This window comes from Wolbachia endosymbiont (group A) of Ancistrocerus nigricornis, from assembly GCF_947250785.1.
GTDB lineage: Bacteria > Pseudomonadota > Alphaproteobacteria > Rickettsiales > Anaplasmataceae > Wolbachia > Wolbachia pipientis.
In genome coordinates this window covers 288357-346027 of sequence record NZ_OX366348.1, presented here as the reverse complement: position 1 = coordinate 346027, position 57671 = coordinate 288357, and the positions used below count along the sequence as shown (strand labels likewise).

The 57671-nt window shown below is 35.5% G+C and carries 63 protein-coding genes, 2 tRNA genes and 5 pseudogenes (2 of these 70 cut by a window edge); 16 read left to right on the top strand and 54 right to left on the bottom strand.

The annotated features are described in order from the left end of the window. Positions 1–990: the 3' portion of a hypothetical protein gene (locus tag OOK90_RS01805; RefSeq protein ID WP_264706027.1), read on the top strand. The gene continues 204 nt to the left of window position 1, outside the view; the window shows 990 of its 1194 coding nt (coding positions 205–1194); its start codon lies beyond the left edge, outside the window; its stop codon occupies positions 988–990. A gap of 298 nt (positions 991–1288) precedes the next feature. Here the strand turns inward: OOK90_RS01805 and OOK90_RS06685 are convergent. Then, positions 1289–2375 (bottom strand): annotated as a pseudogene (locus OOK90_RS06685) (IS3 family transposase). Between the two features lie 142 nt (positions 2376–2517). Further along, entirely contained in the window at positions 2518–4038 is a 1521-nt protein-coding gene (locus OOK90_RS01790) for an HlyD family type I secretion periplasmic adaptor subunit (RefSeq protein ID WP_174516815.1), read from the bottom strand. A gap of 266 nt (positions 4039–4304) precedes the next feature. Between OOK90_RS01790 and fabG the strand changes: the two genes are divergently transcribed. Both fabG and OOK90_RS01780 read left to right on the top strand, forming a co-directional pair. Then, on the top strand, positions 4305–5039 hold the full coding sequence (gene fabG, locus OOK90_RS01785) for a 3-oxoacyl-[acyl-carrier-protein] reductase (protein ID WP_015589136.1): 735 nt from the start codon (positions 4305–4307) through the stop codon (positions 5037–5039). 88 nt (positions 5040–5127) lie between these two features. Continuing rightward, on the top strand, positions 5128–5457 hold the full coding sequence (locus tag OOK90_RS01780; RefSeq protein ID WP_264706026.1) for a TrbC/VirB2 family protein: 330 nt from the start codon (positions 5128–5130) through the stop codon (positions 5455–5457). A 27-nt stretch (positions 5458–5484) separates the two neighbouring features. Here OOK90_RS01780 and OOK90_RS01775 read toward each other — a convergent pair whose 3' ends face one another. The 36 genes from OOK90_RS01775 to carA all read right to left on the bottom strand — a co-directional run bounded on the left by OOK90_RS01775 (position 5485) and on the right by carA (position 26433). Continuing rightward, positions 5485–6765 (bottom strand): M48 family metalloprotease, encoded by a 1281-nt coding sequence (locus tag OOK90_RS01775; protein WP_264706025.1) that lies wholly within the window; start codon positions 6763–6765, stop codon positions 5485–5487. A 71-nt stretch (positions 6766–6836) separates the two neighbouring features. Then, positions 6837–7481 (bottom strand): 3,4-dihydroxy-2-butanone-4-phosphate synthase, encoded by a 645-nt coding sequence (gene ribB / locus OOK90_RS01770; protein ID WP_007549343.1) that lies wholly within the window; start codon positions 7479–7481, stop codon positions 6837–6839. Positions 7482–7487: 6 nt separating this feature from the next. Next, positions 7488–7982, bottom strand: coding sequence for a transcription elongation factor GreA (greA, locus tag OOK90_RS01765; protein WP_007549342.1), 495 nt, complete (start codon positions 7980–7982; stop codon positions 7488–7490). 9 nt (positions 7983–7991) lie between these two features. After that, positions 7992–9533 (bottom strand): F0F1 ATP synthase subunit alpha, encoded by a 1542-nt coding sequence (gene atpA / locus OOK90_RS01760; RefSeq protein WP_182320407.1) that lies wholly within the window; start codon positions 9531–9533, stop codon positions 7992–7994. Beyond that, complete coding sequence (gene atpH, locus OOK90_RS01755) at positions 9530–10090, bottom strand: ATP synthase F1 subunit delta (protein WP_010962742.1); 561 nt, start codon at positions 10088–10090, stop codon at positions 9530–9532. The genes atpA and atpH overlap by 4 nt, the downstream gene beginning before the upstream one ends. A 41-nt stretch (positions 10091–10131) precedes the next feature. Next, complete coding sequence (locus tag OOK90_RS01750; RefSeq protein ID WP_264706023.1) at positions 10132–10482, bottom strand: YraN family protein; 351 nt, start codon at positions 10480–10482, stop codon at positions 10132–10134. A 23-nt stretch (positions 10483–10505) separates the two neighbouring features. Then, positions 10506–10934: a 50S ribosomal protein L17 gene (gene rplQ / locus OOK90_RS01745; RefSeq protein WP_007550873.1), complete on the bottom strand. Its 429-nt coding sequence runs from the start codon at positions 10932–10934 to the stop codon at positions 10506–10508. Positions 10935–10941: 7 nt separating this feature from the next. Then, positions 10942–12009: a DNA-directed RNA polymerase subunit alpha gene (locus OOK90_RS01740; protein ID WP_264706022.1), complete on the bottom strand. Its 1068-nt coding sequence runs from the start codon at positions 12007–12009 to the stop codon at positions 10942–10944. A gap of 21 nt (positions 12010–12030) precedes the next feature. Then, entirely contained in the window at positions 12031–12417 is a 387-nt protein-coding gene (gene rpsK, locus OOK90_RS01735; RefSeq protein WP_015589137.1) for a 30S ribosomal protein S11, read from the bottom strand. A 24-nt stretch (positions 12418–12441) separates the two neighbouring features. Next, positions 12442–12810, bottom strand: coding sequence for a 30S ribosomal protein S13 (gene rpsM / locus OOK90_RS01730; protein ID WP_010962745.1), 369 nt, complete (start codon positions 12808–12810; stop codon positions 12442–12444). A gap of 59 nt (positions 12811–12869) precedes the next feature. Further along, positions 12870–13511, bottom strand: a complete 642-nt coding sequence (locus OOK90_RS01725) for an adenylate kinase family protein (protein WP_007550178.1) — start codon at positions 13509–13511, stop codon at positions 12870–12872. Continuing rightward, a complete protein-coding gene (secY, locus tag OOK90_RS01720; protein WP_010962747.1) occupies positions 13508–14836 on the bottom strand; it encodes a preprotein translocase subunit SecY in 1329 nt (442 codons plus the stop codon). The genes OOK90_RS01725 and secY overlap by 4 nt, the downstream gene beginning before the upstream one ends. Before the next feature lie 3 nt (positions 14837–14839). Further along, complete coding sequence (gene rplO / locus OOK90_RS01715; protein ID WP_006279863.1) at positions 14840–15310, bottom strand: 50S ribosomal protein L15; 471 nt, start codon at positions 15308–15310, stop codon at positions 14840–14842. A 3-nt stretch (positions 15311–15313) separates the two neighbouring features. Beyond that, positions 15314–15826, bottom strand: coding sequence for a 30S ribosomal protein S5 (gene rpsE / locus OOK90_RS01710; protein ID WP_010962748.1), 513 nt, complete (start codon positions 15824–15826; stop codon positions 15314–15316). Between the two features lie 12 nt (positions 15827–15838). Then, positions 15839–16210, bottom strand: a complete 372-nt coding sequence (rplR, locus tag OOK90_RS01705; RefSeq protein ID WP_006279867.1) for a 50S ribosomal protein L18 — start codon at positions 16208–16210, stop codon at positions 15839–15841. A 5-nt stretch (positions 16211–16215) separates the two neighbouring features. Beyond that, positions 16216–16761, bottom strand: coding sequence for a 50S ribosomal protein L6 (gene rplF, locus OOK90_RS01700; protein ID WP_007551152.1), 546 nt, complete (start codon positions 16759–16761; stop codon positions 16216–16218). A gap of 16 nt (positions 16762–16777) precedes the next feature. Beyond that, positions 16778–17173, bottom strand: a complete 396-nt coding sequence (rpsH, locus tag OOK90_RS01695) for a 30S ribosomal protein S8 (protein ID WP_007551150.1) — start codon at positions 17171–17173, stop codon at positions 16778–16780. A 21-nt stretch (positions 17174–17194) separates the two neighbouring features. Further along, a complete protein-coding gene (gene rpsN / locus OOK90_RS01690) occupies positions 17195–17503 on the bottom strand; it encodes a 30S ribosomal protein S14 (protein ID WP_006279345.1) in 309 nt (102 codons plus the stop codon). Between the two features lie 16 nt (positions 17504–17519). Beyond that, on the bottom strand, positions 17520–18053 hold the full coding sequence (gene rplE / locus OOK90_RS01685; RefSeq protein WP_010962750.1) for a 50S ribosomal protein L5: 534 nt from the start codon (positions 18051–18053) through the stop codon (positions 17520–17522). Between the two features lie 6 nt (positions 18054–18059). Continuing rightward, positions 18060–18377, bottom strand: a complete 318-nt coding sequence (gene rplX / locus OOK90_RS01680; RefSeq protein WP_190321301.1) for a 50S ribosomal protein L24 — start codon at positions 18375–18377, stop codon at positions 18060–18062. After that, positions 18377–18736 (bottom strand): 50S ribosomal protein L14, encoded by a 360-nt coding sequence (gene rplN / locus OOK90_RS01675; protein ID WP_006279348.1) that lies wholly within the window; start codon positions 18734–18736, stop codon positions 18377–18379. Before rplN ends, rplX begins: the two co-directional genes overlap by 1 nt. A gap of 13 nt (positions 18737–18749) precedes the next feature. Next, complete coding sequence (rpsQ, locus tag OOK90_RS01670) at positions 18750–18986, bottom strand: 30S ribosomal protein S17 (protein ID WP_007549925.1); 237 nt, start codon at positions 18984–18986, stop codon at positions 18750–18752. After that, the gene (gene rpmC, locus OOK90_RS01665; protein ID WP_006279350.1) at positions 18979–19182 is read right to left on the bottom strand and encodes a 50S ribosomal protein L29; all 204 of its coding nucleotides are present in this window, start codon (positions 19180–19182) and stop codon (positions 18979–18981) included. The genes rpsQ and rpmC overlap by 8 nt, the downstream gene beginning before the upstream one ends. Positions 19183–19193: 11 nt before the next feature. Then, a complete protein-coding gene (gene rplP, locus OOK90_RS01660; RefSeq protein ID WP_010962752.1) occupies positions 19194–19607 on the bottom strand; it encodes a 50S ribosomal protein L16 in 414 nt (137 codons plus the stop codon). 14 nt (positions 19608–19621) lie between these two features. After that, positions 19622–20236 carry a 30S ribosomal protein S3 gene (gene rpsC, locus OOK90_RS01655; protein ID WP_010962753.1) on the bottom strand — a complete coding sequence of 205 codons (615 nt, stop codon included), beginning with the start codon at positions 20234–20236 and terminating at the stop codon, positions 19622–19624. Positions 20237–20275: 39 nt separating this feature from the next. Then, complete coding sequence (gene rplV, locus OOK90_RS01650) at positions 20276–20623, bottom strand: 50S ribosomal protein L22 (protein WP_007549821.1); 348 nt, start codon at positions 20621–20623, stop codon at positions 20276–20278. A gap of 5 nt (positions 20624–20628) precedes the next feature. Further along, a complete protein-coding gene (gene rpsS / locus OOK90_RS01645; protein WP_006279181.1) occupies positions 20629–20913 on the bottom strand; it encodes a 30S ribosomal protein S19 in 285 nt (94 codons plus the stop codon). 3 nt (positions 20914–20916) lie between these two features. Beyond that, positions 20917–21741 carry a 50S ribosomal protein L2 gene (rplB, locus tag OOK90_RS01640; RefSeq protein ID WP_264706021.1) on the bottom strand — a complete coding sequence of 275 codons (825 nt, stop codon included), beginning with the start codon at positions 21739–21741 and terminating at the stop codon, positions 20917–20919. A 1-nt stretch (position 21742) separates the two neighbouring features. Then, on the bottom strand, positions 21743–22030 hold the full coding sequence (locus OOK90_RS01635) for a 50S ribosomal protein L23 (protein ID WP_209473095.1): 288 nt from the start codon (positions 22028–22030) through the stop codon (positions 21743–21745). Next, positions 22027–22641, bottom strand: coding sequence for a 50S ribosomal protein L4 (gene rplD / locus OOK90_RS01630; protein ID WP_012673183.1), 615 nt, complete (start codon positions 22639–22641; stop codon positions 22027–22029). The genes OOK90_RS01635 and rplD overlap by 4 nt, the downstream gene beginning before the upstream one ends. Before the next feature lie 2 nt (positions 22642–22643). Further along, complete coding sequence (gene rplC, locus OOK90_RS01625) at positions 22644–23366, bottom strand: 50S ribosomal protein L3 (protein WP_006279218.1); 723 nt, start codon at positions 23364–23366, stop codon at positions 22644–22646. 9 nt (positions 23367–23375) lie between these two features. Continuing rightward, positions 23376–23696: a 30S ribosomal protein S10 gene (rpsJ, locus tag OOK90_RS01620; protein ID WP_012673184.1), complete on the bottom strand. Its 321-nt coding sequence runs from the start codon at positions 23694–23696 to the stop codon at positions 23376–23378. A 14-nt stretch (positions 23697–23710) separates the two neighbouring features. Then, a complete protein-coding gene (gene tuf / locus OOK90_RS01615) occupies positions 23711–24883 on the bottom strand; it encodes an elongation factor Tu (protein ID WP_010962759.1) in 1173 nt (390 codons plus the stop codon). A 78-nt stretch (positions 24884–24961) separates the two neighbouring features. Further along, positions 24962–25032: transfer RNA gene (locus OOK90_RS01610), tRNA-Gly, on the bottom strand. 4 nt (positions 25033–25036) lie between these two features. Beyond that, positions 25037–25119 (bottom strand) — tRNA-Tyr (locus OOK90_RS01605). A gap of 114 nt (positions 25120–25233) precedes the next feature. Continuing rightward, positions 25234–26433, bottom strand: coding sequence for a glutamine-hydrolyzing carbamoyl-phosphate synthase small subunit (gene carA, locus OOK90_RS01600; RefSeq protein ID WP_264706020.1), 1200 nt, complete (start codon positions 26431–26433; stop codon positions 25234–25236). Positions 26434–26638: 205 nt separating this feature from the next. On the opposite strand from carA, the gene OOK90_RS01595 reads away from it, so the two are divergent. Beyond that, the gene (locus OOK90_RS01595; protein ID WP_010962761.1) at positions 26639–27133 is read left to right on the top strand and encodes a hypothetical protein; all 495 of its coding nucleotides are present in this window, start codon (positions 26639–26641) and stop codon (positions 27131–27133) included. 420 nt (positions 27134–27553) lie between these two features. Here OOK90_RS01595 and OOK90_RS01590 read toward each other — a convergent pair whose 3' ends face one another. After that, positions 27554–28798 carry a hypothetical protein gene (locus tag OOK90_RS01590; RefSeq protein WP_264706019.1) on the bottom strand — a complete coding sequence of 415 codons (1245 nt, stop codon included), beginning with the start codon at positions 28796–28798 and terminating at the stop codon, positions 27554–27556. A 210-nt stretch (positions 28799–29008) separates the two neighbouring features. Next, positions 29009–29926, bottom strand: coding sequence for a class II fructose-bisphosphatase (gene glpX / locus OOK90_RS01585; protein ID WP_264706164.1), 918 nt, complete (start codon positions 29924–29926; stop codon positions 29009–29011). Between the two features lie 126 nt (positions 29927–30052). On the opposite strand from glpX, the gene OOK90_RS01580 reads away from it, so the two are divergent. Then, positions 30053–31414 (top strand): ankyrin repeat domain-containing protein, encoded by a 1362-nt coding sequence (locus tag OOK90_RS01580; protein ID WP_264706018.1) that lies wholly within the window; start codon positions 30053–30055, stop codon positions 31412–31414. Positions 31415–31499: 85 nt separating this feature from the next. On the opposite strand, the gene ppdK is transcribed toward OOK90_RS01580, so the two are convergent. Continuing rightward, the gene (gene ppdK, locus OOK90_RS01575) at positions 31500–34235 is read right to left on the bottom strand and encodes a pyruvate, phosphate dikinase (protein WP_264706016.1); all 2736 of its coding nucleotides are present in this window, start codon (positions 34233–34235) and stop codon (positions 31500–31502) included. A 210-nt stretch (positions 34236–34445) separates the two neighbouring features. Between ppdK and OOK90_RS01570 the strand changes: the two genes are divergently transcribed. Further along, positions 34446–35297 carry an Rpn family recombination-promoting nuclease/putative transposase gene (locus OOK90_RS01570; RefSeq protein WP_015589151.1) on the top strand — a complete coding sequence of 284 codons (852 nt, stop codon included), beginning with the start codon at positions 34446–34448 and terminating at the stop codon, positions 35295–35297. A gap of 106 nt (positions 35298–35403) precedes the next feature. Here the strand turns inward: OOK90_RS01570 and OOK90_RS01565 are convergent, their stop codons facing one another. Next, a complete protein-coding gene (locus tag OOK90_RS01565) occupies positions 35404–36759 on the bottom strand; it encodes a phosphomannomutase/phosphoglucomutase (RefSeq protein ID WP_264706015.1) in 1356 nt (451 codons plus the stop codon). Between the two features lie 127 nt (positions 36760–36886). Between OOK90_RS01565 and OOK90_RS01560 the strand changes: the two genes are divergently transcribed. The 3 genes from OOK90_RS01560 (at position 36887) to OOK90_RS01550 (ending at position 40258) form a co-directional block, all read left to right on the top strand. Continuing rightward, a complete protein-coding gene (locus OOK90_RS01560) occupies positions 36887–38980 on the top strand; it encodes a coiled-coil domain-containing protein (protein ID WP_244663097.1) in 2094 nt (697 codons plus the stop codon). Positions 38981–39501: 521 nt separating this feature from the next. After that, the gene (locus OOK90_RS01555) at positions 39502–39753 is read left to right on the top strand and encodes a hypothetical protein (protein WP_010081945.1); all 252 of its coding nucleotides are present in this window, start codon (positions 39502–39504) and stop codon (positions 39751–39753) included. Next, complete coding sequence (locus tag OOK90_RS01550; protein ID WP_264706014.1) at positions 39743–40258, top strand: transposase; 516 nt, start codon at positions 39743–39745, stop codon at positions 40256–40258. Before OOK90_RS01555 ends, OOK90_RS01550 begins: the two co-directional genes overlap by 11 nt. A 352-nt stretch (positions 40259–40610) precedes the next feature. On the opposite strand, the gene tsaD is transcribed toward OOK90_RS01550, so the two are convergent. Next, the gene (tsaD, locus tag OOK90_RS01545; protein WP_209473117.1) at positions 40611–41618 is read right to left on the bottom strand and encodes a tRNA (adenosine(37)-N6)-threonylcarbamoyltransferase complex transferase subunit TsaD; all 1008 of its coding nucleotides are present in this window, start codon (positions 41616–41618) and stop codon (positions 40611–40613) included. Positions 41619–41916: 298 nt separating this feature from the next. Between tsaD and OOK90_RS06680 the strand changes: the two are divergent. Continuing rightward, a pseudogene (locus tag OOK90_RS06680) lies at positions 41917–42018 on the top strand (WPE palindromic element domain-containing protein); the annotation flags it as partial. Between the two features lie 39 nt (positions 42019–42057). On the opposite strand, the gene OOK90_RS01535 reads toward OOK90_RS06680, so the two are convergent. Beyond that, the gene (locus tag OOK90_RS01535; protein WP_209473121.1) at positions 42058–42795 is read right to left on the bottom strand and encodes a WD_0702 family putative metalloprotease; all 738 of its coding nucleotides are present in this window, start codon (positions 42793–42795) and stop codon (positions 42058–42060) included. Positions 42796–43323: 528 nt separating this feature from the next. Next, on the bottom strand, positions 43324–44460 hold the full coding sequence (locus tag OOK90_RS01530; RefSeq protein ID WP_264706011.1) for a cysteine desulfurase family protein: 1137 nt from the start codon (positions 44458–44460) through the stop codon (positions 43324–43326). A gap of 155 nt (positions 44461–44615) precedes the next feature. On the opposite strand from OOK90_RS01530, the gene OOK90_RS01525 reads away from it, so the two are divergent. After that, complete coding sequence (locus tag OOK90_RS01525) at positions 44616–45314, top strand: alpha/beta hydrolase (protein ID WP_264706010.1); 699 nt, start codon at positions 44616–44618, stop codon at positions 45312–45314. Between the two features lie 238 nt (positions 45315–45552). On the opposite strand, the gene OOK90_RS01520 is transcribed toward OOK90_RS01525, so the two are convergent. Further along, the gene (locus tag OOK90_RS01520; protein ID WP_264706009.1) at positions 45553–46227 is read right to left on the bottom strand and encodes an ABC transporter ATP-binding protein; all 675 of its coding nucleotides are present in this window, start codon (positions 46225–46227) and stop codon (positions 45553–45555) included. A 39-nt stretch (positions 46228–46266) separates the two neighbouring features. Continuing rightward, complete coding sequence (locus OOK90_RS01515; RefSeq protein ID WP_010081891.1) at positions 46267–46728, bottom strand: HesB/IscA family protein; 462 nt, start codon at positions 46726–46728, stop codon at positions 46267–46269. Between the two features lie 47 nt (positions 46729–46775). Between OOK90_RS01515 and OOK90_RS01510 the strand changes: the two genes are divergently transcribed. The 3 genes and pseudogenes from OOK90_RS01510 (at position 46776) to tnpC (ending at position 50507) form a co-directional block, all read left to right on the top strand. Then, positions 46776–47975 carry a deoxyguanosinetriphosphate triphosphohydrolase gene (locus OOK90_RS01510; RefSeq protein ID WP_070356885.1) on the top strand — a complete coding sequence of 400 codons (1200 nt, stop codon included), beginning with the start codon at positions 46776–46778 and terminating at the stop codon, positions 47973–47975. After that, a complete protein-coding gene (gene ribD, locus OOK90_RS01505) occupies positions 47975–49057 on the top strand; it encodes a bifunctional diaminohydroxyphosphoribosylaminopyrimidine deaminase/5-amino-6-(5-phosphoribosylamino)uracil reductase RibD (protein ID WP_209473133.1) in 1083 nt (360 codons plus the stop codon). The genes OOK90_RS01510 and ribD overlap by 1 nt, the downstream gene beginning before the upstream one ends. Before the next feature lie 111 nt (positions 49058–49168). Further along, positions 49169–50507, top strand: a pseudogene (gene tnpC, locus OOK90_RS01500) (IS66 family transposase). A 152-nt stretch (positions 50508–50659) separates the two neighbouring features. Here tnpC and rpe read toward each other — a convergent pair. Then, a complete protein-coding gene (gene rpe / locus OOK90_RS01495) occupies positions 50660–51340 on the bottom strand; it encodes a ribulose-phosphate 3-epimerase (protein ID WP_264706008.1) in 681 nt (226 codons plus the stop codon). 94 nt (positions 51341–51434) lie between these two features. Further along, entirely contained in the window at positions 51435–51863 is a 429-nt protein-coding gene (locus tag OOK90_RS01490) for a zinc-ribbon domain-containing protein (protein ID WP_010962781.1), read from the bottom strand. A gap of 75 nt (positions 51864–51938) precedes the next feature. Here OOK90_RS01490 and dapD point away from each other — a divergent pair, with 75 nt between their 5' ends. Then, the gene (dapD, locus tag OOK90_RS01485) at positions 51939–52769 is read left to right on the top strand and encodes a 2,3,4,5-tetrahydropyridine-2,6-dicarboxylate N-succinyltransferase (protein WP_264706007.1); all 831 of its coding nucleotides are present in this window, start codon (positions 51939–51941) and stop codon (positions 52767–52769) included. A 6-nt stretch (positions 52770–52775) separates the two neighbouring features. On the opposite strand, the gene OOK90_RS01480 is transcribed toward dapD, so the two are convergent. Beyond that, positions 52776–53060, bottom strand: coding sequence for a DUF2610 domain-containing protein (locus tag OOK90_RS01480; protein WP_010962783.1), 285 nt, complete (start codon positions 53058–53060; stop codon positions 52776–52778). Beyond that, positions 53061–53432: a hypothetical protein gene (locus OOK90_RS01475; protein WP_022626336.1), complete on the bottom strand. Its 372-nt coding sequence runs from the start codon at positions 53430–53432 to the stop codon at positions 53061–53063. A 101-nt stretch (positions 53433–53533) separates the two neighbouring features. On the opposite strand from OOK90_RS01475, the gene OOK90_RS01470 reads away from it, so the two are divergent. Continuing rightward, complete coding sequence (locus OOK90_RS01470) at positions 53534–54583, top strand: class I SAM-dependent methyltransferase (RefSeq protein ID WP_264706006.1); 1050 nt, start codon at positions 53534–53536, stop codon at positions 54581–54583. 199 nt (positions 54584–54782) lie between these two features. Here the strand turns inward: OOK90_RS01470 and terL are convergent. From terL to OOK90_RS01455, 3 genes and pseudogenes are all read right to left on the bottom strand, one after another. Beyond that, positions 54783–55307, bottom strand: a pseudogene (gene terL, locus OOK90_RS01465) (phage terminase large subunit); the annotation flags it as partial. 20 nt (positions 55308–55327) lie between these two features. Beyond that, positions 55328–56160, bottom strand: a pseudogene (locus OOK90_RS01460) (IS5 family transposase). A gap of 847 nt (positions 56161–57007) precedes the next feature. Further along, positions 57008–57671: the 3' end of a penicillin-binding transpeptidase domain-containing protein gene (locus OOK90_RS01455; RefSeq protein WP_209472678.1), read on the bottom strand. The gene runs 911 nt beyond the window's last position; the window shows 664 of its 1575 coding nt (coding positions 912–1575); its start codon lies beyond the right edge, outside the window; its stop codon occupies positions 57008–57010.

The window sequence follows — 57671 nt, the reverse complement described above, 5'->3', positions numbered from 1 at the left end:
GTGTTTTTAGATGAAGTAGGTAAAGCGCAAGACATGAATCAATTAGAACAAGTTGTAAACGAAGCTATAAAGTCTGGAATAAGGTTTAATTTTCCTCATCAAGGAAAGCTATATGGAAAGATGTATGAAGATAAGTATAACTTTATGGATTGTGTGATGAAAAGAATAAAAGAGATTAGTGAATTAGAAAAGAACTCCAAGGTTGCTAGTGATATAATATGTAAATTAGTATCAAAAGGAGCGGTGTGGTATGTTGTAGATAGTATGTATGTGCTCAATACACTGGAATTAGAATTTGAAGATCATGAAACTAATATGATAAAAGCTCATGGAAGTTGTGCAAATCTTACTCTCAAGTTTATGGAAGTTGTTAGAGGTGCAACTAATGGTAAGTTAAAAGATGCAAAAATGGACAACTCTACTTTCTACTTAGAGTATTCAGAGGATAGCATAATAGATGTCGCAAAGATAACAGATGGGGCAAGGAGCTTAGGGTTAACTCAAGGAAAAATAGAATACGGAAGAGATATAGTAAAGATCGGTAAAAGTGAGGTAGAAATTATAACGGAAAATGGCATAAGGCATTACACTAATCTTGCAGACAATAATAATATAGTGTTAACTTTCTCTACTAGTTTAGGAGAATTAGAAGTTAATTTGTACCCTGACAAGCAAGATAAAATAATAGTAGAAGTTAGTAACAAAAAGGAAATACTGGAAAAGTTCAAAAATTGTAAAGAAGAATTAGGTGAGAATTGCTCGCTTGGTGGATATTGGGTCTACGATGCTATTAAACAGGGATGTTTTGAAAGGTCTGGAAAACTTTGTCAATCTTTTGAAACAATTAGTCTATCTAAAAAAGTCTCAGAAGGAGTCAAAGCAGCGGTAAAAGGTTTAAAGTGTGGTGATATAGTGAGTTCTTCATCCAGTAATATATTTCCTCCAAAAGCGATTATGCAGGAAGGTAAAGCAAGAGTACCAGGAGCATGAACTCAAAGTTGCTTAGGGTCAAGTTTTGAGTATTTTACTAAAATAGCTTTAACATTTTTTGGGGAATGTTTTAAATCCTATGGTGATGTTAAGTTAATAGCTTAAGAGATATTCTAAAGGAGTTATCTTATTTAAAAAATTACTTGGACGCTTATAGTTTTTTGAGCATAGCCTTTCATGTTAGATTCAAAGAAGACTGAATAGGCTGCTCCACACTTTCTACTTTCTCGAGCTTGGTGTTGGGCTTAAAGGTATTGACCTTACCCAGAAAAAGTGGAGAGAAAGTTTGGAATGTTTTTCACAAAGAGAATGATGAATCAAAATGCTCAGGAATGCAATAGTTAATAGTGACGTTGTTTGTTATAAAAAATTTCTATGTATTCAAATATTGCAGTTCTAGTTTGTTGAGCAGAGTGTTGTGAAGTATCAATAAGTATTTCTCTTTTCAATGAGCTAAAGAAGCTTTCCACAACAGAATTGTCGTAACAACAACCTTTATGACTCATCTATGTTTTTTATGGATAAGAGATATTGATAACCTTGCAAAGTATATTGTGAACCTTGATCACTATGTAATAGTAGATTTTTGGCAGGTTTACGCTTGTTAACGGCCATTAATAAAGAGTCCATAACCAATTGTTTATTTATTGAACTGCTCATTAACTACCATGCGTGAATATAGATCGATTATTGTTGCCAAATATAGCCATCCTTCTTTGGTTTTTATATAAGTAATCCCATACTTTATTTGGTTGATCGACAATAAAGTTTTGGTCTAATATATTGGGAGCTACTGTCCGTTTGTTGTTTCTTAATTTTAAATTTTCTTCTCAATATAGCCTGAATACCATTTTTCTGCATAATACTTTGCACTGTTTTTAAGTTGCAACTTTTACCCAAAGCCTTCAATTCAGCATGAATTTTAGGAGCTCCATATCTACATTTAGAAGCTTGATATATTTTTTGAATATCTGCTAATAACTCTTTATTTGCTGATTCTCTACTGCTTATTTTTCTTGTGGTCCACTTATAGTAGCCACTAGCAGAAAATCCTACATAATTCCTGTACTTTATAGCAGTTACTATATAAAAAAATATTTTACTCTTTTTGACTGGCCAGGGCTTTTTTTAAAATGTCTCTTTCCCTTGTTACTCTTGCTTTGTAAATCAAACCTCTCTTTGTCGTAAGGAGCCATGTTACCTCTACCTGGAAATGCATCTGCTGCCGACTTTTTTTCGTTGTGTTTCTTTATCCATTTTCCTAATAAACCACCCTTTATTCCTAAATCCTTTGCTATTTTCGTAATTGTTTGACCTGCCTTTCTTTGTTCATTTGCCAGCTTAACAGCTTCCAATTTGAATTCTGCCGTATATTCTCTTGCCATTTCTAATCCTCAAAAATTTTATTTTACCCGAAAAAACTCCTTTCTTTCTCTCCACTTTTTCTGGGTAAGGTCAAGAAGCCTATTGTCTAATTATGTACCTAAATTTTATTACGGCACTTTCACTACTACTTTAACGAGTGAGCTACCTTTCTATAAAAGACCTATCGACTGTTGCAATTATAGGCGTAAACAAGAATGATAAAAGAGTACGAGATTGAGTAACTATGTACACTTCTGCTGGCATACCAGGGTATAGGTATACGTTTTTAAACTGAGCAAGCTCTGGTTTTGGTATCACTACACGTACTGAATAATAACGCCCTAGCCTTGGATCATCAAGGGCATCGGGAGAAATATTGCTTACTATACCATTAATTAAACTTAAACGACGTGCACTGTAAGCACTTAAACGAACTTTAACCTTTAGCCCTTCTAGCCCATCAATAGAGACTATGTTGCTATCTTTCTTTTGTGCTGACAGTATCTCTTCTATGTTTCTGGTCTGAATTTTAGCATCTATTATTAGGTCATCATCCGATGGCACTACGCTCATGATCGGAACTCCAGATTGTATAACACCACCTTCAGTATGGTATCTTATATCTGTGACTATCCCATCTTGAGGCGATTTAATTATTGTACGTGCTAATGAATCTTCAGCAACCATCAGTCTCTCTTTCAAGTCTGCAATAGACGTACTAACTTCCTTAAGTTCAGCGTTTGCTCTTTCTTGAGAATCATTTCTCACGTTTATAATTTCTAATTCGTTCTCTCCAATTTTTTGCTGCACTTGAGATATTGCAGAACGGTAATGTCCAACTCTGCCTTCAATTTCAGCAAACTGCTTTTCTAAAGCTAAAATGTGTGGTTTGCTTATATGGCCACTATCAAGTAATTGTCTTTTTGTTTCCAACTCCTCAGTTATCAAGTCATATTGCTTATGAGCTGCATTTAGTTGAAAGTTTAGCCCCGCTAATTCATCATTTAACTGCTTTATACGTTGTTGCAGTATGTCTGTTTTTCCCAATATGCTCTTTCTCTGAGAGTTGAACAACTTTACTTGATTCTTTATCGCTTTATTTACAAGTTCATCGTGAGATAATTTTTTAACCTCATCAGGAAACTCGAGCGTGTCCAAATCTACTCTGATTGCAAGAAGCCTTGCTTCTGTTGCTAAAAATGATAAGAGCTTCTCTTTGATGATACTTAAATTCGCCTTCTCGTTAACATCACTCAACAAAACTAGAGGCTCATCTTTTTTAACTGCTTGACCCTCTTTTACTAAAATTTTGCTTATTATTCCTCCGCCCAAGTGTTGAACTATTTTTCTATTTGAAGATACAATAACTTCTCCACTTGCATGCACCGCACCGTCAATTGGAGCTATAGCCGACCAAATACCACCTATCCCAAAAAAGATGAGTATTACTACCAGACCAAAAAATAGTGGTCCCCATGTTACTTTCAGGACTTCATTTACGTTATTACTTTCGCGTTTTAAAATAAAATTTATCACTGCATCAATCAATGCAAACGTCTTATCCAAAAATTTTGGGTACTTCTTCTTTTTATTTTTTGCTCCTTGCATATTTATATTATCACCATGGCCAATCAAGCCTGTCAAAGAAAATCCAGCGCTAAGCTTTTTTAACTTACTTATCATAATACTACTGTGAATTTGTGTTAACTCAAGATAACACACAAAAACAAAGAATCTATAATTTAAGCATTCCATTTAGACTGTAGAGCACCAGAATAAACTATTTAGTAACAATTCCTGCATCAACTATGTTTTTAAAATTTTTTGACGTTTAACTTTATTATAACTTTTTCTTTATTTTGTGAATATCTGAGTTACTTATATTATGTAAGAAATCTATTGCCAACTAGTCAATATTCTGTTAGGAATTAAGATAATATAAAGTTATTATGCTTAAATTGGAAAGCAGAAAGTTCCTGATTACTGGCGCATCAGGCGGAATAGGGCAAGCAATTGTAAAAATTATGCACAAAGCCGGAGCAACTTTATGTATTTCTGGCACAAAAAAAGAAGTGCTCGAAGAAGTTGCTAAACAATATGAAAAAAACATGCATGTACTCCCTTGTGATTTATCAAATGCTGAGGAAGTAAATCAACTAATAAATAGAGCAAGTGAGCTGATGGAAGGCTTTGACGGGCTCGTATGCAATGCGGGTATTACGCGAGACAGTTTATTATTGAGAATGACAGATGAAGCATGGCAAAAAGTAATTGATATTAACTTGAGCTCTACATTTAAGCTGAGTAGAGAAGCATGCAGAAAACTAATTAAGAATAATTGGGGAAGAATTATAAATATTTCCTCAATAATAGGGCTGACAGGAAACGCCGGGCAAGCAAATTATGCGGCGTCTAAAGCTGGAATAATAGCTATGAGCAAATCCATAGCAAAAGAAGTTGCAAGTCGTAATATAACAGTAAATTGTATTGCTCCTGGGTTTATAGATACTAAAATGACTGAAGTTTTAAATGAAGGACAAAAGGGAAAAATATTAGATAATATTCCAATGAAAAGAATGGGAACAGGGGAAGAAATAGCAGCAGGGGTCTTGTTTTTAGCAAGTGATGAAGCAAAATATATAACAGGGCATGTGCTCAATATTAATGGTGGGTTATTTATGTAGCAACACTTATGTATGGACAAATTATAATTTTTACTTTAAAATAAAAAATGTGTAGGTTTAGGTTAATTTATTACTTAGAGGCAAAAAAATGAGCTCTATAATGGAATTTTTTAGTGTTTTTTGCGTAGTATTGCTTTTCTCTTTCTCAGGTTATGCAGCTGACCCTGATATGGATGAAACAACTAAAGTAATATGCAATATTATTGGTTATGTTTGGGGGATAGGCGGTCCACTTATGACGGTAGTAATAATTGGTGCAGCTTTGCTTGCAATATTTGGCAGGATGCCGTGGCCAGCCCTCTTTGCTCTTGGCATGTTCTGTGGTGTATTTTTTGGCGCTAAAACTATCATAACGAAAATTATGCCCAACGTAAGCGATGAAGCAAAAACTATGTTGGAAAAGTGTGGACAAAAATAATCCAAAAAGTGCAGAAATGCTTTTTTGTTATCCATTAAACCGCTTCATATCTTCAACTTGCAACAAATAAGGGCTATCTTTTGGTAAAGTTTTAACAGCTAGCTCAGCATATTTTGTAAATTGCTTTAAATCACCTTCAATACAAGCCTTTTTTGTCAAGGCAAAATAATGCATTGCCGTATCAGCTTCACATTTATATGCAATGCTTAAATACTTCCAGACAAAAGCGTTATCTGGTTCTACATTCAAAATCTGCTCCAGGTAAAAAATCGCCTTTTTTGCATCACCGTGTAATAATAAAGTATGAGATAATGCAAGTTTCACTAAATAACTGTTTTTCTCAGATAAATACCTAAGCGATTCCTCATACATTTTTATTGCTTCACTTAAATTTCCGGCCTTGTATAGCATTTCTGCTTTTAATTCATATAGGTATGGGTCATTGCGTGACTCTTGAATCAATGAATTAACTTTAGCAATAGCCTCTTCTATCTTTCCTTGCCTATAGCAAACTATAGCATTTACATACTCAGAATTATTTTCATATTTATTAGATAACACATGAATAGGAGCAAAGAAAGAGTCTAGCTTGGCAACCACACGCTCAAACTTTAGTAACTTATCCGCAAAAATTGGTTTTACGTTGTTTTTAACCTTATAATTTTGTACAGCAAATATACGTTTCTCACTAAGTGGGTGAGTGCGGAAATATTCCTCGGTGTTCTCATGCTCAATACTTTTAAAATAATCAAAAATCTCTTTCATACCTGAATTATCATAGCCAGATTCATCAAGATACCTTAAAGCATAGCTATCTGCTACACTTTCTTGCTCTTGAGAATAGTTAAAAAATAGCCTTGAACTAAACGCTACACCACTAAGAAAAATTGCACCAGCAACCTGAGGGTTAATGATAATACTAGAAACTAATCCTACCATATAACTAATCATTGCTATCGATTGAAAATAACCCATAGCACTACTCATTTGCAATATATGACCAGCAGATATGTGAGCAATCTCATGTGCTAATATACCAAGCAGGACATAAGGTTTAGCCGAATATTGTAAAAGTCCTAAATGAATGAAAATACTGTTATTGTTAATTACAAAAGCATTAATCGAATTGTCATTAATTATAAAAACTTTTATTTGCTCATGATCAATATCCGCAGCAGAAAATAAAGGTTGCGCTAGCTCTTTCACTATTGCTTCCACTTCACTATCTCTAATAATGTTAATAGAGTAAGCATTATTACAATATGCAAAAAAGAACAATAAGGTCAAAAACTTAGCAACTCTAAACATGAAAATTCTGTGCTTGTATAATTTATAGAAATTCTATATTTTAACACTTAAATTATACAAATTTATAAACGCTAGTTTAAATTTTTAACGTAACTGATAAGTTTGTCGATGGTAGTTAACTTAATTTTATGTTGTTCAGCAAATTTAAGTAACTGAGGTAAGCGCATCATAGAGCCATCATCATTCACTAATTCACAAATAACTGCTGAATGATCAAACCCTACTAACTTCGCCATTTCAACACTCGCTTCAGTATGACCAGCACGTTGTGCCACCCCACCTTTATGTGCAATTACAGGAAAAACATGACCTGGAGTTATGATGTCATCCTGAGTACCATCCTTGTTGATAGCAGCATGTATAGTTTTCGTTCTATCCTCTGCTGAAACACCGGTTGTAATGCCATAACGTGCATCAATTGATGTAGTAAATGCGGTATGATTTTCACCAATATTTTTCTTTTCCATGAAATTAAGGCCCAACCTTTTCATGTGAAATTTAGTCATTGCTAAGCAAACAACCCCTGTACCATACCTAACCATAAAAGCCATATGTTCCGGCTTTATTTTCTCAGCTAAGACAATCAAATCGCCTTCATTTTCTCTATTTTCATCATCAACTAAAATGAATAATTTACCGGAACGAGCATCCTCTAATACATCTTCCACAGAAGAAATACCTGGTAGACTCATTGAAGCATAAGTGGCCTGTACCATAATAATTTACTTAAATTCAATCTTAACTATTTTATACAATTTCTCTCCATTTGGCACTGTCACTTCCACATATTCACCGACTTTTTTGCCGATTAAGGCACTCCCAAGTGGTGAACTAGTAGATATTAACTGCTTTGAAACATCAGCTTCATATTCGCCTACAACCTTATAAACATATTCCACTTCACCGTTATTATCACTTAACATGCTTAATGTCACAGTTGCACCAAACATTACTGAATCACCAGACAAATTTTTTACTTCTATTACTTCCGCATGTGAGAGCTTACTTTCTATCTCCATTATACGGCCTTCAATAAAACCTAACCTTTCCCGTGCTGCATGATACTCTGCGTTTTCAGACAAATCACCTTGATCACGAGCATCAGAAATAGCCTGTATCACAGAAGGTTTTTCTTCCTTTAATTTTTCAAGTTCGGCTTGCATATTCTCAAAACCTTCCCTCGTCATAGGAAATTTATTAATAATGGATGAAGCCATAATCACCACCTAAACGCAATTAAATTGAGTAACGAAATTACTCACAATGTTAAAAATATCACCTTTTATATCATCACTCATGTCATTTGACAACTTTTTTAAAACCCCAGGGTGTACAGTATGAAAATAATTAATAAGATCATGTTCAAATTTATTAATGTAACTTATTTGTATTTTACTTAACTGATTATATAGGTTAGAAAAAATATACATCAGCACTACTTGCTCTTCTATTGACATAGGTAAATGTTGTTTTTGCTTTAATAACTCGACAAGATATTTACCCTTATTCAAGGATAATTGAACACTAGCATCAAGATCAGAACCAAATTTTGCGAAATCTTCTAATTCTCTATACTGAGCTAAGCTTAGCTTTATAGAACCAGCAACTTTCTTCACAGACTTTAGTTGTGCAGCAGAACCAACCCGTGAAACTGACAAACCTATATTTACTGCAGGTCGAAATCCTTTATAAAATAATTCAGACTCAAGAAAGATCTGCCCATCGGTAATTGAAATAACATTTGTTGGCACATATGCAGATACATCACCAGCTTGAGTTTCGACAATTGGCAAAGCAGTTAAAGAACCCTGCCCTTTTTTATCAGACATTTTAGCAGCTCTTTCAAGCAAGCGAGAATGTACATAGAATATATCTCCAGGGTAAGCTTCACGACCAGGAGGACGTCTGAGCAATAAAGACATCTGCCTATATGCCACAGCATGCTTAGATAAATCATCATATATAATCAAACAATGCATTCCATTGTCACGGAAAAATTCCCCAATAGTGCAACCAGCATAAGGTGCTAAAAATTGCATAGGCGCGCAGTCAGATGCACTAGCCACAACTACAGTTGTATACTCTAATGCTCCGCTTTCTTTCAGCTTATTTACCACTTTTGCTACTGTTGAAATTTTTTGCCCAATAGCAACATAAACACAGTAAACTTTTTGATTTTCGTTTACCTCATCGTTAATCTTCTTCTGATTGATAATAGTATCAAGCGCAATAGTAGTTTTACCAATTTGTCTATCACCAATAATTAATTCACGCTGCCCTCTACCTATTGGAATTAGCAAATCTATAATTTTAATTCCTGTTTGCAGTGGCTCATGCACAGACTTACGATCAATAATGCCTGGCGCTTTAGATTCTATATCCATTCTGTTTTTGGCTCTAATTTCCCCACCGTCGTCCATAGGATGGCCCAACGCATTTACAACTCTCCCTAACAATTCATGCCCTACAGGCACCTGCACAACATCACCACTACATTTTACAACGTCCCCTTCTTTCACATCACGGTCATTACCAAGCACAACTATTCCAGCCGTATTATGATCTAAATCGAGAACTATTCCTTCTACACCACTTGCAAAAAATACCTTTTCACCGAATTTTGCTTTTTCCAGCCCATAAACCAATGCGATACCATCTGTTACTGAAATTACTTCACCTATATTTTCCCGCTTTATAGGATTATCAAACGTCTCAACCTTTTCTCTTATTATACTTGCTATCTCAGAAACATTCATACTGTTCTTCATACAAAATTCCTTACTTTTAATATTTCCATTTTACTTAAGTCAACTAACCTATCCAAGTAACTTTTTAGCGAAGCATCGATCAAATTAAAACCATACCTAACTACGAAGCCACCTAGTATAGAAGGGTCAACCACATTGCTTACTTTTATTATTTTACCAAGAAAGCTCAAAGATTCAGTAATTATTTTTATATCAGATTCCTTTAAAGTTTCTGCTGACTTTATAGTAATTTCGAATTCATTTTCATTTTCTCTTGCAAGACTTAAGAATTTTTCTAATATAAGGATCAATAAACTAGAGCGTTTATTTGCAAATATAACCATAATAAATTTTACTAAATTCTCACTCAAGTGCTCATTTATAGAAAGCATCACTTCTTTTTTGTGTGCAAAAGAAATCATAGGATGAGATAGGTACACAAAAACATCACGTTGATCCTTAAAAAAAGCCAACAAAAATTCTACTTCTTTCCTTATAATACCTAACCTGCTTCCTGAGACATGAAATAGCACTCTAGCGTAAGATGAAACTAAATTATTGTATTGGGTCTTTTTCATATTAAATCCAGTAAATCTAAATTAATTCAGCTACAAATCTTTCATTCTTCAATCCAAGCATTTTTTATATAAACAGGTCTTCTCTTTAAGGAAAGAAAATATAAATCATATCTGACTGAATAATCTAAAAAACTAAGGTTTTTACTTAAGAAATACTTAGAAGAATTTATAATAGACTGACATTGAAGATGAGATATCGGTATTTCTTTTCCAAGTAAACTTGTTTTAACTTCTATAAAAATCAGCTCCTTTTTTTTAGATACAATTAAGTCAATTTCACCGAACTTACAACGGTAACGGCGTTTTATAACATTATACCATTTCAGTTTTAAATATACTAAAACTAATAACCCGCCAAAGTAACCTACAAAGTAGCGTAACCTACTTACCACAAGAAGAACAATTATGATAACAATTAACTTTGTGTAACTACTTTGCCTCCTTCTTTATTTTTACTATAAACCTTACCTCTTGCTGCAATATCCCTATCAACCAGTTCTATCACTGCCATTGAAGCGCAATCACCCTTTCGAGTGCTAAATTTTATTATTCTAGAATACCCACCTTTACGATCTTGATAACGGCTGGCTAAGACGTTTAATAACTTATCAACTGCTAACTTACTATTATGAAGGCGTGAAAGCAAAAGTCTTCTACCATGTAAAGTATTCTTATTCTTAGCAATTGTAATAAACTTTTCGACATATGGACGAAGTTCCTTAGCTTTTGGTAAAGTAGTTACAATCTGCTCATGGTTAATTAATGAGATAGATAGATTCTTTAACGTCGATAATCTATGTTCAGTACAACGAGATAGTTTACGTTTTTTTATTCCATGTTTCATATATCACCTAATCTTCATCAGTATGTTGTTTAGCCAACTCATCTATATCCTTAGGTGGCCAGTTTAGCACATTCATACCCAAAGACAAGCCAAAATTAGTCAAAACTGCCTTAATCTCATTCAAAGACTTTCTGCCAAAATTAGCAGTTCTTAACATTTCACCTTCTGTCTTTTGTACAAGATCACCTATATAAGTGATGTTTTCGTTTTTCAGACAGTTATGAGACCTGACAGATAATTCCATTTCATCTACCTTACGCAATAAGACAGGGTCATAACCCAAATCTTTAGCACCACTAGACGAAGAAACCTGCGATTTTTTATAACTTACATCAGAACTAATAAAGGGCTGAAGTTGCTCCTGTAATATTCTTGCAGCAGAGTCAACAGCTTGACTCGGAGAAATTGTACCATCAGTTTCAATTGACAATATCAGCTTATCCTTATCAGTCACTTGGCCAACACGACTGTTCTCTACCCTGTACGAAACCCTGTTGACAGGGCTATACAAAGCATTAACTGGAATAAAACCAATTAAATCCTGTTCACTCATAAGCTTCAAAAGTTCATTTTCTTTATATTTAGTTACAGGAAGATAACCTTTTCCGCTAGCCACATATATGGTCATGTTAAGCTCCACATTTTGCCCCAGCGTACATATTAACAAATCTTTATTAACAATAGAGCATTGATCATCAGTTTCTATCATCCCAGCTAATACCTGGCAAGGCCCTTTAGCGTTTAAATTTAAGCATTTATTAGAAGCACCATTTAATTTACACCTCAACATACCCATATTTAATACTATATCAGTTACGTCTTCTCTCACCCCTTGAATAAAAGTGAACTCATGAGTTACACCTTCAATTTTTATTCCATAAACAGCACTACCTTTAAGAGAAGATAACATTACACGTCTTAATGCATTGCCTAATGTTAAAGCAAAACCACTTTCCAACGGTTCTAGCACTATATCACTTTTTTCACTTGAATCATCTGATATTACCTTAACTGAACTAGGTTTAATCAATTTATCTAAATTGCTACAGAGAGAAACATCATTATTATAATACATAAAACAACCTTTTCAAATATCCTATACTCTTCTTTTTTTTCTTAACCTGCACCCATTATGAGGAATTGCGGTTTTATCTGCAATTGAAGTCACAGTCAACCCACAGCTCTGAAGTGCTTTAACCGCAGCTTCGGTACCAAAGCCAGGGCCGCGAATTATTACAGAGACAACCTTCATACCAAATCTCTCCATTGCGTTCTTCGCAGCAGACTCCGCAGCCTTACCTGCAGCATAAGGTGTGGATTTTCTCGAACCTGAAAAACCACATGCACCCACAGAAGTTTGACATAGCGTATTACCATGAACATCAGTTACATTTACAAAAGTATTATTAAAAGTTGCACGAATATGGACAACACCAGTAATAAACTCCTTCTTACTCTTACTAACCGTTTTGACTTTTTTCATTAAAACTCACAATAATAATAAATTTTATTTTTTCCCAGCAATAGGCAACCGAGATCTACCTTTACGAGTCTTAGCATTAGTATGAGTCCTTTGCCCTCTCACAGGTAAACCTTTTCTATGTCTCACCCCTCTATAGCATCCCATTTCCACTAAAGATTTTATGTTCATAGCCACTTCTTTTCTGAGCTCACCTTCTATAACATAATTTTGTCTAATGAAACCGCTGATCTTTTCTATATCTTCATCTCGTAATTCTGAAACACGTTTGCGCTTATCAACTTCGCAAGCGTGACAAATTACATTCGCAGTAGCAATACCTATACCATATATATAAGTTAATGCAAAAGGAACACATTTCCTCACTGGAATATTTATGCCTGCAATACGTGCCACTGGTACCTCGATACTTTATTAATAACAACTCTTAATTTATACCATAAAACAACTCAGAGTCAAACCAAATTACAAGAAATTTTACTTTCAATCTCTTGCGTTACCTCATCAACACTCAAATTAGCGTCAATTGTTAATAATTTGCCTTTATAATACTCGCGTAAACCTTTCATTTGAAGGTGATATTCACTTATTCTCTTATTAATTGCAGACATATCAGCATCATCAATTCTTTTCTCTAACCTCGTACTTTTACATTTAGCACAAGTAGTACTCTTAAAAGAAGATACACTATATATGCTTTTACAGTCCAAACACGCGAGACGATTTTTTAACCTATCGATTGCAATATTATCGTCAAGCTGCAGCTCAACTACAATGTCAACATCCCTATTATATTTTTCTTGCAAAACTTGAGTCAAAAAATGAGCCTGGTTTAAATTTCTCGGAAAACCATCTAATAAGCAATTATCATCCACTAATGCAAGCTGGTCACGTAATAATCCACATATAATTTCATCTTGAATTAAATTACCAGATTCCACGGTACCCTTTATTTTTTTACCTAACTCACTACTGCTAGATATAATATTCCTTAATAAATCCCCTACTGAAATTAATTTTAAATTATATTTTGCTATTAACAAGCTTGACTGAGTACCTTTACCAGAACCTGGAGGACCAAAAATCGTAATGATCATCTTACTTTCCTCGTTTTAGACTCATATTTCTTTATCCAGTTGTCGTACCTATTTGAAAAAATATAAGATTGTATTTGCATAATAGTATCAGTAATAACGTTCACTATAATCAGTAAGCTCGTCCCACCAAAAATAAATGGTATATCATAATAATATCTCATAACTTCAGGTACAGTACATATGACTACCAAATACGCAGAGCCAATGAATGTCAACTTAAAAACTATATCTTGAAGGTAATCAGAAGTATGTTTCCCAGGCCTTCTACCAGGTATAAAACCACCATTTTTTTTAAGAAAATCTGCGTTTTCCTCTGGATTAAATATAAAATTGGTATAGAAAAAATTAAAAAATACTATCAGCACCAAATAGGCTACAATATATACTACTTTATTTGCCATAAAGTAATTCAAAATAAAATCAGAAAAAGCGTGCCCCTTATAGAAATTTGCAATTGAAATAGGTGTCAATAAAATTGCATTAGCAAAAATGGTTGGTACTACACCAGATAAATTAATCTTCAATGGAATATAAGTAAAATCGTCATTATGTAATCTTTTAAATTGCTTTTTAGGATGTTGAACAATAACCTTTCTATAAGAAGACTCTACAAAAATGACTAAGAGTAGCAGCAAAAAAAACAATACCAAAACAAAAAGGATAATAAATAACGATACGCTACCGTTTTTATTTAACGTTAACAAAGATGACAAAGCGCTGTGTAACTCTGATATTATACCCGTGAAAATGATTAATGAGATACCATTGCCTATACCGCTAGCGCTGATTCGTTCACCAAGCCATATTAAAAGCATAGTTCCACCTAAAAGGCTGAAAACACCTATTGTACGAAACATAACACCAGGTTCAATTACAACCAATACCCCTTCCCTATTCATCCCTTCCAATCCAACCAAAATTGGAATTGATTGAAATACACAAATTACTATGGTCAGATAGCGTATATAAGAATTCATCTTTCTACGGCCTGACTCTCCATCATTCTTAACTTCCTTCATTCCTTTAATCGCAGAAGAAAGTAACTGAATAATGATAGAAGCCATTATATATGGCATAACGTTCAATGCTAGAATTGTCATTCTAGCCAATGCACCACCAGAAAATAAATTAAATACTCCAAAAACGCCTGAGCCATCTTTGGGAAATATATCATTAATTACATCAAGATTAATTCCAGGAATAGGCACATAAGTACCCAAGCGATAGCAAATTAAAGCTATTAGCGTAAAAAATATACGCTTTAATAAATCGCCTTTATATAACAACGTAGGATCCAAGCTATTAAATGCTGATTTATTGCCCATGACTTACGATAGTATTTCCACACTACCACCAACTGAAGCTACAGATTTTTTTGCAGCTTCTGACGCAAAATCAACATGAAACACAAATTTTTCGCTCAACTTACCTTTATTAAGAAGTTTAATTTTATCCTTAATAGACTTTATAAAACCTAATTTATACAGCCTCTCCTTATCTATAACAGAGTCTTTCACTATTTTTTTAGCTTCCATTAAGCGCTGTATATCGCCAACATTAATTATAGAGTATATGCTCCTACGTATAGGCTTAAAACCTCTTTTAGGCAAACGAGTATATATAGACTGTTGTCCACCCTCAAAACCATTTATAGAAACTCCACTTCTAGCCTTCTGCCCTTTATGCCCTCTACCGGATGTTTTACCTTTACCACAACCGATACCTCTACCCAGCAACTTAGGCTTCTTTTTCTTAGATAATTTAGTAAATATAGAGTTTAATTTTACAGCATTATTCATACTTTACCTGTTTCCAACTATCTCGCTAATCTTTTTGCCTCTTTTGCTTGCTACCTGACGAGGAGATAACATACTATCAAAAGCCTTAAACACCGCACATATAACGTTATGAGGATTATTTGATCTAGTGGATTTAGCTACCACATCCTTTATACCTAACACCTCAAAAACTGATCTAATCGCTCCACCAGCAATAATACCTGTTCCGGCTCTTGCGGTTCTTAAAACTATCTCACCAGAACAAAATTTAGCTTTAATATCATGATGCAAAGTTCTACCTTCACGCAAGTACACTCTAATCATTGATTTCTTTGCAGCATTTACAGCTTTGACTCTTGCTTCAGCAACTTCTGCGTGCTTACCTATTCCACACCCTACCCTACCCTTCTCATCGCCAACAACAACCAAAATTGAAAATGAAAATCTTCTACCACCTTTGGTAACCGTTGTCACTCTTCGTACCGAAACTAAAAGCTCTGATAAATCATTATTATTTTGTAAATTCTTTATAGCCATATTCAAAACCTTCTAAAATTCAAATCCAGAACTTCTTAAAGCCTCAGCAAATTGAGAAACTAATCCTGTGTATTTATACGCTCCACGATCAAACGTAAGCTGCTGCTCTAATTTCATGCCAGACAGACGCTCAACCATTAAAGAAGAAACCTGTTTTATAGTTTCAGCGTTGACTTTCCCTTTACATACATCCTTAATTTTAGCATCCAAAGTAGAAGCTGAAGTGAGAGTTATTCCTTTTACATCATTAATTAACTGGACATAAAAATGCCTATTAGATTTAAATATGGATATACGTAAACGTTCAGCGCTCTTGTCAAGCTTCGCTCTATTACGTAACTTCCTTTTTTCAGAATTACTTAAAAAATTATACGATCTTTTCATTTTTATTACTTCTTTTTACTTACAACCTTACGCAGCATAAATTTGCCTTTTATTACAACACCCTTACCTTTATAAGGATCATATTTTCTAATTTTGCATATATCAGACGCCACCATATAGACCTTCTGCTTATCCATACCACTAACTACTAAGTGAGTTGGCTTTATGCACTTAATCTCAACATCTTTAGGCACTTTATATTTAACATTATGGCTATAACCAAGATATAAAGTCAAATACTTACCATCACACTCTGCCTTATATCCCACACCGTTAATCTCAAGATTAACAGAAAAACCATCAACCATGCCGTTAATGATATTATTAATATTACTCCTATAAGTGCCCCACATAGGCTTTATTTTATCATAATTATCTTTATCTTGATCAACAGAAAGCAATAGCTGATTATCAATAATCTGACACACAACATCCCTGATCAAGCTAACTTCCTTTTCAGCCTTAGCACTCTTTATTAACATACTACCATTATTATATTCAACTGAAACACCAGCAGGAATATTGATAGGAGCAGCACCTATACGAGACATGAATTTCTCCTATTATTTAAAACACACGACACAAAACTTCTCCACCAACCTTTAATTTATGTGCATTATAATCAGTCATCACTCCTTTGGGTGTCGATATAATAAAAATACCAAGACCATTATATGCTTTAGAAATGTCCTTATACTTAGAATAACGACGACAACCAGGCTTTGACACCCTAACTATGTCACTAATTACAGGTGACTTCTCATAATACTTCAATTTTACAATGAAAGAAGGTAAATTATCTACAACTTGCTTTTCATAATCAAGGATATACCCTTCCTCTTTTAAAATCTCCAATATAGAAGAATTCATCTTAGAAAATAGTACCCTTGTTGCCCTATGCATTGCCAATTGAGCATTACGTATCCTTGTTAAAAAATCACCAATACTATCAGATAACGCCACAATATACTCCTTATATTATATTTACCAACTAGACTTTGTAACTCCTGGAATTTGCCCAAAAGAACATAAATCACGCAAAACAATTCTACATAAACCAAATTTTCTATATACTCCTCTTGGTCTCCCAGTTAAAGCACACCTATTTCTAATTTTGGTTTTAGAAGAATTTCTAGGCAATTTTTTAATTAATTTATTTTGAGCTGTAAACCTTTCTACAATAGACAAATTCTTATTATTTATTATAGATTTCAATTTTTCTCTTTTTTCTTTATATTGATCGCACAACTTTATTCTGCGAAGATTTCTTTCTATCATAGATTTTTTTGCCATATATTTCTCCTCTCAATTAATCAAAAAAAGGAAATTTAAGAGCCAGTAATAATTCCTTTGCTTCCTTATCACTAACTGCACTTGTTATAATATTAATATCCATACCTCTAATTTTACTTATTTTATCATAGTCTATTTCTAAAAACGAGATATGTTCCTTTATACCAAAGGAAAAATTACCATTACCGTCAAATTGCTTCACACTAAATCCTCTAAAATCTTTTTCCCTTGGCAAAGCAATATATATCAATCTTTCTAAAAACTCATACATTTTATCTCTACGCAAAGTTACTTTGCAACCTACTGTAGCACCTTTTCTGATCTTGAAGCCAGAAATAGATTTTTTTGCAAAAGTTGATAAAGGCTTCTGCCCAGCAATCAAATATAGGCTATCAAGTGGTTCATTTATTGCTTTACTATCTGTAGCAGCATCTCCAACGCCCATATTGATACACACCTTGACAAGTTTAGGCACTTGCATTATATTGCCGTAATTAAACTTATCCTTCAAGGACTTTACTATGCTATCTTTATACAATTCTTTAAACATATCAACCTAATCTATCACTTCTCCAGAAACTTTTGCAAAACGCACTTTTCTACCGTCTATAACCTTAAACCCCACTCTAGTTGGAGTTTTATATTTAGGGTCCAATGTTGCAACGTTGGATATATCAATAGCTAACTCTTTATTTAATATATCACCACTACTACCAGCTTTTGGTTTAGTATGTCTCTTATGCACATTCACTCCAGAAACAATTACTTTCTTTTTAGCATCACGTGCTATAACTTTGATTACCTTACCAATTTTTCCCTTATCTTTACCAGTTAAAACTATAACGTCGTCACCACTTTTTATTTTAGCACTCATTATAAAACCTCAACAGCTAATGACATTATCTTCATAAAAGAACCAGATGATAACTTTTTTACCGGACCAAACACCCGAGTGCCAAGTGGTTCACCTTGATCGTTAATCAAAACTACAGCATTGCTAGAAAAACGAATTACAGAACCATCAGATTTCCTAATAGGGCTTTTCACCCTCACCACAACTGCTCTATATACTTTTCCCTTCTCAACTTTCCCTCTTGGAGTAATAGATTTAGTAGATACAATAACTGTGTCACCTATAGATGCAGACTTTCTACCACCCAATAAACCAATACAAAGCACTGCACGCGCGCCAGAATTATCAGCTACTTCCAACAATGTATTTTTTTGAATCATATAAATATCCTATTCAATGTGAGCTATTAACAATAACCCATTTTTTAGTAGTAGAAATAGGCTTGTGTTCTTGTATTAAAACCTTGTCCCCTTCTTTACAACTATTATTCTCATCATGTGCTGTATACTTCTTGTATTTTTTTATAACCTTTTTATACAGCTCATCCTTATACACTTGTAATACCGAAACCTTTACAGTCTTATCACACTTAGCCTTAGTTACAGTACCACAAAAAACCTTTTTAGGCATTCTTTTCCTCTCTTCTTCTTTTATTTAATGTAGTTAAAATACGAGCTATGCTCTTTCTTATTAAGCTAAAACGCGAAATATTGTTGCACTGGCCCAGCTTCTTTTGAAAAACCAAATTAACAAACTCTTTTCTCAAATTCACAAGAATTTCATGCAATTCTTGCGAGGACCTCGATTCAATGTCAGCTATATCCATTGCAACTCCATTTAATTATGATTAGATACAAATTTACACTTCATAGGAAGCTTAGCAGTTGCCTTTTCAAGCGCCAATCTTGCTAAATGCATGGGAACATCACTGCTAATTTCAAACAACATTCTACCGGGCTTAGCTTTAAATACCCAAAACTCAACACTACCTTTCCCTTTACCCATACGCACATCCGCCGGCTTTTTACTAACAGGGGTATCAGGAAAAATTCTTATCCACACTTTACCAGAGCGTTTTAATGTTCTAGATATTACACGCCTTGCAGTTTCAATATGCTTAGATTGAATCCTACCTGCTTCCATAGCCTTTAGACCATAATCTCCAAAAGATAATGTGCTACCACCTTTCGTGTTACCCTTAATTCGTCCTTTAAATACTTTTTTATATTTACTTTTTTTAGGAATAAACATTTCAATATACCTAATTAGTTACCAATATAAACCCAGACCTTAACTCCTATGATGCCATATATAGTTTTTGCTTCAGCAAAAGCATAATCTATATTAGCACGTAAAGTATGCAAAGGCAAACGGCCTTCTTTATACCACTCAGTACGAGCTATCTCAGCTCCGCCAAGGCGCCCAGAACAACTTACTTTAATACCTCTAGCACCCATCCTCAAACAACTTTGAATAGCTTTTTTCATCGCTCTTCTAAATGAAACCCTTTTTTCTAACTGCTGTGCAATGCTGTTTGATATTAAAACTGCATCTATTTCAGACCTTTTAACCCCTACTACATTCACTTCCACATTATTTTTTACTTTTTCAGCTATCTTTTGCTTTATCTTCTCAATATCCGAGCCTTTCTTACCTATTATCACTCCAGGTCTAGAAGAATGTATTATTACAGATACCAAATCGATCGTACGCTCTATAATTACTTTAGAAACACCAGCATGCTTAAAAGATTCATTTATATAACTGCGAATAGATAAATCTTGATGCAACCCTTGTTTATAACCCTTCTCAGCATACCAAATAGATGACCAAGTATTAATTATTTTTAACCTAAATCCTTTAGGATTAACGTTTCCCATATTTTTGCACTTTCCTTATTAATTTTCTATTTTTATGAATCATATAATTTCCCCCAATTTTACAGTTATATTACTATAACGTTTACTAACTCTATTAGCTCTACCCATAGCTTTTGGACATACCCTACGCAAAGTAAGAGACTTACCTATTAAAATTTCTTTTATATATAAATTATCGATATCCAATCCATAATTTTGAGCATTAGCAATCGCAGAATTTAATACCTTCCTTATAAGACCTGCAGCTTTCTTTTCACAAAATCTTAATTGCACAGTGGCAAAAGAAACTTTTTTATTACGTACTAAACCAGCAACCAAATTCAATTTACGAGGAGTTGATTTTAAAACCCTAGAACCAGCTTTAACTATTACATCTCTGTTTTTCATATCAATTACCTTCTTGTCGCCTTTTTATCACCACTATGCCCAGTAAATTTACGAGTGGGTGAAAACTCACCAAACTTATGACCTATCATATTCTGATCATTAACATTCACAGGAATGTAATCCTTACCATTATAAACAGCAAACTTTAAACCTAAACAATTAGGAAGAATTACAGAAGCCCTGGAATGAACTTTTATAGCCATGTTAACAAACCCCTTGTTTAAAGCATTATTCACCGACTTTAATATAGAAGGATGACAAAAAGGAGGCTTCCATGCAGATCTACTCATAAACTAACCTTTCAATTGTTTTATATACTTATCACTAGATTTATTTCTCCTTCGAGTTTTCTTTCCTTTTGTTGCAACACCCCAAGGAGTAACAGGATGACGACCACCAGAGGTTTTTCCTTCCCCGCCTCCATGAGGATGGTCAACTGGATTCATTGCAACTCCACGTACAGTAGGTCTAATCCCAAGCCACCTACTTCTCCCAGCTTTACCCAACTTTCTATTCTTATGGTCAGGGTTAGATACTACACCAATAGTAGCCTTGCAAGAAGATAAAATCAACCTAATTTGACCAGACCTGAGTCGTAATAAAACATATTGGCCATCACGACCAACGATTTGTGCATAACAACCAGCAGCTCTAGCAATCGCAGCACCATTACCTGGCTTCAGCTCAACATTATGAACGAAAGAACCAACAGGTATATGCTTGAGTAGTAAACAATTCCCTGGCAAAATATCAGCATCATTCCCAGCTGTAACAACATCACCTGGCTTCATACCTTGAGGAGCTAATATATAAGACTTAATATCATCTTCCTTAGATGATATTAACGCCAAAAACCCACTTCTATTTGGGTCATACTCTATTTTTTCAACTATACCTTGACCACTTCTATTACGCTTAAAATCTATCACTCTATACTTCTTTTTGTGACCACCACCCCTATGACGAGTTGTAATTCTACCATGATTATTTCTTCCACCACTGGACTTTTTACCGGATGTAAGAGACTTTTCTGGCTCATCTTTTGATAAACCAACTTTACTTACTAACACAGTCCCACGAGAAGACGGAGTAACAGGATTAAAAAATTTCATACCCATACTAAACGCTCATTATATCTAATTTTTGACCATCCATCAAAGAAAAATAAACTTTCTTTTTCTGTTTTTCACAACCAACCACACCCCTAAAACGCCTATATTTAGGCTTAATTCTAACAACATTTATAGAAGAAATTTTAACATCAAATAGAGACTCTATTGCCAACTTTATTTGACGCTTATTTACATTTACAAAAACATACAAAGAATATTTATTAAACTTCTCCCTCAAAAAAGAGGCCTTTTCTGTAATTATAGGAGATTTTATTATATTATTATATTTGATCATAACAATCTACCTTCAAGATGCTTTAAAGTATCCTTTGTCAACATCACGCATTCGTGATTCAATATATCAAAAACATTTAACCCAATAGGTTTGATTAAGTCTACATAGTGCAAGTTTTTAGCCGCACGCAACAAATCATCTCCATAATCACCAACTATCAAAAAGGAAGAAAATTTAAAATTTTTAATACATTTACACATTTCAGACGTTTTCTTCACATCAATATTTAAATTATCCAGAATAATTACTTGATTATTTAAATACTTTAGAGATAAAGCAATTTTTAAACCAAATTTGCGTACCTTCTTATTAAGAGAATAAGTATGACTCCTCACAACAGGGCCGAAAATAATCCCACCACCTCTAAATTGAGGAGATCGCAAGCTCCCTTGTCTTGCCCTACCGGTACGTTTTTGACCATAAGGTTTAGCTGTTGTACCAGAGACATCACTAATACCTTTTGTTTTATGAGTACCAGCTCTTCTCTTCGCTAATTGCCATCTCACTATATCATGCAAAATACTCAATTTTTGCTTAGCAGAAAATATCAAAGGATTGAGCTGAGCAGTACCTACATTATCATTAGATAGATTAACTAAATTACATTCCATAACTAACTTACCAAATTACTAGCATCATCATTTACATCTAACAGTAAACCTACCGGAAAAGGAACATCTTTATGTAAAGATTTTTTAACTGCATCTCTTACAAAAACATAGGAATTTTTAAACCCAGGAACATTATTACCCTTCACAGCAATTATACTATTTTCATGATCAATGGATAATATCTTCATATTTTGTGCAGTTATCCTGCTGTTACCTAAATGACCAGCCATTTTCTTTCCTTTGAATACTCTACCAGGATCCTGACATTGGCCAGTGGAACCTTGTGATCTGTGAGCAATAGAAACACCATGAGATGCCCTAAGCCCACTGAAATTATGCCGTTTCATCACACCAGCAAATCCTTTACCTATAGAATAACCCGTAATATCAAGATATTGACCAACCACAAAATGATTGATTCCCACTTTTTTACCACATTCTATTCCCGACAGGTCATTTAATCTACTTTCGTATAACTTACATTTATTATTTATACCCTTTTTCTTTAAATATTCCAACTGAGGTTTTGCTATATTTTTAAAATCTCCTGTGCCTAAAATGACTGAATTATAGCCACATTTATCTTGTCCTTTTATATCAATAATATAAGTTTCGCTGAGATGCAATAAAGTTACAGCCATGCGACTATTGTCAGAATACATAGCAGTATGACCAATATTCATCATTAGTAAACCAATTCTCCTCAGCGAATTTATTCTCTTCATTTCCTTCTCCTAAACCTTAACTTCCTTGACTTTTAAATCCACTTCTACGCCAGCAGAAAAAGATAAACCTGTAAGCATCTGCATCATAGTAGGAGTAAGATCATGTAAAACAATCAAACGCCTAGAAGTTCTCATTTCAAACTGTTCACGAGATTTTTTATCAACGTGAGGAGATCTATTAACAATAAATTTAGAATCTTTCCTTGGCAACGCAATCGGACCAGATAATTTTGCACTGGACCGCTTTAATTCATCAACAAATTTTCGAACACACTCCTCCAATAAAGAACAATCGAAAGCCTTAATGTTAATATATATATCTTGCTTCATCTTAGTTACTACACTCACTCCAAAATTTCAGAAACAACACCAGAACCAACAGTTCTACCGCCTTCTCTTATCGCAAAACGCAATCCCTTATCCATTGCTATCGGTACTTGCAATTCTACTTCTACACTCACATTATCTCCTGGCATTACCATCTCCTTCCCATCTAGCAATTTTATGCTCCCAGTTACATCCGTTGTCCTTAAATAAAACTGTGGCTGGTAATTCGCAAAAAATGGTGTATGCCTTCCTCCTTCCTCTTTCTTTAATATATAAACCTCCGCCTTAAACTTTCTATGCGGTGTTATCGTCCCCGGTTTCGCTAATACTTGCCCTCTCTCCACTTCTTCTCTTTTTGTTCCTCTTAACAATATTCCTACATTGAGTCCTGCACTTCCCTTATCCAGCAACTTCTTAAACATCTCAACACCTGTGCATATCGTCTTTTGCGTCGCTTTCAGACCTATTATCTCTATCTCTTCTCCCGTCTTTATCTCTCCCTTCTCTATTCTTCCTGTTACCACTGTTCCTCGCCCCGATATCGAAAATACATCTTCGATTGGCAATAAAAATGGTAAATCCACAGGCCTTGGTGGAACCGCTACATATTCATCTAACTTTTCCATCAATTTATCTATTGATTTCTTTCCATATTCGCTGCTGTCATCCTCCAGCGCCTTGAGCGCTGAACCAACCACCACAGGCACTTCATCCCCTGGAAATCCGTATTTACTCAGTAATTCCCTCACTTCCATTTCTACTAAATCTATCATATCAGCATCAGCAACATCAGCTTTATTTATATACACCACGATATATCCAACACCTACCTGCTTCGCCAGCAATATATGCTCTCTCGTTTGTGGCATTGGCCCATCAACCCCCGACACTACCAATATCGCCGCATCCATCTGTGCTGCACCTACTATCATGTTCTTTACATAGTCAGCGTGTCCAGGACAATCAACGTGTGCATAATGCCTTTTTTCCGTCTGATACTCAACATGCGCTGTTGCTATCGTTATCCCCCTCTTCCTTTCTTCTGGCGCTTTATCTATCTGATCGTACGCTACAAAATTTCCATAATGCTTCGTTATCGCCGCTGTTAACGTCGTCTTCCCATGATCCACATGTCCTATTGTTCCCACATTTACATGCGGCTTTCCAAATGCTTCCACTATTGCTGTCATAATTTAAACTTTTCTACCTAAAATACAAATACATCAATAAATAATATGTTGATTTTATAAAAATACAACAAAAAAAAGAGCGGATAGTGGGAATCGAACCCACGTCACTAGCTTGGAAGGCTAGAGCTCTACCATTGAGCTATACCCGCACAATGGAGGAGGTAGGATTCGAACCTACGTACGCTCACGCGGACAGATTTACAGTCTGTTACCTTTAACCACTCGGTCACTCCTCCGCAAAAATTTGTTAAGAGAATACTATTTTAGCATCTTAACTTAAGCTCTTATTGTATTTAATACTAAACGCCTAAAATTAAAAAATCAAGCAATAAAACCTACCCTGATTAAAATCATGCAGATTTCATTTTATATAACACAATATTGCCAATAAAACGCCTAAACAAATAATGCGAATCATGCGTACCTGGCGCTTCTTCTGGATGATATTGCACAGAAAAGACTAGGTAATCCTTCATCATTATTCCCTCTACACTATTATCAAATAGAGAAATGTGAGTAATTTCAACATTACTTGGAAGAGAAGCTGAATCAACAACAAAACCATGATTTTGGCTAGTGATCTCAACTTTTCCACTAATTACATCATAAACTGGATGGTTACTCCCTCGGTGACCTATATCCATCTTGATGGTCTTTGCCCCCAAAGTAATCGCAAGTAATTGATGGCCCATGCATATGCCAAAAATTGGTATTTTAGATTTTATAATAATGTCTATTTCTGAAACTACACTTTCTCCTATTTCTTGCGGATCACCAGGACCATTTGAAAACACTATACCATCTGGATTCATACTCAACACTTTTTGAGCAAAACCTGTGCTTGGTCTGATTAATTCAACTGTACAACCAAGTTCTATTAAGCGTGAAACTATACTGATTTTTACGCCAAAATCAACGATTACAATCCTATATTTTGCATTAAGGTCAATAGCTCTATCTGATGTCATTCCAGTGCGTGACACTGGAATCCATATATTTTTTGCTGGATCCGAGTAGTCAGCTACTTGGATGACAAAGTGCTCCGCTAGTCTATTATTTTCAAAACTGTTATTTAAACTAACCTTATTAGTTATTTCTATCCCATTTACAGGTTTGTATTCCTTCAATTTGTCTAATGCATGCGCCTTACTCGATGAGCATATCATTCCATTTTGAGATCCATGTTCTCTCAAATGTCTCGTTAAAGCTCTAGTATCAACTCCTGATATCCCAATCACGTTATTTTTCTCTAACCAATCATTTAAACTGATATATGAAGAAGGGTGGGACATAGAAGAAAGTTCACGCATAACCACACCACTTGCAAAAATTTTCTTTCCTTCATTATCCTTATGGTTTATTCCAACGTTACCAATATGAGGAAAAGTGAACGTTATAATTTGATCGGCAAAAGAAGGATCAGTTATAGTATGCTGATAACCGGTCATACCAGTGGTAAAACAGACCTCACCTATGCATTTGCCTTTTTTACCTACTGATTTTCCCCAAAAGCACTTGCCATCTTGTAAAATTAAAACTGCGTCCTGCACTTCATTATCTATTTAACTGATTCAAAACAGTATACAAGAATTTCAAATAATACGTAACTCTTTCTAAAATTCCAAATTTAACCACGAAGCAGCAAAAAATAACATGAAAAACTTTTAATACAATCTTTCATATAAAATATATAGTTGACTACCTTCATATTTCGTATTAGATATAGGTAAATCATAAGTAAAGTGGAGGGTAATAATGAACACTGGTACAAATCAATCAAAAAAAATAAATGAGAAGTGGTTAGCTGGAGGAATTGGCGCGCTATTATTTGTAATGATGCTACCGTCGATTCTTCTTTTAGCAAAAATAGCTATAGGGCTAATTATGGTTTCAGTTGCAGCAATAGCGATAAAAGTTGCCTTAAAAACAATATCGAATGCTTTAGAGGATAAACAGGCAGATCAAAGCCAAGCGACGCAACAAACAACACAAAGTAAAATTATAAACCTGGCTATTGGATTAACATCTATATTCGTAGGAGGATTATCACTATTCATTATAGCACAAACTGGCTTAATTGCAGCATGTGCAGCTATAACTGCTTTAGCTCTACACGAATATGTTAAAAATCAAGAAATAGGAAAAGAGATAAATGATAAATTCGATAAGGTAGCTGACGATACAATCAATTTTATTGTTAGCAGTGTTGAAAAACTTATTCCAACAAAGCCGCCAGGCATAACAGCCTAAACTGTCTCCGTTCAGGGCATAAGTGTTACAAGTAGCATTATATAAAGCGATTAATGGCATCCTCCTGATAATAGAATAATTGTATCTGTTCAGGGGCATCGCAAATATTGAAGCAAAAGTGGTCAGTGCTTACTATACGAATATTGTGATTTGAATCCACTAGGGAGGATGTCATCCCAGTGCCCAGACACTGGGATCCAGGAATTTTGATTAGAGATTAAATTGGTGAGTATAAAAGTAGCTAATCCTACGTTAAAATACAACGTTTTTAATGGGACTGCGTAAAAGGGCTGGATTCCAGTGTCAAGCACTGGAATGACACCTTTGTGTTTGAGGCAAAACCTGCTATAACATTTCTTCGCAAACAAACGTTCGTACAGTTATGTATCAGCTACTTTCATGGCACCATTTGTTGTAAACTCACATTTCTCTATGATTATCTTTATTTGCCGCTTTCCCGAACGGATGCTCTACAGTTATTTCCTCATTAGTAGAGCGAGGTGCACCGGAACCAGGTACAACGATATTCTCGTGCGATTGCATATCCTTCTTTCCCTCACATGGTGTTTGCTTAATGAAATGTGCTGCTAAAACTTCATGTAAAGCTTTACCTTTTATAAGCACAGCCTCGTTTTGCTTAGCTAACTCTAAAATTTTCTTTGGTTCAACATCTTTACCGTCAATAGTTGATTTTTTAATACTAACTTGACCTAAATTTATATTTAGAACAACAGTACAGTTAAGGTCTTTTCCAGATTCATCTTTTGCACCCCAACTAATTTCGATGTCACATATTGCAAATTTTGTAAAGGAGTAGTTCCTCTGTTGTTTCTCATTCTTCTCAATTGTTACTATTCTTTTATCATTACTGCATATTTTTACTCTTTGTACCTCATTTTTAATTGTTTCCATCCTTTTAATCTTTTCGCTAAAAAGACGACTAGTTTCTAAACTCTGTCCAGGTTTAGTAATGTTGATACTAAGATTATCATAATGATTAACAAGATGTCCTGCCTTTTTGTCTGGCCAATAACATCCATCAAAGAAACCAATTAGATCATCTTTGTTTAGAAATTCTTTTGCATCATTCATTCCTTCGTCAATTCGAAGAAGATATCTACCCAACCTCTTTTTAAAATTTTCTTTTAACTCCTCCTGATCTTTAGAAGTAAGCTTCTTATCCAATATATCCATTATTTCTCTTTGCTTACTTAATACCACATAGTTAAAAAGGAAAATGCTCTCCTTCTCCCGTCGATAATAGTTTGCTATTTTGTCAAATGGATCCGCTGGCCGGCCGTTATTATAATTTACAGAATCAGAAGAATCTTGACATTTATTATCCTTAAAATTGAAATTCAATTTTTCAAAATCTGATAACACTTCTTCTGCCCTATCTTTAAAAGACTGAAGTCTATCTTGAAGTTCTTTTCCATAACTCATTCCTTTGTCAATTTGAAAAACATATTGACTATATTTCTTTCTAAACTCCTCCTGTTCTTCGAGAAGAGGAAGATTCCTATCTAATATATCGATTATTTCTTTCCGCTTATTCAATATCACGTAATTAAAGAGGGAACTCTTCCCCTTCTTTTCATAATCGTCTGCTATTTTGTCAAAACACTTATTATCCTTAAACTCCAATTTCTCAAAATCTGAGAGCACACTTTGTACCTGAGTCTAATCGAATTGAAGATTTGCTTGAGGAGATAGAAGAGTCAACTTTTCTTCACTTTCCTTGGTACTCGAATTTTTGTAAAAACCATTCAATAGATTTACAATACTAGAAAACATTTCACACCTCTATTGTTATAAGTAAACTTGATTATATCTTAATGCTAAATGTTGTAAAGCTAAAATTAGAAACTAAAAAAGCTAACATAAGTTCTGCATTGTTTGCAGCTTTATCAGCTTATTAGGTAGAATTATTAAAGAACTAGTTGAACATATGTTATCAACTCCATCCACAAGTTCTCCGCTTGTTACTCCAGTTGCAATAAACACTGATTCACCTCTTGCCATATCTTTTACGGTGTAGATTTTTTCTGGGTCATGGATATTTAAATTTTTTGCTCTTTCTTTTAATTGATCCGTGTCAAATATTAATCTTCCCTCCATCTGCCCACCGATTGAACTCAGCGCTGCAGCCGCAAGCACCCCTTCTGGTGCCCCTCCTATTCCGATATACATATCATGATTGCCATTTACTAGTGAAACTACGGCTGCAACATCGCCATCATCTATTAGTTTAATTTTTGCTCCTAATTTCCTGATTTTCTCTATTAATTCATTGTGCCTTTCACGTTTAAGTACAGTTACCACGAGATCATTCACTTTGCATTTTTTTGCCTTGGCTAAATTGTCTAGATTCTTTTCAATGCTATTTTTTAGTGAGACTACACCCTCTGGAAGATTTTTTCCTACTGCTATCTTTTCCATATAAACATCAGGTGCATGTAAAAAATTACCTTTTTTCGTTGCAGCAAGAACGGACATTGCCCCTGATTTGTAATGAGCACAAATCGTAGTGCCTTCAAGTGGGTCAACGGCAATGTCGATTTCAGGACCATTTCCAGTGCCAACCTTCTCGCCAATATATAGCATCGGCGCTTCATCTCTCTCACCTTCACCAATTACGATAGTACCATTTATTTCCATTGAATTTAATACTGTACGCATTGCATCAACTGCAACCTGATCAGCCCTTTTTTCATCACCAAAGCCTGCCAATTTATACGCAGCAAGTGCTGCAGCTTCGGTCACTTTAACTAATTTATAGGCTAAATCTTCCATCATTTGCTTTAAGAACTATATTCAATATGTATCATGATATATCATGCTGCTTGAAACTGCAATATGTCTTGACTGATTATTAGGGAGTTGATATAATATAAGCATTATAGTAGTGGGATTATAGTTATGGCATATAGTGATGATGATGTTAGAAATTTCTATCTAGATATAGATAGAATTACAGGACTTGATAACACATTTACTAGTTTGGAAGAACTAAAAAAGAGGTTAAGGAAAGAAGTTAATTTTCAAGATGAATGTGAAGGAGGCAATTCATTAGGGAACCTACTTCTAAAACATGCAACCGAAAATAACAACCAACGCGTTAAGGATTTTCTCCTCCAAAATGGGTGTGAACCCCTTCAACAAGAGCAAATAACCGCAGCAATAAACAAGGAAGAAGAGGCACCTAATGTGGAAGAGAATAGAGCAGACAGTAATGAAGTAGATTCTAGTAACTTCATAAACCCTGGTATGACTGCTGAAGTACTTTACGAGCAACTAATACAAGGGAAAGAAACAAATCTGGCAATTTTTGACTCGTTTGCAAATGCTGTAAGAGAGTCCAATATTACCGGCGATCGTGGCATATTTCTAGATGTTGTAAAATTGTTTACAGATTTAGATGCTGTAATCCATCTTACAGATACTGCTTCCATAACTATATTGGGCATAGCTACAATAACAAAACAAGCTGACGTTGTTAAGGTACTTTTGGATAGTGGCAAATTTTATGAAGAAGAAAAATTTAACGCTCTGTGTCTTGCTATTACTCAGGATAATGCCCAAGAAGCTGAGCTAATTTTAGGTTACGTTAGTCCTGCAAACAGGAAAGAGGCTTTACAAGTGGCCATACAGGTAGGTAAAACTAAAATTGTTAATGCGTTCTTGAATAGAGGTAAGCTTAATGAAGAAAATAGAGCAGAACCCAGCAGCAGTAATGGAAACATTGGTAGTAGACCTGTAGCAACAGTGCCTCCAGTTAGTACTAATGGTGATAATCGCAATCACGACAATGAAATACCTGTAGTAACAGAGACTAACCAAACTACCACGCCAAATAGTGATAATGTTAATGGCCAATCAAATCATAATAACAAAAATAAAACGCCTGTAATACCAGAGGCTAAGCAAACTGCCACACCAAATAATGATAATAAAGCTAACGGCTTTGTAGATGCTCAATTTTCTGTGCCAAATGAAAAAGAAGCTAAATATAAAAAAAGCAAGGAAAATTTTTACACCTCATTAACAAAAGATGTTGTTGGAGTTGTTATTACAGGATTATTCATTACTGCTGCTGTGATGGTTCCATTTGTAACTGGTGCAGTGATTTGTGGTGTTATAGCTGCTTTGGTTGCAATAGCTACCGGGTTGCATGTAAAAAATTCTACATTACCAAGTTATAGGGAGATGAGAGAGAATGAAGTTGAACGTGTAACAGGATGTCATCCCAGTGCCCAGACACTGGGATCCAGAAGGTCATAATAAAAACTAGATTCCAGCGTCACGCGCTGGAATGACACCCTCTGGTGGGCTCAAACCATATGAGTAGCCAACACTGCCACTATACTTACCTAGCAAATTTAGATCTAACACTAAACTGTGCTGCCACTAACTTTGCAACCGGTACTCTATAGGGTGAGCATGAAACGTAATCCACCCCTGATTCGATGAGAAACTCTATGGATTTTGGATCTGCTCCATGCTCTCCACATATACCCAGTTTTATTTCTTTTCGGGTTTTTTTGCCTCTTTCAATGGCTATCTTGATTAACTCCCCTACCCCTTCGATGTCCAGCACTTCAAATGGATCATTGTCAAATATGTTGTTTTTCTTATAGGAATCGAGGAAATTAACTGAATCATCTCTTGAAAGTCCCATGGTTGTTTGCGTTAAATCATTAGTGCCAAAACTAAAGAACTCTGCATGTTTTGCTAACTTATCAGCAATCAGTGCCGCTCGTGGTAGCTCTATCATTGTTCCAATTGAGTACGCCTTGTCTGATGTCATTCCAGCGCGTGACGCTGGAATCTGCTTCTTGATCCTAGCTGAGATGACAGAGGATTCTTTCTTTGCTAGCTCGCATATCAGAATAAATTCTTTCTCATTCATTATAAAAGGGATCATGATCTCAGGCTTGATTTCTACATTTTTTTCCTTTTTTAGCTCATTTGCAGCACTAAGTATTGCCCTAATCTGCATGCAATATATTTCAGGATGAGAAATAGCAAGTCTACAACCTCGATGACCAAGCATTGGGTTCTTTTCTGATAACTGTGCTATTTTATTTTTTACTGACTCAACTGACTTACTAAGTGATTTGGCAATTTTTTCTATAGTAGACTGATCATTGGGTAAAAATTCATGCAAAGGTGGATCAAGCAACCGTATAGTGACTTCCCTGCCCTCCATAATAGAAAATATTTCTTTGAAATCAGACTTTTGCATTTCTTCTAGTTTAATGAGCGCATTTGCCCTTTCATTTTCATCGTCAGCTATTATCAATTTTTGAATGAATTCGATTCTATCACTAGCGAAAAACATATGTTCTGTGCGACATAAGCCTATACCTTCTGCACCGAATTCTTTTGCAATTTTTGCATCTTTTGGAGTATCAGCGTTCGCTCTCACTTTGACCGTTTTGATTTCATCTATCCAGTTGATTATCGTTTTGAATTCTTGCGATAATTCAGGTGAAATTGTAGGAAGAATGCCAAGCATAACCTCCCCTGTTCCTCCGTTGATGGTAATTGGTTCACCTTTATTTACTTTTGTATCCCCTACAGAAAAGAAAGTTCCATCTTTATCGATATAAAGTCCACTCACACTGCAAATGCATGGCTTACCCATTCCACGGGTTACAACAGCAGCATGCGAGGTCATCCCTCCCCGTGCTGTTACTATGCCACTTGCAGCATTCATTCCATTAATATCTTCAGGACTCGTTTCTGACCTTACTAAAATCACTTTTTTACCCTGCTCTGCAGCTTTTTCAGCATCACTTGCACTAAACACTACATATCCAGAAGCAACCCCTGGAGAAGCCGGCAGTCCCTTCCCTATTACTTTCTGGTCACCCTTAACGTCAAGAACTGGATGCAATAAATTGTCAAAGGTTTTTGGATCAATTCTCAATATTCCTTCTTCTTTTGTAATCGTTCCTTCGTTTACCATATCAACTATTATGCGAATAGCAGCTTCAGCCGTGCGCTTGCCAGACCTAGTCTGCAAAATCCATAACTTACCGTCCTGCACAGTAAATTCGATATCCTGCATGTCTTTATAATGCCTTTCAAGTTTTTCACATACCGCGCATAATTCCAGGTAGACACTTGGCAGCAACTTCTCCATGGTGTTTTTTTGCTCTCCGTCAATTGGCATAGGAGTATAAACACCAGAAACCACATCCTCACCCTGAGCATTAACCAAAAACTCACCAAAAAGCTTTTTTTCCCCAGTTGAAGGATTTCGTGTAAATATCACACCAGTTGCAGAATTATCATTTAAATTACCAAAAACCATTGCTTGCACGTTGACCGCTGTTCCAAGGTTTTCAGGAATATTATGTATTCTTCTATAGGAAACAGCCCTATCATTTTTCCAAGAGGCAAATACTGCATTAACTGAGTTTAACAATTGCTCTTCAACGTTCTGCAGGAAATGTTTCTCAGTTTTTTCATATACTATCTTTTTAAAATCGTTAACAATTCTCTTTAAAACATCAACATCAAGATCAGCTAAGCTTTTTGCTCCACTCTTTTGCTGCTCATTATCAACAACATCTTGAAATAGGTGATGATCAAGCTGTAGTACAACATTGGAGTACATCATGATGAAACGGCAGTAGCTATCGTAAGCAAAACGTTCGCCACTTTTCTTTGCAAGCCCAACAACGGTTTCATCATTTAGACCAACATTTAAAATAGTATCAAGCATGCCCGGCATTGAACTAACACTACCAGAGCGTATTGAAACTAATAAAGGATTATTTAAATCCCCAAATTTACAACCGATGTCATTTTCGAGCATCGCCATGTAGTTTTTGATTCGACTACATATGTCATTCCAGTGCGTGACCACATTTTTTTCTGGATCCGAGTAGTCAGCTACTTGGATAACAGAAGATCTATTGTCTTGATAATAGACTTTGCAAGCAGAGGTGGAAATTGTGAAACCAGGTGGAACAGGAATGCCAACATTGCACATTTCTGCTAAATTTGCCCCCTTTCCTCCCAGCAGATTTTTCATTTCTGCATTGCCTTCGCATTTACCCTGGCTAAAGTAATGTATTAACTTTTCCCCCATCATTTTCTCCGGATTTTCACTGATAAACACATTGTACATATAGCTCCAATAAACCTGTGAGAACTTGAAACCTTAGGATAATAAATTTTACAAAATTTTGCAACAACGTTCCTTACAACAACATCAGTAAAGTTAACAAAAAAGACGACAAATTATTGAATTATTATTAATAAGAATATATAATATAAAGATACATTTAAAAATTTTTTTATGGCTCTTTCTAAATTTCTCGACCCCAAGAATGATGTTGCGTTCCGGCGTATTTTTGGTACTGAAAAAAATAAAGACATCCTCATTCACTTTCTCAATGATATTTTGGGGTTCACTGGCAAAGATGAAATAAAAGAAATAGAATTCCTCAGCACTATTCAAGATGCTGAAATTGCCTCTAAAAAACAAAGTATCGTTGATGTTCTTTGCAGGGATGAAAATGGGGTGCAAGTAATAGTCGAAATGCAAGTTGCCAAAACTAAAGGCTTTGAAAAACGCGCTCAATATTACGCTGCTAAAGCTTATTCAAGGCAAGCTGATAAAGGTGATCAATATCAGGGTCTTAAAGAAATCATTTTTATAGCTATTGCTGATTGTATTCTCTTTCCTAATAAATCTGAGTATAAGTCAGATCATGTAATGTTAGACAAAGATAGCTATGAACATGATTTAAAAGATTTTTATTTTACATTTATTGAGTTACCAAAATTTCCTAAAACTAAAGAAGACCAATTGGAGAGTATAGTTGAAAAATGGATCTATTATTTTAAATATGCAGATGAAACTAGCGAAGAAGAATTGGAAAAGATAATAGGTAGTGATGTAATAATTAAAAAGGCATATGAAGAACTAAATAGATTCAACTGGTCAGAGAAAGAATTTATTGCCTACGAACAGGAAATAAAACGTATTCGTGATGAACGGGCTGTTCTTGAACAAAAACTTGATGATGCTAAAAAGGAAGGAAAAATTGAAGTTGCAAAAACAATGCTGGCTAATAATGTTGATGTCACCACTATTGTTAAGTTTACTGGCCTCTCCATGAGTGAGATCAAAGAATTGCAGAATTAAGTGGACCCGCAAACGGTTACACGAAATAATGCTGCAGCCTGACCAGGTGATAAGTACATTTAGCCTATTTATCTTTATACTTTCATGTCAATTTTATAAATCAAATTTATTTCTGTGAGTAGCTACAATTTAAAGACCTTGCTTCATCAATGTAATGGAACAAAACCTTTTTAGTAAGTTCAAAACCCTCTAAAGTCTCTCCTTCGCATCTTGCTGTAATGCAGTTTTGCGTATTTGATACCCTAAGAAGCCACCAACCTTTATTATCGGTTACCTTAACACCATCAAGATCTGAAAATACAATATTTTGCTGCTCCAGTGTTTTCTTTATTGACTCAATTATTTGAAACTTTTTCTCATCTTTCACTACAATCTTCACTTCATGAGTGATATATAACTTCGGTAAATCCTCAATCACCTGAGATAGGCTTTGGTTTTTCTTAAGCAAAATGTCAACTGCTTTAACAGCAGAATATAGCCCATCATCAAAACTTAGCTCAGAAAAGAAGAAGTGCCCGCTTAATTCACCAGCAAACTTTGCCTCTTCCTCTACCATCTTCTTCTTAACTAGTGAATGTCCAGTAGCACAGGTGATAACTTGCCCTCCTAACTTGCTAACAAAATCATGCACTTTCATACTCATTTTTACGTTAGCAATAACTTTGCTTTCTGGATATTCCTCCAACACTTCACGTGCAAAAATTATAAATAAATGGTCATTGGAAACAACGTTGCCTTTATTATCAATTAAGCGCACCCTATCGCTATCGCCATCTAGCGCAATGCCAAGATCACATCCATATTCCTTCACAATGTCAATTAATTGAGCAAGATTTTTTTCCTCTATGGGATCTGGATCATGCAGTGGAAATGCCCCATCTATAGAGTTATTGGTTACGATGTGCGTATGACCAGGCAAGATCTTTTCAATATACCTTATAATTCCACTTGCTGGACTATTTCCACAATCCCAGGCTATTTTTAATTTCTGTGTAGTATTATTCTTCACTGCACTTTTCAATATGCTAATGTACTCACTATATATATTTATGTTAATTAAGCTTCCAATTCTTGTGCTGTTTTTAATTGGACTGCTTATAATTTCCTTCATTTCTTGATCTGAGAAGACTTTTTTATTACTAAAAAATTTAAAGCCATTATATTCGCTGGGGTTATGAGAGGCAGTTATTATGATACCAAGATCCGCCTGTGTGATTTGTGTTGCAGCGTAAAGCATAGGTGAAAAGCATAGTCCAACGCGTATAACATTTGCACCGGATAAAGTTAAGCCCCTAATTAATTCTCTTTCTATACCTGGTGAATCTATTCTGCTGTCGTAGCCGACACAAACACTAGCTACGGTTTGGCCAAACTTTCTACCTATCTCGTACCCATCATTAATCTGCAAATCTTTGCCTACTATACCTCTAATATCGTATTTTCTTATAATGGTATTGTCCATACTGTACTTCTTGAAGTGACTACTATATAACATTTTGGCCAAATGCTCAAGTTTATTTATCCAACAATTAGTTGATTTTTTAAAGAAATCTGTTAATATTATAGTATATTTTTTAAAATGTAAAATTATGCCACAGGAAAACGAAAATGTATTTATAGCTGAAAGTCAAAGTTTAGATGTAGATGAACAAAAGAAAAATGATACTTTAAATGTCATTGAATCTTGCAACGATCTTCAGGATTTTATCAAAAGACTGGAGGAAGAAAATTTAATCTGGTACTTTATTGGTCCTTTACGCAAAGATGAGGACATTACAGGACAGATAAATTTAAAGTGGGAAAAGGAGTTCCAAAAATTTGAGCAATCAATAGACGCAATGCATAAAGAACTTAAGTCGTCTCTGCCTGGTCAAAATTTCTTAGTGTATCCAACAAAGGATAATGACTTCAAAATTAGATTTGAAAATGAAGAAAAACCAATAGAAATTAGCAATATTTTAAGGACCAGCAGTGAAGGTAAGGTTTATAACATATCTTTAGGGAAAGATAGTCAAATAACTGCAACCAAAAAAGGCAGCGAAAGGCACTATGATTTTACTGGTTCAAGCTCATGTGAAATGACCATTAATTGGCAGGCTAAGGATTCTGAAGGTAACAGCATAGACTGTAGCATGACCGTAAAATTGGATTCTGGTGGTATACAGAGTGTTATTGGTGAGCCAAAATTTGGAGGAATAACGAGTTCAGAAGAAGTATTAAAGTTAGTTGGACAAAATAAAGAAGTTTTTATCAACGGAAAAACTCTGTATCAAGCTTTTACTGGCATATCCAAGAGTGTAGACGATCAGCAAGTACCAGCAGAGGAAATATTTACAAAAGATCTACATATATCACCACAGTCACCTACACCAAGCAGCAGTGGGTATTCCTCTCCTAGCACACCTTCTTCACGTAGAAGTTCTATATCCACCAGCAGTGAATTTAGTGATGAAGATGAAATATTTGAGGATGATATGTCTGGTGATGAAGAAGAGTATGAGCAAGAAGGATTAAAAGATGAAGTTGAGGAATTAGAGGAAGAAAAAGAAACATTTGCTAAATATTTTGCAGTGCAGGCAAAGCAGCTTGAGGATCTAAGATTAGAACGTGACTCCTTGAGAGATAAAGTCAATGAACAACAGCGAGCGATATTTGAAAGAGGTCAAAGAATAAAGGAACAAGAGGAAGAACTACAGGATAAAAATGATGTAATAAAGAACTTAAATGATCAGTTGAAAGATAAGGAAGGTGAAACAAATGAGGCAAATAAAGAATTACAGAGAAAATTGAAGCAAAGTGAAGCTAATTTAACTGTACTAAAGGAAAAGAATGCAAATTTGGAGAATGACCTGAAGAAAATAGTGGAAGGTTTAAACGATGATCATAAAAAGCAGTTGGCAGAACAGTTAATGGAAACAAAAAAGGAAAACAATACATTGGCTGAAACGGCGAACCAATTGTCTAAAGAATTAAATGGATTACAGAGAGAAAAGGAAGACTTAGAGAGGAAAATTCGACAACTTGAACCTGGAAGATCACTTGCAGATGAGCTAAGCGAAGAAAATACGAAGAGGGAAATAGAAAAACTTCAATATCAACTTAAGGAAAAGGAAGGGATGTTAACGTGTACACAGGAAGAGCTGGCATCTGTCAAAGAGAGTCTAGAGCAACTGCAGAACATATTACAGCAGGAAAAAGGTCAGGCAGCTACATCAACTCAAACTGAAGTTGAATATGAAAGTAGAGGAACAAGCATGCAGCAGCAAGACCAAGGTATACAAGCTGTAAACAACAACTCAAGCAGAACAGCTAGTGGGTTAAGACAAGAAAACAAAAAATTGACTAGAGACAAACTAACTATATCTGAACAATTAAAACAAAAAATAAGAGAGATTGACGAGTTAAAGAAAAATTTAAAGCAACTGCAAGAAGAAAATAAACAACTAAAACAAGAAGTTACCAAAAATGCAGGAGTTGATGCATCATCTTCAACAGGTCAAAAAGAAGCTAAAGAAGCAGAAGTTATACCGCAAAACATTATGGATTGGCCTGTTCCAATTCCAGATGATAAACCGGAAGAGCAGAAAACTCCATTAGAGCCAATCAAGGTAAATACAGAATTATCAGATCCAAAATCAATCTCCGCTGAGGGTCCGGAAAAATCTCCTCCTCTTTCAAAATGATGAGTTTTGCTTCTATAGCTGACCCAAGCAACACGTCATCCCGCGATTTATTCGCGTTATCTCAGCCGCTAACACGTAGCGGGATACTTAACCGTCATACCGTGATTTATTCACAGTATCTCTTAGCCACTAACAAGCAGCGGGATGACAGCAATCCTACGTCATGCCGCCGCGGTACCTCTAGATCCCGCTAACTAGTAGCAGAATGACGAATTTTTGTTTTTCAAATTATAGCTAAACATACTGTAATTGCTATTGAATGATGGAGAGACATACTCCATTATTTTAGCACGAAGTAACAAATTCAATGAATTGGTTCTTCAAAAATAATTTAAACTTTTACAGTAGGTCATGAAATATTATAGCGATCTCATTAAAAGAAACTTTTATAAGTATCGTTGATGAGAAAGGAAAAGTTGTTAAGGAAGAAGTTGTTGCAAGCGAAAGTAAGGCAATAGCAGATTAGCCAAGGCAAAAAATACGAACCCATAGGAATAGAAAGTGGATAGTTGTCAATATCAATGTGCAAAGAGTTAAGGAGTTTTGGATTACCAGTAATTTGTGTAGATGCAAGGCATATGGCAGCAGCGTTGTCTGCAAGAATCAATAAGAATGATAAAAACGATGCGAGGGGTATAGCGCAGATGATGAGAAGTGTTAGTAAAATCAGTTGTCAAATTAAAATAGCGCTTGGAAGCAGAAGACAGCTAATGTGTAGCAAACAGCAGGTTATTGGAACAATAAGAGGGTTGTTGAAGATACATGGTCGGTAAAGGATCAAAATTTGAAACTTTCGCTTTAAGAATACAAGAGGCAATAAATAATTTGGATGAAATCAGTAGGAGTTCAATTGAAGCGTTAGTTTGTAGTTTGGAAGCAATAGAAAAGTCATTAAGAAAGCTTGACAAAATGCTTTCAGAACAAGGTGAAAAAGACGATGATTGTAAATTGTTAACTACTGTTCCAGGAGTGGGGATGATAGTAGCAATGACGTATAAAGCTGCAATTGATAACCCACATAGGTTTGAGAAATCTGATACAGTTGGAGCATATATAGGGTTGACACCAAGGCAATATTCTTCTGGAGAAGTTGATCGGCATGGCAGCATATCAAAGATGGGACCAGCGGAATGTAGAAGTATGTTATATGAAGCTGCACAAACAATGCTTACAGTTACCAAGAGGACATTTAAATTAAAAAACTGTGGTTGCGAAGAAAAAAGGAATGAAAAAAGCAATTGTAGCAGTAGCAAGAAAATTAGCTGTAATTATTCATAGGATGTTGGTTGATAAAACAGAATTTTATTATCAATAAACATCAAAAGAGCATAGGACAATAATTTTATTGAAAATAAAGATAGCAATGCCGATGGAAGGGACAAGCAAGAACTTAGTTAGACTTCGTGGTAAACATGTTGCCGTCCACTTCCGCCTAACAAGTATAATGCGGCTTGACAAATTTATTGTCATCTCAGACCGCGGAGAGAACCATATGCTACTTTTAACTTATGTAAAATTACCAAGGATTATGGAGAAGATATGCTGTTTTGATTTGTGTGAAAATTATTGTTGACTTATGTGCAATTAGAGAACCTAAGTCACTTTAGCTATAATTCAGAATTGAGAGCTTTTAATAACTCTCTAACTCCCACTTAGGTCTTGGTGCAAAATTGAGAGAATCTATATAGCTTTTCTGTAACATTTCAATTCCTGCCCATCCAACCATTATTGCATTATCTGTACATAGGTTGTTGGGAGGAAAAAATATGTTTAAGTTTATGTGTTGCTTTAATTTTTCTCTCAAGAAATTATTTGCTGCAACTCCGCCGGTAATCACAAAGTCATTGATTTTGATATTTAAAGATTCGGCTATAATAATCGCATTACTAACCCTGTCCAGCAGTATGTCACTAATACACTCTTGAAACGAAGCACATACATCACACACATCTTGCTCGCTCATTTTCAGTTCTTGCACTAAGTTTTTTACTGCTGTTTTAATTCCAGAAAACGAAAAGTTACATCCAGAACGTTTTATCATTGCCCTTGGCAGTTTGAATCTTGTGCCATTGCCTTTTTTAGCCAACTTTTCAATTAATGGGCCTCCTGGGTAGCTTAAACCCAGCATCTTAGCAACTTTATCGAACGCTTCACCCAGTGAGTCATCAAGCGTTTCTCCAAGTTTAACGTATTTGCCTACATCCTGTGCAATTAAAAATTGACAGTGACCACCTGATATTAATAGGACTAAAAATGGAAATTTTACCTCATGCAGTAACCTAATAACCAATGCATGCGCTTCTAAGTGATTCACTGCAATGAACGGTTTTTGTGCTACATGCGCAATTGCTTTAGCCATCATTGTACCAACTATTAATCCACCTATGAGTCCTGGTCCTGATGTTGCTGCAATTGCATTGAGGTCACAAAAGTTAAGGTTAGATTTTTTTACAGCGCTTTTTATCAGGCCACTTAAATGTTCCATATGAGCACGTGAAGCTATCTCAGGAATCACCCCACCGCGTTTTTTGTGTTCTACTTGAGAAAGAATCTTGTGAGCAAGGACTTGCTTGTCACTATTTACAATCGCTACTGCAGTTTCGTCGCAGCTTGTTTCAACAGCTAAAATGGTTTTCATGTATATTTAGTTACTGTATTACCAAAACTATACTTTGAAACGCTGTAGAAGTTAACTGCAAAGTTAACTTCTATAGCTAAAAGATTTACCGACAACCGTCATTCCGCTACGTGTTAGCTGATGAGATACCGCGCACAACTGTACGAACATTCATTCTTAAAGGTAAACTGCACAGCAAATGGTGTCATTCCAGTGCTTGACACTGGAATCCAGCCTTGCCGTAATCTCATCAAGAACGTTGTGTTTTAACATAAGATCAGCCACTTTTATGCTCACCAACTTAGTGCCCAATCCAAATTCCTGGATTCCAGTGTCAAGCACTGGAATGACACCATCTACTACTAAAATTACCTGCAAATTGCAATGTTCGTACACCAAAAGAATGAATCGCGGTATGACGGTTCGCGGCGGCATGACGTAGGAAAACCTGCACTATAAGCTAATCATCATCTCCAAATATAGAGCTAATTTTTTTGCCCCCAGGAGAAAATTTATTAGTCCAACTGCTTTGCACTTTGGTTACATCTTTAAAGACAGTTTTATTGCTGTATTCCTTGATTTCTTTATCTACTCTCTCCATTATTTGTGGATCCAGGTAGCTCTTTTTCCATTGGTCAGTAGCAAGGAACACTTTGTTTAAGTCTTGAGTGCGGATTAAGTATTCTTTATCTTTAGGGTAAACCTCCTGCGCCCAAGCAAATAGCTCAAAATAGCGTGCAAATAATTCAGATGCGCGTGATTTTGCAGTTTGATAAGCCTGTATCTCCTTAAATATAACTTGGCCGATAATTTTCTGCACAAGAATATTTGCTTGCTTTAGGTTCTGCTCAATATCCTGGTAAACTTTATGGAGAAATTCCTGTTCCAAACTTAAGTTCAGTTCATTTTCAACCATGTGTGAAAGTTCATGCACTATAATGTATGGGTTTGACTTCCTCAGTACAATAACATATCTATTTACACTGGAAGACCTGATTGTCTTACACACTCCCTCTTCCATATCCACTAATCCCTCTTGGTATATTTCAAATGAGAGCCTGTTTTGCTTTATTAGTGATAAAGTGAGGTTTAATGTGTTTCTAAACTTCTCAAATTGATAGAGATATTCGACATACCGTATTGCATTTTCACTGCTTCCTACTTGAGTTGCTTGTTTTATTAAATTCCTGATTAGCATACCTTATTATTAAAGGAATTCTTTTTATACTCAAGAATTGATTGGCTACAAAGTGTTTTTAGGAAGCCTGATTGCATAGCTAAAGTAATTCATGTTTACTGATAACCTTCATACCGCTGCTTGTCAGCGGGATCTATGGTGAGATACCGCGAATGAATCCATAGCTGTACGAACATTCATTTTTGAAGGTAAATTGCACAGCAAATGGTGTCATTCCAGTGCTCTTTTTTTGTCATCCCAGTCTGGGATCTATTTTGCATGTAACTCCAATTGTGTTTTGGCATAAAACGCGACACGTATTAGACTTATTTGCAAGCAAAGCTTGCTAGATCCAAGTAGTCAGGACACTGGAATGACACCATAGGGGCACTGCCGTCATAAAGGAACCAGTGTCAGCTACTTGGATGACAGCTAGCCTAACAACCGTCATCCCGCTGCTTGTTAGCGGGATCTAGAGATACCGCGGGGTTGTAAAGTAATTTTTTACATCTAATGCTCGGCCAGTGCCTGCATGATACCACGTATTATCTATACCAAGGTGTTCTGCTTGTAGATATTATACCAACAATCCACCATTTTTTTTATGTCTTGTGGTTTAGTTTCTGGACCTATACTGATTCTAATTGAACACTCTGCTTGCTCTTTTGTTGCCCCCATTGCAAGCAAAACATGGGAAGGCTCAACTTTTCCAGAAGAACATGCGGAGCCATTACTAACTGCAATATGATTCAAGTCAAAATGCATAAGCTGCACATCACTCTTTACTCCTGGCATATAAATAAAACTTGTGTTTGGCAGCCTCTTAGAGTTTTTACCGAAGATTCTTATGTCACTGGCAAGATTTAATAATTCACACTCTAATTGATCACGTAGCTCCTTTACTTCATCCATTTTTGATAGAAGGTCTGGAATATTTTGCAGTGCAGCAGAAAGGCCTGCAATCGCAACAATATTTTCCGTACCACCACGAAATCCCTTCTCTTGTCCACCACCTATTATAATAGGTTCTATCGCAAGTTCTTTATTGAATATTAAAACTCCACTGCCTGCTACACCGCCAAATTTATGGGCGGATAAAGTGAGTAAATCCACTCCTAAATCTTCCATATTAACTTTAATTTTCCCAACACTTTGAGCAGTGTCAGTGTGGCAAATTGCTCCAAACTTGTGTACTATTTTAGCCATTTCCTCAATAGGTTGAATAACTCCGGTTTCGTTATTTGCCATCATAACTGAAACTATTGCTTTGTTTCCTTTAAGTTCGCTTAGAATTTTTTCTAGCTCTAAAAAGTCAACAATGCCCTCCTGATTAACAGGTATTATATATGGATTACATGCAGAATTAAGAATTGAAGGATGCTCTATAGCTGAAATTATATGCAGGTAGCCTGCTATTCCTCTCATAACAAGGTTATTCGCTTCAGTTGCACCAGACGTAAAAACTATTTCTTTATCACTTGAAACGCCAATAGCACCACGTACGTTATCTCTTGCATCCTGAAGAATCTTCCTCGCTTCTTGTCCTCTTTTATGTAGTGATGATGGATTGAGCGTTTGTTTTAACAAGACCTCAAATATACTTTTTTTTACATTTTCACTAATTGGAGCAGTTGCATTGTAATCAGCATATACGTAACCACTATTTTCTAAAGAGAATGGACTCATCTGTCACTTAAATAAGTTTACCATCAACTATAGCCATAACTATGTACGTTAGCTTTAACACGATAAAAAATTTATTGCAAAAACAGCGAAATTAATACATAATTAATAACTCACGTCATTAATACCTGTCAAGCGGGTTCTTATTAGGGGTTACCATGGTTGAAGTTTTTTTGAATAATGCAACAAGAAAGATAGAAGGTGAATACCACCAAAGCAAAGATGCCAACGCGCCGGTTGTGCTGGTTTTACATCATCATCCTCAATATGGTGGTAATATGGATAGTAAAATTGTACATAGTACATATACGTCTTTTATCGATAACAATTTTTCTGCATTGAAAATTAACTTTCGTGGTGTGGGAAAATCTACCAGAACTTTTGATAAGGGTATAGGAGAATTAACTGACGCTGCGGTAGCCATTGATTGGCTTCAGGGACATAATCCTAGCAATGTTCCAATTTGGATCGCTGGTTTTTCTTTTGGAGCATGGGTGGCTATGCAGCTAACAATGCGCCGCCCTGAGATAGTGGGTTTTATTGCTCTTTCTCTTCCGGTAACTAAGTACGATTTTTCTTTTCTTTCTCCCTGTCCAGTTTCTGGGCTTATAATACAAAGCAGTAATGATACAATCTCAGAAGAAAGCGATGTAACAGAATTAGCAAAAAGGTTGATAAATTCAGTAAGAAGTGATCACATGAAATACTATATAATAGATGATACTAATCACTTTCTAAAGGATAAAGAAGAGGAAGTGACTCAAATCGTGGACAATTATATAAAACTGCGCTTGAATAGTGCAACTATTTCTTCTCAAAAGGTCAAAAAAGAGGTAAGGGTAAAAGAATATGCCTAATCTTTACAAACAAGAGAAATGAGTGTAGTAATATAAATGAAAAGGTTTTGTTATGTTTAAAAAGCTATTATTTTTTGTTTTAGCTGTGTTTATGTTATCGGGGTGTTCCCTAAGTAAACAGCGTAAGTTAAAAAGTCCGTGTATAAAAAGCAATGAAAGCATTTCATGCGAGTTATACTCTGTTAATGATCATTGGTTAGATAAGTATAGGGCATAGAAATTGTGCTATTTTTCCTATTCACAACTTCACTAATGATCGATCTCTCAATTGGAAAATGCAGTCTGCCTTTTCTGCAAGGAGATGATTGTGTGTTACTATAAGCATAGAGCTGTTATTTTCCTTTACGTATGAATGTAGCAGTAAAAACACCTTAAAAGAATTTGTTGGATCTAAATTTCCTGTTGGCTCATCTGCAAGTAAAAGCTTTGGAGAATTTACAATGCTTCTTGCAATTGCAACTCTCTGCCTTTCCCCACCCGAAACTTCAGATACCATGCTACTTGCTTTGTTTTCCAGACCAAATTTTTCCAACATTGCTTGCGAATTTTTTTTTGCTTCAGCTTTGCTTTTTCCTGCAATGAGTTGAGGAAGCATAATATTTTCCAACACCGATAACTCTTGTAACAAATAGTGAAATTGATAAACAAAACTAAGAAAATTTCTTCTTACATGAGTTTTATGCTTATTACTGGCTTGTGTGCAATTTATTCCATCTATCGTAACTATACCTGAAGTTGGCTTGTCCAACAAGCCTGCGACTTGCAATATAGTTGTTTTCCCTGCACCTGAATCGCCAATCAGCGCTACTACTTGCCCTCTTGTGACACTTAAGTTGATATCCTTTACAACAGCAGAATTGTTCTTGAAGCTTTTATCTACGGAAGTTAGTTCTAGTGCTACATTACCACCCATGTTTAAAAGATCCAGAAGGCATCTAAGTTTTAGTAATAATTAAACCGAAAAACTGTTACCACAACCACATTGAGACTTAGCAAAGGCATTCTTTATTTGAAAACCAGAACCACTGAGATCCTCAGTATAATCTATAACTGAGTTATTTAAAAATTTTGCTGAACAATTATCAACCATTAATACAGGGTTTCCATTTTCATCATTAATTACTATATCTTTACCTTTTTCGCTAAAACTGGAGTGGCTTCTATAGTCCTCACTTTCTTCATAGTCATCATCTTCGTCTTCGTCATCAAACTCATCATCGTAATCATCGTCTTCATCATCCAAAGATAGATTTTTATTCATTTGATCCATAAGAAAATTGTATTTGAAGCCAGAACATCCACCACCTGAAACTGCAACCCGTAAAATGGAACTCTTATCCCCTTCCTGCTCTGCAAGAGAGTGGATTTTTTTTAGTGCATTATCAGTTAAGTTGATGTTGTAATTTGTTGACATAGTAACCACCGTTTATTATTGATAACTTATTATAGTAGAAATTTTACATGTCAAACAATAATTTTCTATTAAATTATGCATGTTTTCCAAGCAAAACAAAAGGGAGATACTTCAAAGAGCCAGAAGATGAGAATCGCAGCTGCTTTCAGCGTGATAGGGACCGTATCATTCACTCTAATGCGTTTAGAAAATTGGAGTACAAAACACAAGTTTTTATCAATTATGAGCACGACTACTATCGCACTCGGCTTACTCATAGCCTTGAAGTTGCACAAATTGCAAGGTCCATTGCGCGTAGACTTGGCTTAAATGAGGATATCACTGAATGCATAGCGCTCGCACATGATCTTGGTCATCCTCCATTTGGTCATGCAGGTGAAGATGCTCTAAAGAAATCAGTTCAAGATTTGAATCTTGATAACGAGAAGTATGAGTTTGATCATAATGTTCAAGCTATAAGGATTTTAACTTACCTCGAACAAAAACATGCTGATTTTGATGGTATGAATCTAAGTTGGGAGGTGATTGAAGGAGTTGCAAAACATAACGGTCCCTTGCTTGGTCAAAACGCGGAGTCTTCTACAAATAATCAGCTGTTATTAGAATACAACAAAAAATATGATCTAAAGCTTGAAGAATTTTCAAGCATTGAAGCGCAAGTTGCTTCAATTGCCGATGATATTGCTTACAGTGTTCACGATCTTGATGATGCACTCAGGGCGAATTTAGTAACCATCGAAGATTTGCTGAATGTTCCTTTAATTGAAAAAATGTTTAAAGACATAAGGAGCAGATATTCAGAATTGCCTCAGAGCAAACTCATACATGAATCACTGAGTGGAACTATAGGAACTATGATAAGTGATGTTGTTTCTCAGACTGAAAGAAATATTGAAGATCACAAAATAAAAAGCGTAGAAGACGTAAGAAGTCTAAATAAAATGCTAGTCACATTTTCACCAGAAGTTGCGAATGCTACAAAAGAAATGAAAAGATTCAACATGGAGAAAATATACAGAAGCTATAAACTGAGTAGAACGATGAACAAAGCAAAACGCATAATACAGGAACTCTTTCAATGTTTTTATGAAAACCCAGGATTACTTCCCACAGAGTGGAGCAAACTCGCTTGTGAATCTCAGCGTTCAGTAATAATATGTGACTATATCTCAGGTATGACAGATAGATTTGCTATACACGAGCACAGAAGAATTTTTGATACCTCATACGAAATGACTTCTTTCTAATGACTGATGATCATTTCATGTCAATTGCATTAAGGCTTGCAGAAAAAAATCTTGGAAATGTTGCACCAAATCCTGCTGTCGGGTGTGTTATTGTAAAAGATGGTACAATTGTTAGTGAGGGATATACAGGGATTGGTGGGCGTCCGCATGCGGAGGTAGTCGCTTTGCAAAACGCTAAAGATTCAACTCATGGCGCAACTATATATATCACTCTTGAGCCATGTTGTCATCACGGAGTCACGGGGCCTTGCACTGCAAAAATCATAAAAGCTGGCATAAAAAGAGTAGTAATTGCAACTATTGACCCAGATAGTAGAGTTTCAGGCAGAGGCATGAAAGCTCTGAAAGAAGCAGGAATTGAAGTTGAGCAAGGTATTATGCAAAAAGAGGCAAAAGAACTGAATGTCGGTTTTTTCACCACTAAAGAATTACATAGACCATTTATAGCTTGCAAAGTCGCAACAACTCTTGACGGAAAAATCGCAACATTTACAGGCGATAGCAAATGGATAACAAGTGAAAATACGAGAAACTGGGTGCATGAGCTCAGAACGAAATATGATGCAATTATGATCGGCAGCAATACTCTTATTAATGATGATCCACTCTTAACTTGCAGATTACCAGGACTCGGAAGTAGATCGCCAATAAGGCTAATTATAGATAGTCAAGGGAGATTAAAGGAAGAGCATAACATTGCAAAGACTGCAGACAAAGTAATAACTTGGGTCATCACAAATAAAGAAGTAGAGAAAAAAATAAAAAACATTAACTACTTGAAAGTCAATTCAAACGATGCAGGCAAAGCCTACCTAAAGGACATGGCATCAAAACTTGTTTCAGAAATTGGTATAACAAGATTATTAGTTGAAGGTGGAGGAGTGTTAATCACAGAACTATTAAAGTGTAATTTAATCGACAGGTTGATAATATGCCGCAGTGGTAAAATTTTAGGCAATGATGCCACTCCTTTTGTAGGAGATTTAGGGATTCAATTCATTAACAACTGTTATCAGTTTAAAAAAACAAAGATAATAGAGTTTAGTGAGGATATAGTTGAGGTTTGGGATAGGTCGTCATAATCCTTACATACTCAAACAGTAAAAAAAGGTATCCGTTCAGCGGAGCGGTAAAATAAAAAGTAGACAAGGAGTGCTAAAAACATAATATCACAAGTAGTATGTGTGGTAAATATGTCTGATCTACTAGCTAGTCTTCTCAAGCTCTGTGAAAGCTTTAAAATAGAGATAGAGCAACTAAAAGCAGAGATAAAGAGGTTAGAGATAGAAAACGAAAATTTTAGATCTGAGAATAAGGCGCTAAGAATCGAAAATGCTGAATTGAAAGAAAGACTAGGTCTGAATTCACAAAATTCATCGATACCGAGCTCAAAAGAGTTATACAAGCTAAAGAAGAAAAAGAAAAAAAGTGACAGGAAAATAGGGGCACAGATTGGGCATGAAGGAAAGTATCGCCCTAAAATGGAGGCAGATGAAGTGGTGAAAATAGAGTTCTTGCGAGTGCGGAGGAGAAATTGCGATATCGAAAGAGCCATACATTCATCAAAAAGTTGATTTGCCAGAAATTAAGCCTTATGTTGTGGAATACCAATGGCCACTGTTGCAAGTGTGGAAAAAGAAAAAGTAGCAGGCTACCAGAAGGTGTTACTGCGGATACATTTGGTCCAAAAGTTAAGTCAACAATCGCGGCGCTGAGCGGATTTTACAAGAACTCGAAAAGAGAAGTAGCAAATATTATAAAAAATATTTTCAACCTGGACATCAGTGTTGGTAGCGTGTCAAATAGCGAGGCTAGAGTTGCAGAAAAATGCCAAGAAGCATATGAGCAAATCGAGCAAGAAGTAAGTAAAAGTGAAGTTCTGCATATCGATGAAACGAGCCATTATAACAAAGGTAAACTTGGTTGGTGCTGGATGTTTGCCAGTAATACAGCAAGTTTTATAAAATTGACAGAGTCAAGAGGAATGAAGGTTTTACAAAATAGTAAGTTCTGCAATCGCAATAGCTTACGACAGGTACGCAGCATACAACTACTTTGCCGATAAGAACAGGCAAATCTGTTGGGCACATTTATCAAGAGATTTTGAAAGATTAGCACATAGTTGAAGTTAAAGTTCTGGGCTGTTACTTAAGAAACGTAGCCACTGAATTATTTGCACTAAAAAAGGCCTTGCTAAAAAATGAGATAGATGTTTTTAGATTTACCAGACGTGCCAGAAAGTTGCGAAAACGTACAAGGTATTACTTGAAGCCGCTTACCTGAAGCAATTGGAGCTTCTCGAGTTGCAAAAAATATTTTGAAATCTGAAAGAATAATGTGGAATTTTTTAGATGACCCAGAAAACATTCCGCTGACAAACAACCATGCTGAACAGCAGATACGGCATTATGTCGTTTATCGCAAAAATTCATATTTTACCCAATCGAAGTGGGGAACTTGAACGGATAATTTCGTTATACTTAACATGGAAACAAATGGGCTTTCCAAAACCTTCTATCTATTGTTTCTTAAACCACTCTCCTGAACTGATACAACCCAAGAAAGGTTTCCCTACGTCATACCGCAATTCATTCGCGGTATAGATTCCGCTAACGAGTAGCGGAATGACGAATTTGTTGTTTTTCAAATTGTAGGTAAACCTAAGCCACTTTAGCTATATAGGGTCACAACAATGGATTTTTAAGATAGTTTATGGCCTTCTTAATATCTTCAGCCTTGAATATCGCCGATCCCGCAACTAAAATATCTGCACCTGCTTTTATTATATCAGCTGCGTTAGAAAAGTTAATTCCACCATCTACTGAAATTTGTGTTTTAAGGTTACGCTCTTGTATCATTTTTTTTATAGTAGATATCTTGTTCAACTGTGAATGAATGAATTCCTGCCCTCCAAAGCCAGGGTTGACTGTCATAATCAGCACAATATCTAGCTCATGTATTATGTATTCAAGCACACTTGGAGAAGTTGAAGGAACAATTGAAACTCCAACTTGAATCGGTTTTTTTTCGTCGTTTACATTTTTGTATGACTTTATCTTTCTTATCAACCTCTCAAGGTGTATCTCTGCTTCTGCATGTACAGTGATAATATCAGCACCAGCATTTATAAAGCTTTCAATGTGGTTACCAGGAGATTTGACCATTAAATGCACATCAAAAGGAAGATTGCTATATTTACGTATTGCAGAAACAACGCTAGGACCAATTGTAATATTTGGAACGAAATTCCCATCCATAACGTCTATGTGTATGTAATCCACACCTAAATCGCTAATTTTTCTTACTTCTTCCCCTAATTTTGCAAAATCTGCTGAAAGTATAGAAGGTGCAATTTTAATACTCATGAGCTGCCTTTTTTGCTAAAAAATAACTTATTTTCAAAACTCTGTCACCCTAAGCACCATCTGAGTAGCTAGAGACCGATATCGGTATGCCTATTTAACTAGATCTTAAATTAGATAAAAAAAGGTAGTCTTGATAAAACTTATTTACAGCAAGTTTTTTTACATTTGGACTTTCTGTTTGTTCTTTTTTGTACCCTAATTTATAGCTTATTGAATCCTTGTATAAACTGATCGTTTTGTATGCTTTGTTCATCTCTCTAGGAAAGATGCCGTTAGCAATTACGACGCATAACCCTGTAGCTGTTGCAAAAGCTAGAGTGGTAAATGCTAGATTTTGTAAAAAATTCCTTCCACTAACTTTTTTTTCCTGTATATTAGCAGAGTGCGATTTGTTTGACACTTCTTCTAGATATTCATGCCATATGTGATTGCAGTTCGTACATTTTACCTTTCTTCCAGACGCGCCAATTTGCTTAGGAGATACTAAGTAAGTTTTAGTACAACTATTACATTGTATTTTCATAGCACTTACATATAAAGTAGTAACAAGCTCAAATGATACAGAGCTACAAATTTAATATCAATATATATATAACAAATGGAAGGTTTGCAACTAAAAAAAACACAGAGTGAGATAGAAAATATTTGGAAAAATAGAGAAAAATTTAATGACTGTAATCTAAAGAAAACAGCAAGAATAGCAATTAAAGAGGTAATTGAGCTCCTTGATAGTGGCAAAATTAGAGTAGCAGAAAAGCTATCAAGTGAAGAATGGGTAGTACATAAGTGGATAAAGCAAGCAATATTATTACATTTTCTCACCGAAGAAAATAAAATAATAGATAATACCAATTGCTGGTTTGATAAGATCGGTAACAAGTTTAGTGAATGGAATGAGGAGAAATTTCGCCGGTTAAAAATTAGAGCAGTTCCTGGGTGTTTTGTTCGCCGATCTGCTTATATAGGTACAAATGTTGTTCTAATGCCAAGTTTTATCAACGTTGGTGCATATGTTGATTCAGGAACAATGATAGATACCTGGTCAACGATTGGTAGCTGTGCGCAAATAGGAAAAAACTGTCATATTTCCGGTGGAGTGGGAATAGGTGGAGTTCTTGAGCCTATTCAAGCTTCACCTGTCATTATAGAAGATAATTGCTTTATTGGAGCACGTAGCGAAGTGGCCGAGGGTGTGGTAGTGAGAGAAGGATCAGTCCTTGGCATAGGCGTGTTTATTGGGGCATCAACAAAGATTATTGATAGAGAAACTAGCAAGGTATTTTACGGCGAAGTGCCACCTTATTCTGTAGTGGTACCAGGGTCTATTCCATCTAAAAATAATATTTCAATCTATTGTGCAGTCATAGTAAAAAAAGTGGATGAAAAGACGAGATCGAAAATCTCTATAAATGAAATATTGAGGGATTAAACTATCTTACTCCTTGTCGTCACTTTTTTTATCATTATTACTAACCACAGTAATGGCATACGCGCATAACTCTGAGAAAGAGACTCCATTTTCTTGAGATAGTTTATATAATTTTTGTAGACTTTCTTTTACTTTATTAGGAATATTCCCTCCACGTTCTTTTACAAGCCAGGAATCTTGATGATGAATTGGATGAGCATCACTTTTTGGATTTCCTATGTATATTGCAAAAGGTGAACTTTGTCCCTTGAAGTCACATTGTACAGTAAATTTTTTTATAGATTCAGCCATCTAAAGACCTCTACTTTTCTTTTTGGTCGATTTTATAGCAGGTGGAAGAGGTGGTTTCTTTATAAAATCTTGTCTATTGACAACACTTTCTCTACCTTCCAAAGCTCGGCGAACATCAGCTCTGCTTAATTGCGACTCTTTTGCTACCTTCATTCCATGCTTTGCCATAATATTAGCACATGCTAGTACTTTTTTTACCAATTCTAGATCACCATTTAGCATTTGAACTAGCACTTGAAACACTTCCGCTAAAGTTAGCCCATCAGCATTTATAACCTTGTTTTCTATAAAATTGACAGCTTCTTCAAATTTGTATTCAATACTATCATCTTGAGGTATAAGGGCAACATAATCGGTGTTTTTGTCGTCCATAACTGAAGCACTATTACTCACAAACTTAAGTTTATACTATATATATAAATACTCTACTATTTTATATTATGGCACGCTATAGTTAAACATTTATTAATAACATGCTCGCTTATATACACGAATTAATTGACAAAAGTCAAGGATCAATATCCATCAGTGATTTCATGAATGCCGTTTTGTACCATGAAAAATACGGCTATTATACAAGTAAATTACCGCTTGGTAAGGATGGTGATTTTACTACCGCACCTGAGATCAGCCAATTATTTGGTGAAGTAATTGCAGTTTGGATAATGCATACATGGGAAAAATTAGGAAAGCCATCAAAATTTTCTCTAGTTGAACTTGGGCCAGGCAAAGGAACACTCATTCACGATATAATAAGAGTCACTAAAAAATACAGCAGCTTTTTTAATTCAATGTTGATCCACTTAGTTGAAATAAGCCCTACTTTACAGAAGATACAAAAGGAAAAATTAAAGGGTTTAGGTATTAATTGGCACAAAAATATTGACAACCTACCAGAACAACCAACCATTTTTTTAGCAAATGAGTTCTTTGACGCTCTTCCGATAGATCAGTTTGTATATCATGATGAGGGGTGGTATGAAAATATGGTGACAAAACAAGATGATGGCAGTCTCTTGGTGTCATGCCAGTGCGTGACACTGGAATCCAGAAAAAAAGAATCATGGATTCCAGTGTCAGCTACTCAGATGACAAATGGAAAATTTTTTAATGGTGCAGTGGTGGAAATATGTTCAGTTGGGGTTGAAATATTAAAAAAACTTGAGAAGAAGATATATAATAATAAAGGAGCTGCTTTGATTGTAGATTACGGTTATGTATACCCCGCATATAAGAGCACTTTGCAATCGATAAAACAACATAAGTATGCTAATTTTCTTGAGAATGTTGGTAATAGTGATATTACCGCACTTGTGAACTTTCAAGCGTTAAGAGATCCATTAAAGCATGTAGATTGTGAGATTTTAACTCAAAGGGAATTTTTATATCTTTTTGGCATAAAAGAAAGAACCCAGGCTTTAATGAAAAGCGCAAGTGATGAACAAAAGAATAGGATCTTTAGTGAATTCTTAAGGTTGACTGAAAATATGGGCACTCTTTTTAAAGCAATGCTATTGATATAGCTAACCCAAGAAAGGTTTCCCTACATCATACCGCCGCGATATCTCAGCATAGATTCCGCTAACGAGTAGCGGAATGACGAGCTTATTGTCATGCCGCCGCGAACCGTCATACCGCCGCGGCGCTAACAAAAGATCCCGCTAACAAGCAGCGGGATGACGGTTGTCTCCTAGCTGTCATCCCAGTACTGGTAGACTCAAATCACAATGCTCGTATAGCTGCAACCCTGGAGGTACTGTTTCTCACCCACTGCAAATATTGCACGGTACTGTCCACTTGGTCGTCGTGGCGCGTTTCAGGAAACATTAAAATCTCATACTCAAAATCGTTCAGCCATACTGCTTGATGTGGCAGAAAAACCTTGCCAGACTCTATAATCGGAACAATTTGATGAAATCGAGTGAGCTTGTCATCATGTGGCACTATTTCAATAATCGGTAAATCACTGTTTGTCTTTAGCTCTTGCACCAATTGCTGACCACTCGTTTTTGCTTCAATCAAAATTGCGTGTGGTGACCATCTTGCAGCTAGTGACAAAACCTGTTCTTTAAGCTTTGGATACTCAAGCTTTGCGCGATATACGTCGAGTAAATAGAATTTATTATCTATTTTTGCCCAGGTGGTGCAGACACTAAAGTTGCTCATGTTACTTGTTGAAACCGCAGTATCCCAACTTTGTGTTATATGCGAGAGATTATCAGGAAATTTTTTATAGCGTTTCAGAGGTTGTCCGGAAACTAGTAAATTCAAGCATATTCCCTCTTTAACATAACCCTACTCATAGCTAGGTATATGAAATTCTCAGTGGATGTTGTGAGTAAATCATACTCCTTCGATAGCCTTCTATTCCTATTAACCCAAGCAAAAGTCCTTTCTACAACCCATCTTCTTGGCTGTACTTTAAACCCTTGTTCTCTTGTTGGTAGTAGCTCAGGTGGCGTATCTTTGTGCACCCAAAATCTACATGGAGGCCTTTTAACAATTTCAATATCTATGTCATATTCTTCCTTTATGTGATTCTTTAAATTTCTTCCTTGGTATCCCATGTCAGCCCACATTTTTTTAACTTTAGTATATTTTGTTCTCATATTGTTTAATGCTATTTTAATACCATCTCTATCATTTTCGTTAGCAGCGCCTACGTAACAACCTAGTATAAAACCCTGAGTGTCTGTAATTATATGCCTTTTTCTACCCTTTACTTTTTTACTTCCATCATAGCCTTTGATCCCCCCTTTTCTGTAGTCTTTACAGATTGACTATCTACTATACAGGCACTCGGCTGCTCATTCCTTCCTATTTTTCTTCTACTATATTTTGTAATTTCATAATTCATTTTCTCAAAAATTCCCTGCTTCTTCCATTGCCTGAACTGCTCATACACAGTCTTCCATAGCGGAAAATCATTTGGTAAATACCGCCATTGACACCCTGTACGCAATACATAGAAAATTGCTTCTAATATTTCTTTTTTGCTATACTTTGGCGGCCTTCCTCCTTTCTTGTATGATACTCTGAAGTGTTTTTCTATTCTTGCCCATTCCCTTTCGCTTAGATCTGTTGGATACTTTTTTCTCATCTTTACCCCGTACTAAAATTTCAGATATTATAGCCTTTTACTTGTTTCCGGACAACCTCTCAATGAATTTTAGAAAGTTCATGATATAATGTTGAAACCAACGCGTGACGCTGGGATGACAAAAAAAGGAGCACTGGAATGACACCCTACTTAACCGTCATACCGCGATTCATTCGCGGTATCTCTTAACATAGATCCCCCTACTATACCTTAACATAGATCCCGCTAACAAGCAGCGGGATGACGAATTACTTAACCATCATTACACCGTCATACCGCGATTCATTCGCGGTATCTCAAAGCATAGATCCCGCTAACACGTAGCGGGATGACGGTTGTTGTTTAGCTATAAATATTAAGAAATTTACCAAATGAAAAAAAAGGCAAAAGAAACCCTGGGGTTATTATCCGCTTTAAAATATTGGCGTTTTTTATGTTTTAAACGCTTGACAAGCGAGATTCAGCCGCTTTTAATTGCAACTAACTTACGCTGCAAATGTTTAAGAAATTTACTAAGCAGAAAAAAAGACAAAGAATCCCCGAGTTAGCTAGTCTTTTACTATCTCTGTCGAGTATTGGCATTTTTTGATGTCTTGTAACGCTTTATAAGCGCGTTCAGCTTATTTAGATAAAAATCTAGATGTAGATGAAGTTTTGTAAAGACATACAGTATCTATATACTGCAAAAAATTGAACATAAGACGCCGATACATTAAGTAATCCTTACCTTTTAATCTGCAGATTGGCGAAAGCAAATACAATAGCTTCACTGTTATGATAAGGGGGCTGGCGGAGTTTGTCAAGGAAGTTTTTTTGTTTCTATTCCCAATAAAAGTTTGTTATATGGTTATGCAAGAAGTTTAATACTCATAGTTTCAAGCATATACTGAAATATTTCATTAGCTATAGCAACATCTTGGCGTGGGGCTTTGCCGTGTTCTATAAACACAGAGATTGCATAGCGCGGGTTATGGTAAGGGCCATAGGCGATAAATAACTTATGACTTTCGCCCTTAGAGTTTATTTCTGGTGTACCGGTTTTGCCAGCAATTTGTATACCGCTTAGCCCTTTCTTATAGGTTCCAGTTTTAGAATTCACCACATCAAACATAGCTTTTCGAACTATGCTAAGATGCTCACAATCCACATCAATATCGGGAAAATCTTGTATCGTTTCATTCATCTTAATGCGGGGAATTACCTCTTTTCCTGTTGCAATCCTCGCTGCAAGAACTGCAAGCTGTAGTGGTGTTGTAAGCATATACCCTTGTCCTATAACTAAGTTGATAGTGTCACCTAAATACCACTGCGAATATAGCTTTCGTGTACGCCAATCTCTATCTGGCAACAACCCTGGAGCTTCTTCTTTAAACGTTCCAATCAGTGGCCCACTTCCAATACCAAATTTTCTGGCCATTTCTACCAGAGAGTCTACACTTATTTTTTTCCCTATATTATAAAAGTAAGTGTTGCATGATAATGCCATTGCCTCATTTAAAGATACATACCCA

What these genes read in the sequence shown, in the direction of transcription:
- OOK90_RS01515 (WP_010081891.1), bottom strand. Translation starts at nt 46,728, where the DNA reads ATGTCAACAAATTACAACATCAACTTAACTGATAATGCACTAAAAAAA.
- OOK90_RS01635 (WP_209473095.1), bottom strand. Translation starts at nt 22,030, where the DNA reads ATGATCAAATATAATAATATAATAAAATCTCCTATAATTACAGAAAAG.
- tuf (WP_010962759.1), bottom strand. Translation starts at nt 24,883, where the DNA reads ATGACAGCAATAGTGGAAGCATTTGGAAAGCCGCATGTAAATGTGGGA.
- rpsN (WP_006279345.1), bottom strand. Translation starts at nt 17,503, where the DNA reads ATGGCAAAAAAATCTATGATAGAAAGAAATCTTCGCAGAATAAAGTTG.
- rplP (WP_010962752.1), bottom strand. Translation starts at nt 19,607, where the DNA reads ATGTTTATTCCTAAAAAAAGTAAATATAAAAAAGTATTTAAAGGACGA.
- OOK90_RS01790 (WP_174516815.1), bottom strand. Translation starts at nt 4,038, where the DNA reads ATGATAAGTAAGTTAAAAAAGCTTAGCGCTGGATTTTCTTTGACAGGC.
- OOK90_RS01470 (WP_264706006.1), top strand. Translation starts at nt 53,534, where the DNA reads ATGCTCGCTTATATACACGAATTAATTGACAAAAGTCAAGGATCAATA.
- rplQ (WP_007550873.1), bottom strand. Translation starts at nt 10,934, where the DNA reads ATGAAACATGGAATAAAAAAACGTAAACTATCTCGTTGTACTGAACAT.
- rplX (WP_190321301.1), bottom strand. Translation starts at nt 18,377, where the DNA reads ATGAGTGCTAAAATAAAAAGTGGTGACGACGTTATAGTTTTAACTGGT.
- OOK90_RS01530 (WP_264706011.1), bottom strand. Translation starts at nt 44,460, where the DNA reads ATGAGTCCATTCTCTTTAGAAAATAGTGGTTACGTATATGCTGATTAC.
- rplC (WP_006279218.1), bottom strand. Translation starts at nt 23,366, where the DNA reads ATGAAGAGAATAAATTCGCTGAGGAGAATTGGTTTACTAATGATGAAT.
- tsaD (WP_209473117.1), bottom strand. Translation starts at nt 41,618, where the DNA reads ATGAAAACCATTTTAGCTGTTGAAACAAGCTGCGACGAAACTGCAGTA.
- rplV (WP_007549821.1), bottom strand. Translation starts at nt 20,623, where the DNA reads ATGAAAAACAGAGATGTAATAGTTAAAGCTGGTTCTAGGGTTTTAAAA.
- ribD (WP_209473133.1), top strand. Translation starts at nt 47,975, where the DNA reads ATGACTGATGATCATTTCATGTCAATTGCATTAAGGCTTGCAGAAAAA.
- rpsK (WP_015589137.1), bottom strand. Translation starts at nt 12,417, where the DNA reads ATGAAAAAAGTCAAAACGGTTAGTAAGAGTAAGAAGGAGTTTATTACT.
- dapD (WP_264706007.1), top strand. Translation starts at nt 51,939, where the DNA reads ATGGAAGGTTTGCAACTAAAAAAAACACAGAGTGAGATAGAAAATATT.
- rplD (WP_012673183.1), bottom strand. Translation starts at nt 22,641, where the DNA reads ATGGAATGTAATTTAGTTAATCTATCTAATGATAATGTAGGTACTGCT.
- OOK90_RS01480 (WP_010962783.1), bottom strand. Translation starts at nt 53,060, where the DNA reads ATGGCTGAATCTATAAAAAAATTTACTGTACAATGTGACTTCAAGGGA.
- OOK90_RS01560 (WP_244663097.1), top strand. Translation starts at nt 36,887, where the DNA reads ATGCCACAGGAAAACGAAAATGTATTTATAGCTGAAAGTCAAAGTTTA.
- OOK90_RS01550 (WP_264706014.1), top strand. Translation starts at nt 39,743, where the DNA reads ATGGTCGGTAAAGGATCAAAATTTGAAACTTTCGCTTTAAGAATACAA.
- atpH (WP_010962742.1), bottom strand. Translation starts at nt 10,090, where the DNA reads ATGAAAAAGACCCAATACAATAATTTAGTTTCATCTTACGCTAGAGTG.
- OOK90_RS01725 (WP_007550178.1), bottom strand. Translation starts at nt 13,511, where the DNA reads ATGATCATTACGATTTTTGGTCCTCCAGGTTCTGGTAAAGGTACTCAG.
- fabG (WP_015589136.1), top strand. Translation starts at nt 4,305, where the DNA reads ATGCTTAAATTGGAAAGCAGAAAGTTCCTGATTACTGGCGCATCAGGC.
- OOK90_RS01740 (WP_264706022.1), bottom strand. Translation starts at nt 12,009, where the DNA reads ATGTATTATAATAATGATGTTTCTCTCTGTAGCAATTTAGATAAATTG.
- OOK90_RS01535 (WP_209473121.1), bottom strand. Translation starts at nt 42,795, where the DNA reads ATGCTAATCAGGAATTTAATAAAACAAGCAACTCAAGTAGGAAGCAGT.
- OOK90_RS01510 (WP_070356885.1), top strand. Translation starts at nt 46,776, where the DNA reads ATGTCAAACAATAATTTTCTATTAAATTATGCATGTTTTCCAAGCAAA.
- OOK90_RS01555 (WP_010081945.1), top strand. Translation starts at nt 39,502, where the DNA reads ATGTGCAAAGAGTTAAGGAGTTTTGGATTACCAGTAATTTGTGTAGAT.
- OOK90_RS01595 (WP_010962761.1), top strand. Translation starts at nt 26,639, where the DNA reads ATGAACACTGGTACAAATCAATCAAAAAAAATAAATGAGAAGTGGTTA.
- rplE (WP_010962750.1), bottom strand. Translation starts at nt 18,053, where the DNA reads ATGTTTAAAGAATTGTATAAAGATAGCATAGTAAAGTCCTTGAAGGAT.
- rplR (WP_006279867.1), bottom strand. Translation starts at nt 16,210, where the DNA reads ATGAAAAGATCGTATAATTTTTTAAGTAATTCTGAAAAAAGGAAGTTA.
- OOK90_RS01570 (WP_015589151.1), top strand. Translation starts at nt 34,446, where the DNA reads ATGGCTCTTTCTAAATTTCTCGACCCCAAGAATGATGTTGCGTTCCGG.
- OOK90_RS01565 (WP_264706015.1), bottom strand. Translation starts at nt 36,759, where the DNA reads ATGGACAATACCATTATAAGAAAATACGATATTAGAGGTATAGTAGGC.
- rplO (WP_006279863.1), bottom strand. Translation starts at nt 15,310, where the DNA reads ATGAATAATGCTGTAAAATTAAACTCTATATTTACTAAATTATCTAAG.
- rpsQ (WP_007549925.1), bottom strand. Translation starts at nt 18,986, where the DNA reads ATGCCTAAAAAGGTTTTTTGTGGTACTGTAACTAAGGCTAAGTGTGAT.
- atpA (WP_182320407.1), bottom strand. Translation starts at nt 9,533, where the DNA reads ATGAAGAACAGTATGAATGTTTCTGAGATAGCAAGTATAATAAGAGAA.
- rpsE (WP_010962748.1), bottom strand. Translation starts at nt 15,826, where the DNA reads ATGGCTATAAAGAATTTACAAAATAATAATGATTTATCAGAGCTTTTA.
- glpX (WP_264706164.1), bottom strand. Translation starts at nt 29,926, where the DNA reads ATGGAAGATTTAGCCTATAAATTAGTTAAAGTGACCGAAGCTGCAGCA.
- greA (WP_007549342.1), bottom strand. Translation starts at nt 7,982, where the DNA reads ATGGCTTCATCCATTATTAATAAATTTCCTATGACGAGGGAAGGTTTT.
- rpsJ (WP_012673184.1), bottom strand. Translation starts at nt 23,696, where the DNA reads ATGAAGCAAGATATATATATTAACATTAAGGCTTTCGATTGTTCTTTA.
- rplB (WP_264706021.1), bottom strand. Translation starts at nt 21,741, where the DNA reads ATGGGTATGAAATTTTTTAATCCTGTTACTCCGTCTTCTCGTGGGACT.
- rplF (WP_007551152.1), bottom strand. Translation starts at nt 16,761, where the DNA reads ATGTCTCGTATAGGTGCTGCTCCTATCAATATTCCTGCTGGTGTTTCA.
- OOK90_RS01490 (WP_010962781.1), bottom strand. Translation starts at nt 51,863, where the DNA reads ATGAAAATACAATGTAATAGTTGTACTAAAACTTACTTAGTATCTCCT.
- OOK90_RS01475 (WP_022626336.1), bottom strand. Translation starts at nt 53,432, where the DNA reads ATGGACGACAAAAACACCGATTATGTTGCCCTTATACCTCAAGATGAT.
- ribB (WP_007549343.1), bottom strand. Translation starts at nt 7,481, where the DNA reads ATGGTACAGGCCACTTATGCTTCAATGAGTCTACCAGGTATTTCTTCT.
- OOK90_RS01580 (WP_264706018.1), top strand. Translation starts at nt 30,053, where the DNA reads ATGGCATATAGTGATGATGATGTTAGAAATTTCTATCTAGATATAGAT.
- rpe (WP_264706008.1), bottom strand. Translation starts at nt 51,340, where the DNA reads ATGAGTATTAAAATTGCACCTTCTATACTTTCAGCAGATTTTGCAAAA.
- rplN (WP_006279348.1), bottom strand. Translation starts at nt 18,736, where the DNA reads ATGATTCAAAAAAATACATTGTTGGAAGTAGCTGATAATTCTGGCGCG.
- rpsS (WP_006279181.1), bottom strand. Translation starts at nt 20,913, where the DNA reads ATGAGTAGATCTGCATGGAAGCCTCCTTTTTGTCATCCTTCTATATTA.
- OOK90_RS01775 (WP_264706025.1), bottom strand. Translation starts at nt 6,765, where the DNA reads ATGTTTAGAGTTGCTAAGTTTTTGACCTTATTGTTCTTTTTTGCATAT.
- OOK90_RS01520 (WP_264706009.1), bottom strand. Translation starts at nt 46,227, where the DNA reads ATGGGTGGTAATGTAGCACTAGAACTAACTTCCGTAGATAAAAGCTTC.
- OOK90_RS01525 (WP_264706010.1), top strand. Translation starts at nt 44,616, where the DNA reads ATGGTTGAAGTTTTTTTGAATAATGCAACAAGAAAGATAGAAGGTGAA.
- secY (WP_010962747.1), bottom strand. Translation starts at nt 14,836, where the DNA reads ATGGGCAATAAATCAGCATTTAATAGCTTGGATCCTACGTTGTTATAT.
- OOK90_RS01780 (WP_264706026.1), top strand. Translation starts at nt 5,128, where the DNA reads ATGAGCTCTATAATGGAATTTTTTAGTGTTTTTTGCGTAGTATTGCTT.
- rpmC (WP_006279350.1), bottom strand. Translation starts at nt 19,182, where the DNA reads ATGGATATAGCTGACATTGAATCGAGGTCCTCGCAAGAATTGCATGAA.
- rpsC (WP_010962753.1), bottom strand. Translation starts at nt 20,236, where the DNA reads ATGGGAAACGTTAATCCTAAAGGATTTAGGTTAAAAATAATTAATACT.
- ppdK (WP_264706016.1), bottom strand. Translation starts at nt 34,235, where the DNA reads ATGGGGGAAAAGTTAATACATTACTTTAGCCAGGGTAAATGCGAAGGC.